Raw genomic sequence first — 55689 nt, 5'->3', positions numbered from 1 at the left:
GATCGGTCCCGGATCAAAGCCCCCGTGCTGGCCGAGGTCATGAACGATATGGCCGAAAGGCTGAAATCCGGCGCCACCATGACCGCCATCCAAGACGAAGCCCGCACCCGTATTCTGGCCGCTGGGTTCAACGAAATCGACTATCTTGAGTTGCGTGACGGCAGCGATCTGTCCCTACTCGACGCCGCCAAACCCGACGCACGACTGTTCGCGGCAGCATGGCTGGCAGGGGTGCGACTAATTGATAATATTGCTGTAGAGTAGGTACGCAAATACATTCGCCCACCGTGCGGGACGAAGTGGCCGTTGGTCTAGGATCCTCCAATGGCGGCAGGTATCCCTAGAGACGACATTCGGAACGAGACTTCAACCACCCAAATGCTGGGTTTCTCGCAACAACCTTTCTCGTCCATAAAAACCGTTACGCGCAAGTGATACGAACTCGATCTATGGAGTAATGATGGCAAACAAATGGAAGATTCCACCTTGGCTGGAAACAGAGGTGCGCAATCGTGATTTGGTTTGCGTCTATTGCAGACAGGCTTTCACTTCCCCCGAGGTTTCCACGCGTTCTGCACCAAGTTGGGAGCACATTATCAACGACGCCACGATTGTAACGAGAGAGAATATTGCACTTTGCTGCCGGGGCTGTAATGCGAGCAAAGGGCAAAAAAGCGTTAGCGACTGGTTGCTATCCCCCTACTGTAAATCACGCGGTATTAACGTGGAGACCGTAGCTTCCGTAGTGAGACAAGCCATTATTAAAGGACTATAATGTCTAACGTTGGCTTAAAGTTACAGCGTGGCGAAGCTCACTTTCTGCACATGCATACCATCCAGGCATGGTAGAGTATCCGACACTTCGAGCTCTAAACTGATCTTCAGTGTTGAGCTACTCACTCAACCAAAATCTCCCGCAACGCCCCCGCCATGACCTTTGCGCTGTCGATCATATCATCGACGCCGATGTATTCGGCGGGTTTGTGGGCGAGCTCTAGGATGCCGGGGCCGTAGGCGATGCAGTTTTTCAGTTTGCCGATCCGGTCGATATGTTTTTGGTCATAGGTGCCGGGGGACGCGACGTATTGTGCGGGTTTGCCCAAGACTTTTTCGATCTGCGCGGCGACGGTTTGCACCACAGTGGCGCTGCGGTCGGTCATGCTGGGCAGGACGCTATTGAGTTCGGTGATCGCGTAGTCAAATTTCGGGCGGGTGGATTTGAGACCCTCTAGCAGTGCAGTGACCTCGTCCCGGACTTGGTCCAGCGGTTCTTCGACCAAAAAGCGTCGGTCAATCACGATCCGGCAGCTATCGGGCACGCAATGCGCGGGAAGGCCTGTAAAATCGGCGGGCTGTTCAGGTTGGCCTCCGTGGATGGAATTGATGTTCATCGTAGATGATCGCGCCCCTTCGGGTACGACCGGCATATCAGTGGTCCGGGCAGCCATGGCGGGAAAGAGTTTGTCTTCAAATTCGCCCAGCACCGCCCCCATATGGCGCACCGCGCAATCCCCTAAAAACGGCATGGAGCCGTGTGCGATTTCGCCAAAGGTTTCGATTTCGGCCCACCAACCGCCGCGGTGGCCAAGGCAAACGCGGTCTTTGTTCAGGGGTTCGGGAATGATGACATGCTGGACGTTTTTGAAGAAACCCTGTGCGGCCAGATAGGCCACGCCCCCATATCCGCCGGATTCTTCATCCGCGGTGCCCGAGATTTCAATCGCGCCGGAGAAATCTGGGTGAACCTCTAGAAACGCTTCGGCAGCGATGATTGAGGCGGCAAGCCCCCCTTTCATATCACAGGCGCCGCGTCCGTAAATTTTGCCATCGATCAAGTCGCCGCCAAAGGGGTCCACGTTCCAGCCTTTTCCCACCTCGACCACGTCAGTGTGGCTGTTGAAATGCACGCAATCACCCGCGTGCCTCCCTTCGCGACGTGCGACAATGTTCCAACGTGGGTATTTTTCGCTGTCGCCGGGGGTTCCATGCGCGCGGATCAGTTGGGTTTCAAATCCAGATCGCCGCAGACGTTTGTCCAAATATTCACAAATCGCGCGATAGTTTTCGCCGGGCGGATTGAGCGTCGGAATACGGATCAAATCTTGGGTCAGCGCGATCAGATCATCGCGCCGATTTTCGATTGCATCTAGTAGTCGGGTTTGGCCGGTCATACCCCAACTATTGGGTAACCCGCCAAACACAGCAAGGTTTTTTGCGTTAAGCCGCGTCGCGATCCGCTGGGCTGATCTTTTGTTGCAGCATATGTGTTAAAAAGCCAGTCGTAATGATTTGCACGCCAAGCGAGGCGCAGACAACAGCCAAGGCTGCCGGGCGAATAATATAACTTGCGTCCAAGTTGCCAAAACCGGTCGCGCCCCAGCTGAAAATCGCGGAAATCGTCGCGATGAGCCCTATGAATAGTAAGATCGCCCCAGCGATACATGCGTTATCCACCGTGAGGCGGCGGCGTAATCTTTCAAAGCGATCAGATGAGGGCAATAGTTGGAAACGTACGGCAAAGACGCGCGCAAGAGCATAAAAACAGACCATTTGAAATCCGGTTAGTGTCAAAGCACTCGCTAAGATAAGAGTGGCCCCGTCAAAGCTAACACTGCCGATGTTGATAGGGCCAAACATCAAGGCAGTGAATATTGCAGTACCGACAAAGAACATTGCAATGCCCGGATAGTAGAACAACCAATACGGCGCATAGGTCAAAAGCAATTTGAGGTGCAGCCATCCGTCGCGCCAGCTTCGTAGATGTGGCGGACGCGAACGCCCGTCAGGCTTGAGTGTGGTCGGTACTTCGCAAATTTTTAAACCAGTCAATGAGGCCTTAATGACCATTTCCGAGGCAAACTCCATCCCTGGCGTATTGAGGTGGAGACCTTGAATAGCGGCGCGAGAGAAACCGCGAAGCCCACAGTGAAAATCTTTGACTGGTGTGCGGTAAAAGATTCGCCCAATTGCGGACAGTACGGGGTTGCCAAGGTAGCGATGAAGCGGTGGCATGGCGTCTTTCGCAATTCCCCCGGCAAAACGGTTCCCCATGACTAGGTCGGAACCATTGCGCAATTCATGAAGAAACGGATCAAGGTTTGAAAAATCATATGAATCATCGCTGTCACCCATGATGACGAATGTTCCGCGCGCGTCGTCAATTCCAGCCATCAGCGCTGCGCCATATCCTTTCACAGGAACGTCGACGACCCGTGCGCCTAGCCGCTTGGCGATTTCCTGACTGCCGTCAGTTGAGCCATTGTCAGCAATCAGCACCTCTCCTTCGACGCCTGACGTTTTCAAGTAATTCATTGCTTTCGTAATGCAAACTTCGAGCGTTTCTGCCTCGTTCAGGCATGGCATTAAGATTGTAAGTTCGGTCATGTATCCGGCTCTGATATTCATTTTGATTAATCGTCTAAAGTCGAAATAGGGCGTAATTCAGACGGTTTTGTCACGAATAGTGACTGATCTGAGCTTAAGCAAAGGCTCACTCACGCTATTTTTCGCACTTAGCGAAAAAATTCTTATTTGTTAACTTGGTAAACTGTTTCAATGCGGTCAAGTCGGGTTAAAATCTCAGCGGAACAGCGTAGGAATATACAATTGACGAACGATTCTAAGGTTTTGCGAGCGTTTCATCAAAACGCCTTCAAGATTGTTTTCCTGGCCTGTGTAGCAATGGTAGTGTTCAGGGCAGCATTCGCGGGGATAAATCTTTACGAAAGCTACGGGAATAAGGGCAACGACGATATCATGCGTTTGCTCTCGGTGCGAGATTGGCTCGCTGGGCAAGCATGGTATGATGTCGCACAATACCGGTTACTGCCACCCGACGGGGTATCACTACATTGGTCTCGTTACATTGATTTTGGGATCGCTCTTTTTATTGTTCCTCTTTCTTGGATTTTACCGATGCCTGTGGCCGAAATTGTTGCCGCTGGTATTTGGCCAACGATGATACAGATCATTGCGCTCATATGTGTGGGCTTTGGAACAAGACGGCTGTTTGATGACTATGCGGCGTGCTTTGCAATGTTGGGTTTGGTTATTTGGCCGCTTACAGGCGCAATGCATGCAAGTGCTGGGAACTTAGATCATCACAATGTTCAGATGCTGATGATGACCATACTATCCTTTGCATTGGTTTGGCCTGAGAGAGCACTGGTTGCCGGGGCAATTGCCGGTGTTGCTGGCGCATTTTCTCTGGCCGTGGGTTTAGAGAGCATTGTGTTCGTAGTTGGTGTTGGCGCGATTGCCTTGGTACGCGCTGCTTTGTTGAGATCGGTGCAAACACGCCAATTCCTGACTGCGTTTTGTGGGGTGCTTTTATTGGCTAGCGCGGTATTTTGGATCGGCCAGACTGGCCCCGAGAACCGTACTGCCTTGATCTGTGATCAGTTGGGAATTCCGACTTTGCTCATGGTGGTGATTGCGTCAGCCGCTTCCCTATCCGTGATTGTTGCAGCACGTGCTGGTGTATCCAGTATATTCGCGCTGGCCGCCGCAGCTAGCGTGACCGTTGTTGGTCTTTTGTTTGCTTGGCCATTTGTCGCGCACTGCGTCTCTGGGCCTTATGGGCAGTTGCCGCCACAAATGATCGAGCTGATCAACACACAGATCATCGAGGCAAAACCCGGCATCGTTTACGCGTTAGAAAAGCCGCAAGTTGCTTTGGTCTTGGTGCTGCCGATTTTTGGCGCACTTCTTGCTGGGGCAATTCTTTGGTTCAATGCTCGCTCTGTCCAGAGTCTGGAACAGCAGAATGAAACATTGGGACTCTTGATCCTTCTTTGTTTGCTTGGCGTTCCGATGATGCTGCTGCAAATGCGCGCCGTCACTATTTCTGCGACGGTCGTTCCGATGATCGCCGGTGCAGTGCTTGCTGCTCAGTTGCGATCATATTTGGATTCGCGCGATATGGTGGGCGGGTTACGTATGATCTTGCTGGGTATGGTGCTGCTCGCGCCTGTTACTGTAGTCCAGGCGATTGCGCCCTTCATATCGCAGCCCGAAAATGATGGAACTACGGATCAGGCAGATTGTCGTCTGCGCTCTTCTATGATTACTCTGAACGAGGTTACGCCTGTCGTTATATTCAACCACCTCAATTACGGGCCCGCGCTGATGTGGGCGACGCATCATAGTGTGACGGCGGCACCTTATCACCGCAGTGCAGATGCGTTTTTGAACGGTATATTACCGTTTGAGATGGAAGAAGCGGAATTCGCTGAGTACGTGAATGGCACGCCTGCGACCCATCTTTTGTTGTGTAAGGACACCGCATATAAGAGCGACTTCTTGACAGATATTGCTGCGGGGGCAGACGCCGCTTGGTTGCGTCGTGTGCCAGTTTCAGCACAAGAACAGATGTTGTTTGAGATTGTGCCAAGCGATATGCCCTGAGCCTAAACCATAAGGGCGTAGAGATGGCATTTCTGTTGGGCGTAGACACGGGCGGGACCTATACCGACGCGGTCGTATTCGATGAGTTGGCCGATCAGGTTGTTGCGACTGCAAAGGCACTGACAACGCGTCCTGATTTGTCTTTGGGCATTGCCGCTGCGATTGATGCTGCATTGGCAGAGGCGAATGTGCCGCCTGCCGAAATCGTGATGGTTTCACTGTCCACGACCTTGGCCACAAATGCGCTGGTCGAGGGGCAGGGCGGGCAGGTTGCGCTGATCGCGGTGGGATTTGACGATGCAGATGTGCAGCGTTCGGGTCTGAACGAGGCAATGGGCGGAGATACTGTCATTCGCCTAAAGGGCGGGCACGATCACGCGGGCGTCGAGGTGGCTGAACTGGATCTGTCAAGCCTGCGCAAGGCGCTGACACAGATCGGTGATGACGTGTCAGGGTTTGCCGTCGCGGCGAGTTTTGCCACCCGTAACCCGGCGCATGAAAAGGCGGTCCGTGGGCTAATCCGCGAGCTGACCGGAAAGCCAGTGACATGTTCGCATGAATTGTCCCAAGCGCTGGGCGGACCCAAGCGCGCCTTGACCGCTGTATTGAACGCGCGCCTGATCGGCATGATTGATCGGCTTATCACCGCCTGCGAGGACCACCTGAAACTGCGAGAGATAACCGCGCGTCTGATGGTTGTGCGGGGTGACGGCGCACTGATTTCGGCCCAAGTGGCTCGTGAAAAACCGATTGAGACAATTCTCAGCGGACCTGCTGCATCGGTGGCGGGCGCGTGCTGGCTAAGCGGGCAGACGGACGCCTTGGTCAGCGATATTGGTGGAACGACAACTGATGTTTGTTTGTTACGCGATGGTCGGCCGTCGATTGATCCGCAGGGTGCGCAAGTTGGCAAGTTTCGGACAATGGTCGAAGCTGTTGCGATGCGGACAACGGGCCTTGGCGGCGATAGTGAAGTGCACCTCGTTGAGGGTTTAGCAGGCCAACTGCACCTTGGGCCGCGTCGTGTGATGCCGATCTCTCTGGCCGCGACCCTATTTCCGCATCTGGTCCACCCCGCATTGGATCGCGCTTTGGTGCTTGAGATCCCAGCGCCGGATGGTGGGCAGTTTGTTGTGCCGATTTGGGACAGCATTCCAGCGGGTTTGGACACGCGCGAGGCTGCCGTTGCCGAAAGGCTGCGCAATGGTCCCCTACGATTGGGTGAGGCGATACAAAACCGCACAGAGACGCCCGCGCTTGGGCGGCTTGTGACCCGTGGATTGGTGATGATCGCAGGGGTAACACCGTCGGACGCAGCGCATGTTTTGGGTAAGCTGGATAGTTGGGACAGGTCAGCGGCGGAAAAGGCGCTGACCTTGTTCGCGCGGCGACGCACCGGAGGGGGGCGAAGGGTCGCGGATGACTCTGGGGCGCTTGCGAATATGATCGTGGATCAACTTACCACGCAAACTGTGGATTGTCTTTTGCAGACCTGTTTTGCCGAAGATGGGTTCGCGGGCGATCCGGCGCAGCTTGCCCGCCATCCGCTAGTCGCGGCGGGATTTCATCAGCACCGTGGGCTATTGCAGATGAATATGTCGGTGGGGTTGCCCATCATTGGGCTGGGGGCATCGGCAAGGGCGTATTACGGTGCTGTCGGGGAACGGTTAGGCGCCAAAATGGAGCTCCCCATCAACGGTAAGGTTGCGAATGCGATTGGTGCGGTTGTCGGACAGGTCCGTATGCAGTTGGATGGCACGGTGATTAATCAAGACGGCATTGTCGCCGCTCTGCCAGATGGGCCAGAGCGTTTTGCCGATGTCCAAACCGCTCTCAAGGCGCTTGAGGACGCGTTAACTGATGCGGCCACGGAAAAGGCGATTGCAGCAGGTGTTACCGTGCCGCGCATCAGCGTGACCCGCGATATCAAAGAGGCCGAAGTCGAAGGTCAGATGATGTTCATCGAGGCAAACCTACGCGTGACAGCATCGGGGCGACCGCGCATTGCCCACGGCTAATATGTCAAAATTAGTAAGTTTTCTCACTTTCCCGTCAGCATGATTGCTTTGACCGATTGCATCGGCGACAACATGTCGACCTGGGGAGAGGAATGAATGCTAGACCGCTATGCACGCAGATTAATTGATCCGCCGCTGGACCAGTTTGGACGGATGATTTCTGCCCGTGGCATTAGCGCGGACGCGGTGACTTACTTGGGCCTCGCGCTTGGGGGCGTTGCGGCGATTTGCATCGCTTGCGGAATGCCGGGGCTTGCGCTTTGGCCGTTGTTGCTAAGCAGACTTGCCGATGGGTTAGACGGGGCCGTCGCCAGAGCCAGTCAGAAAACCGATTTTGGCGGATTCTTAGATATTTCGGTTGATTTTCTATTCTATGGTTTGATCCCGATGGCCTTTGTTTGGATGTCACCCGATGCAAATGGGGCCGCGGGGGCGTTTCTGCTGACCTCGTTTTACTTCAATGGGGCGACGTTTCTGGGCTACGCGATCTTGGCTGAAAAACATGGGCACAAGACCGAAGCACAAGGCCAGAAATCGCTCTATTACTCCAATGGAATTCTCGAAGGCACAGAGACAATTCTGTTCTTTGTATTGCTTTGCCTATTGCCCGAACACTTTGCATTGCTGGCGTGGATATTTGGCGCGCTTTGCTTTGCGACTGCGACTTTGCGGCTTTTTGCCGCGAAACAAATATACACTCAGTAGAGGAATAATCCTGATGAAACACCTTGCCGTTTTGGCCGCGCTATTGGCCCCAGTGTCTGCACTGGCCGATGTAAACCCTACTGATTGGGACGAAGTTGTTGCCCAAGCCTCTGGCCAGACTGTCTATTGGAACGCTTGGGGCGGTTCGACGACAACAAACGAATTCATTGCGTGGGTTGGTGAACGTGTCGCCGCTGAATATGGCGTGACCCTAGAGCATGTGAAACTGACCGACACAGCCGATGCCGTGACGCGCGTGATTTCAGAAAAGCAGGCGGGCCAGGACGACGACGGCGCGATTGATATGATCTGGATTAACGGTGCCAATTTTGCCGCGATGAAAGAGGCGGATTTGCTCTTTGGTCCTTATGCCGAGGAACTACCAAATTGGGCGCTGGTCGATACCGAAGGCAAGACCGTGCAGACAGATTTTACTGTTCCGGTCGAAGGCTACGAAAGCCCGTGGGCGATGGCGCAGGTCGTATTTGTTCACAACACTGCAACCATGCCTGACCCGTTAGGATCAATGCAGGCGTTGCAAGAATGGGCGCAGGCGAACCCCGGTCGCTTTAGCTATCCGCAGCCGCCGGATTTCTTGGGTACGACGTTCCTCAAGCAGGTTTTGGTCGATATCTTGGATGATCCGTCTGTATTGGCAGCGCCTGCCACAGACGAAACATATGCACAGGTCACCGCCCCACTGTGGGCGTATTTGGACGCGTTGACCCCAAACCTGTGGCGCGAGGGCAAGGCATATCCCGCCACCGGCACCGCGATGTTTCCTTTGATCACGGATGGCGAGATTGATCTATCTATTTCGTTCAGCCCGGGTGCTGCTTCGACGGCGATTGCGAATTTTGAATTGCCCGACACCGTACGCACGTTCGTGTTGGACAAAGGAACGATCGGCAACGCATCCTTTGTCGCGATCCCATATAATTCCGGCTCAAAAGAAGGCGCGATGGTTGTTGCGAATTTCTTGATGTCGCCAGAGGCGCAGGCGCGCGCGCAAGACCCGGCAATCTTGGGATATGGCACTGTGTTGAACATGGCCGCGCTAAGCGAGCAAGAGCGCGCCGTTTTTGATAATCTAGAGCTTGGCATCGCCACATTGTCCCCAGCTGAACTGGGCCAAGTCCAAGATGAACCACACCCAAGTTGGATGACACGTATCGCAGACGATTGGGTGGCACGTTACGGTGTGGCGCAGTAAGGGCGCACTTATGGCGGGCGGCACGAGGCGCCCGCTATTGCCATTGGTTCCCTTGCTGGCCATTGGCCTCATGTTGGGGCCAGTGGCGGCAGGTCTATGGGGGACCGTTTTACCCGCATTTGGTCAGATGCGGGTGATCGGTGAATTTGAATCACCGTTGGAACCGTTCCGCATATTGTTCAACTGGGCGGGCCTGCCCAAGGCTGTGACGCTCTCGATCACAACCGGGATCGGGGCAACGGCGATCTCTTTGATGATCGTTTCGCTCTTGATGGCGGGTTGGTCGGGAACACGGCAATTTCGCCTCATCGAACGGATGCTATCACCGCTGTTGTCGGTACCGCATGCTGCGGCAGCCTTTGGATTTGCCTTTTTGGTTGCGCCCTCGGGGTGGCTGTCGCGGATGATTTCGCCGGTTCTTACAGGCTGGGACAGACCCCCAGATGTGCTGATCGTCCAAGACCCGGCTGGCTTGGCGATGATGTTGGGGCTCATCATCAAAGAGGTCCCCTTTTTACTGTTAATGTCGATTGCCGCATTGAGCCAAAGCCAAGCACAAAGCAGCATCACAATAGCCCAAGCATTGGGATACGGGCGTGTGACAGGCTGGTTGAAAACCGTGTTCCCCCGCGTCTATCACCAAATCCGGCTGCCAGTTTATGTAGTCCTCGCCTACTCTATGTCAGTCGTTGATGTGGCGCTGATCCTTGGGCCGAACACGCCCGCGTCCTTGTCTGTTCAAATTGTGAAATGGATGTCTGACCCCGACCTTCAAATGCGCGCTGTTGCTGCTGCTGGGGCGTTAATACAGCTTGCCTTGGTCATTGGCGCGTTAGCATTTTGGCGGATCACCGAGATCATTGCTGCATATCTAGGTCAGCGATGGATCACGGCTGGCGGACGTGGAAAATGTGACTCTATTATTGGTGTATTTGCACTTTTTTCTGCCTTTGTCGCGGCGCTGGCGATCATCTTGGGGTTGTTGATTTTGACAATCTGGTCGTTCGCCGGGTTCTGGGGTTTCCCCGAGGCTTTGCCTGATCAACTGACCTTTCGAAATTGGGCGCGCCACGGACCGGGCGCATGGCAGGCGTTCGGTGAAACCGCGTTGATTGCCAGTGTCGTCAGTGGCATTGCCCTGCTCCTTTCAATCGGATGTCTCGAGGCGGAACATCGGCACAACGTGCAATTCACCAGACGCACAGTCTGGTTGATCTACCTGCCTTTGCTCGTGCCTCAAACGGCATTTCTACCCGGAATACAGAGTCTAATGCTGGGAATTGGCGCCGAAACTGGTCGGCTGCCAGTTATGATTGCGCATTTGGTTTTTGTCTTTCCTTATGTGTTCCTGTCTCTTTCAGATCCCTATCGGGCTTGGGATATTCGGTATGCGACTGTCGCGTCCGCGTTAGGTGCTACGCCAAACCGTATTTTATTTCGGATCAGATTGCCGATGTTGCTGCGGCCAGTGCTGACCGCTGTTGCCGTCGGAATGGCCGTTTCGGTGGGGCAATATCTGCCAACATTGCTGATCGGCGGTGGCCGGATTGAGACGCTCACGACCGAGGCTGTGGCGCTTGCTTCTGGTGCAGATCGCAGAGCGATTGGTGTGTTCGGATTGATGCAAACGGGCGCTGCGCTTTTGCCATTCGCGCTCGTGCTAATTGTGCCGAATATTTTGTGGCGTCAACGAAGGGGGCTTCGCCATGGATAAGGGTCTATTCCTGCGTAATTTGGAAATATTCACAAAACACGACCGGCTCATTTCTGTCACACATGACATTGCGCCGGGCGAAGTTTTGACTGTTATGGGGCCATCGGGCGTGGGTAAATCGACGCTCTTGGCGGGGGTGATTGGGACGCTGTCACCTGATTTTCGGATGGTCGGTGAAATCTGGTTGGATGGAGTCAATATTACTCTGCTGCCACCGCGTTTGCGCAAAATCGGAATAATGTTTCAAGACGACCTGTTGTTTCCGCATTTGTCCGTTGGCCAAAATCTCGCATTCGGGTTGAAACCGGGCGGCACACGCGCGGACCGCGCCGCCAAGGTCACGGCCGCGCTGAATGAAGTGGGATTAGAGGGGTTCGAGGCGCGCGACCCAGCAACGCTGTCTGGCGGTCAAAAAGCGCGGGTCGCGTTAATGCGGATGCTATTGTCCGAGCCAAGTGCGCTGCTCTTGGACGAAGCGTTTTCGCGGCTTGATGCAACGTTGCGCGCGCAGGTCCGCGACCTTGTTTTTCAGCGGGCCAAAGACCGCAATCTACCCGTTTTGATGGTCACCCATGATGTCGAAGACGCGCGGGCGGCATGCGGGCCGATCATTGATCTCGGCCGTCAGAGCGGATCAGTCTGAAATAGCCAAACCTTTAGCCCGCCATGCGGAATAGGCGGCCCCTTTGGTTTGAACGGAAGACCGGTTGCTTTGGCAAGGTTTGCGTCACTGGTGATGATCCCGACGCGCCAGCCAGAAAAACGTTCCTTCAACACACTGCCAAGCGATGCGTATAGGCCAAACAGCAGCTTTGGATTGCCGATACGCCCGCCGTAGGGTGGATTGCAGATCACCAGCCCTGCGGGACCTTCGGGGCGCCGAAGATCAGCGACGGCATGGTTTTGAAACGAAATCAAATCATCCACACCCGCACGTTCAGCATTTGCGTTACTCATACGGATTGCGCCGGCATCGCGGTCACTGCCGTAGAATTTTAGATCAGTAGGCTGCAGGGTCTGTGTGCGCATAAGGTCCCAAGCCTGTTGATCAAAGCTCGCAAACTGCTCGAACGCAAAGTGTCGGGATCGTCCGGGGAACAGACCACGCGCAATTTCTGCGGCTTCAATGGGGAAGGTCCCAGAGCCACACATAGGGTCTAACACGGGCTCTTTGCCATCATATCCGCATTCACGCAGAAACAAGGAGGCAAGTGTTTCACGCATCGGCGCCTTGTTAACCGCTTCTTTGTGGCCGCGTTTGTGTAGACTTTCCCCAGAGGTATCGAGGCTAATCGTTACCTTGTTGTCGTCTATCCGCGCCTTGATCACGATATTCGCATCAGCGCTGATCGTCATGCCATGACTTTCGCGGAGCGCTGTTTCGATCCGCTGTGTTGCTGCGCCAGCGTGATATATTTTTGATTTTCGATTGGTGCTAACTTCGACTCTAACAGGCACGTTAGAGTCTAAAATTGCACCCCAATCGAATTTGCGCGACCTTTTATCAAGTTGGGCAAGGTGGAACGCCATGAACGACCCGATCCGGACCAGAACCCGTGTCGCGCCGCGCATTTGTAGGTTCGCAAGCCAGATATCGGGCCAGTCGCCGTGGGTGGTAATGCCACCTTGGGTGATTTGTGCGTCAGAAAACCCGTTTTCGACCGCTTCTGCATGCAGCGCGGATTCGAGGCCGGGAGTGGCGGTCATGAAGATTTCAAACTGGCTCATCCGGTGTGCATAGGGCCAACAGTGTCGGGCGCGCAAGGTTAGAACGTCGATTGAAACCCGATCTGCGCCTGCAATTGTGATGTCGTAAACTGCGTCACGTTTGATTGGGTTTCACGGGCGGTCAGCGTCAGAGAAGGCGAAAATCCATATGCATTCAATTGCCCGAGCAGGATCGTCCCCCCTGCGCTGGCATATCTATCGCGGCGACCATCAAGCGATAGATCAAATTCAGGGTAAGAACGGTAACCGATCTCGCCAAAAACACTTAGTTTTGCGCCGGCGATGGGCTTTGCAAAATAATAGTCCATCCGCACTGTATAGTCCGTAAAGCTGTCTGTTTCGGTCTCAGCATTCTGGCGGGTGCCTGAAGCTGACAGGGAAAGTATATCGCTGGAAGCCATCACATGCGCATGAGATGCGCCAATCTGATAGATATCCGCATCGGGCTGTGTAACTGCGATTGCGTTTCTATTTTCGACACTAATATTGAGGTTTAGGCTATTTCGGTGTCCTTCTGAAATGGTCTGATCCAGTCCAATTCTTGTATAGTTCCATAGCGGATCTTGGCTAAACCACACCTGACCTGCGTGTGCTGATATGCGGGTGGCCCCCCATGTGTCGCGTAGGCGAAAACTGTGGCTTCCTGCAATTTCAGCGAGGATGAGCGCATAGTCCCGCCCCGATACATCAGGAAGCGCCGCTTTGGATTCGGCAGATAGGCTATATGTGCGCCCAAAGAGATAGCCATGCACTTGGGTTAAGTGTGTCGGGCTCGTGCTGAGTGTATAGCTGATGTTGGTCTGGGCGGCATATTCAATGCCGCTAATGGCTTGGCTGCTGGGGGGCAAGAAGAACTCAAAATCCAGCCCCTCAAGGAAGAACGAGTCATCCGCTGCGCCATTGTTGATGTTGTCGGATGGTGCGACCTGAAAATTCGCGTAAATAGAAAGCGGATTTTCAGCTCTGATTTTGTGGAATTCTGCTGAAATAGTCTCTAATTCTGTTTGTGTTGCCGTATGGTTTCGGGCGCGTCGCAGCCACCATTGCGCATGCGTGTAGTGGCCCTGCCGATAGGCGGCGTTTGCTGCGATACGCGCAGCACGGAGCCTGTCTTCACGATGCTCTGCGGCTGCATAGGCCCTGTGCGCGATACGCTGTGCCTCTTCGTGGCGGCCAAGCTCGGCAGCTGCCAGCGCGTGAATAACAAGGGCGGCGTAGTTGTCAGGATCGTCTGCCAGAATCGCGATGCTACTGGTGATGGCTTCACGATAGTTTCCGGCCACGAGGGCTTGCTCGGCGTCGTTTAGGTACGTGTTCTGAGCGACGGCCTCTTGGGTGAGCAAGCAGAATACAATCGGTATCAAGTGATCAGATAGCGTCGTTGTCATGGTTGAAGGGGTAGTGGCGCGTCAGAGGTTCGGCAATTATCGGTGACTGCGGCGCCCTACGTAGGCGTGATGCTGCCTGCGATGTCGGTCGATTGAAATCACCTTTGTTTAAGCGATCTGGAGAACCTAGGCTGTTAGAAGGCGAGGCGATGAGATGAAAAATATTCTATCGACAGTGATTGTTTTGAGTTTGGCAGCTTGTGGTGGGACGTCCTCGACAAGCGGTGGGGGTACGCCTACTGGGCCGACGACACCGACTGTGCCCTCAACACCAGTGGATAATTCGTTTCGGGGAATGCTGAATAATGTCCGGGCCGCAAATGGGGCTGGCCCGGTAGCCTATGACGCGCGCCTTGGTGCTGCGGCACAGGGGCATGCGGATGATATGCTGGCGAACGACTATTTTAGCCATACGGGTTTGAATGGGTCTTCGCCGGGCGACCGAATTCGTGCGCAGGGATATGTCTGGCGTACCTACGGAGAGAACATTGCCAAGGGCCAGCAGACCGAGGAACAGGTTCTGGAAGGATGGACAAATTCGCCCGGCCACCACGCCAATAATATCAATCCGGCGTTTGAAGATTTTGGCCTCGCAAAGGCGGGGTCAGGCGGGAATACCTATTGGGTGTTGGTGCTCGCGACAGAGCAGTAGGATCACACCGATTCTGGTTTTGGCGCTGGCTTGGTGATCCCTTCTAGGACGCGAAGGGGCCGTTTGACCGTTTCAGTGAGCCCGGATGGTGGCGACGCTGCCATTTGTTTTGTGACCTCGACCATGAGGACCCCACCCGCAGCAATCAGCGGCACGGCATGTCCGACCTTTTCAATCAGGCCGGCAGACTTGCGCCAGACACGGCTGCTTGATGGTGGTTGATACAACGTCGAAAGCGTCCACTCGGTCACGAATTTATGCTTGCGCAGTTGTGCTTCGAGTTGCCCAAGTGAATAGGGGCGCCCGTAGCCGAATGGGGTTTTGTCGGAACGCGACCATAGCCCCGCACGGTTTGGCACGATGAACACTGCGCGCCCACCCGGACCCAGCACGCGCCACGCCTCATCCAGCAAGGCGGTAGGTTGTTCGGTGGTATCGAGCCCATGCATCATGACCAGTTTATCAACGTGACCCGTTTCAATCGGCCATTGGGTGTCTTCGCAAAGCACGCTTAGGTTCTTTTCGCCGGGCGGCCATGGCATCACGCCTTGTGGTCCGGGCATCAGCCCGATCACGCGCCGCGCGTCGCCCAAGTAGGGGCGCAACAATGGTACCGCAAAACCAAAGCCCACAACCATCTGGCCTTTTGCCTCGGGCCAAATTTGGGTCAGCTCTGATCGGATCACCTTTTGCGCCGCCCGCCCAAGGGCGCTTCGGTAGTAGAATTGGCGCAGGTCCAAAACATCAAGATGCATTGCGGTTGCAGTTCCTTGGGCAACGATTACGTTTAACCATAACAAGAGAAAGGCACATTGCCATGGAAAACACTTCGTCCACGCTCGAATTGGTCACGGTCCCGTGCCTCAGCGACAACTATGCCTTCTTGGTTCACAATCCAGAAACCAAGGAAACCGCGTTGATCGACGCACCAGAATCGGCTCCAATTCAGGCGGCTTTAGATGCGCGCGGTTGGGTGCTGACCGATATTTTGCTGACCCACCATCACCCAGATCACGTAGATGGGGTCGATGCCCTGCGCGGCAATGCGCGTGTCATCGGCGCAAAGGCCGATGCGCATCGTCTGCCCGCTCTTGATGTCGAAGTTAGCGAAGGTGCGATGCTAACGGTCTGTGGCGCTCGGACGGATGTCTTTGATGTGTCCGGGCATACGATGGGTCATATCGCGTTCTACATGGCGCAGCCGGGCTATGTGTTTACCGCTGATAGCCTGATGGCGATGGGCTGCGGTCGTCTCTTTGAGGGAACGCCCGCCCAGATGTGGGATAGTTTGCAAAAATTGCGTGCGCTGCCGGATGAAACGGTGGTCTGCTCTGGGCACGAATATACGGAATCAAACATGCGTTTCGCATTGACCCTTGATCCGAACAATTCTGCGCTTATCTCTCGTAAAGAGGCGATCTCAGCTGCGCGCGCCAATCAGCAGCCTACGGTTCCATCCACACTCGGCGAGGAAAAGCGGACAAACCCGTTTTTGCGTGCCGACGATCCCGCATTCAAAGCCGTGCTAGGGATGGAGACAGCATCTGACGTTGATGTCTTTGCTGAGGTGCGCCTGCGAAAAGATAAATTCTGACTATCAGTTTCCCAGTTTAGGCCAGAATTTAGCCCCAAAGCTATCTTTCACTGCTTTTGTGAGGGTGAAATGGAAAAAAGTCCTTGAAGGTTCCGGGAGAAAACCAAACCTTAAGGATAAGAGGCCACGGTTTGTTAGTGCGACGCACGAACTGACCCACGATATGAAGGAGCACAAAAGTGCCATCATTTTCGACAACACTTGAGCAAGCCATTCACGGGGCCCTCGCCCTTGCGAATGCCCGCAAACATGAACTCGCCACGCTAGAGCATCTGCTGCTGTCGCTGATCGACGAACCAGACGCCGCCCGCGTGATGCGTGCGTGTTCTGTAAATCTGGATGATTTACGCAAAGATCTTGAGGACTTCATCGAGGATGATCTGGCGACGCTGATCACTGATGTTGAAGGGTCAGAGGCTGTGCCAACGGCGGCATTTCAGCGCGTGATTCAACGCGCAGCAATCCACGTGCAATCGTCTGGCCGTAGCGAAGTAACCGGCGCAAATGTGCTTGTCGCGATCTTTGCAGAACGTGAAAGCAACGCCGCCTACTTCCTCCAAGAGCAGGATATGACTCGCTATGATGCGGTCAACTTTATCGCGCATGGCGTGGCAAAAGATCCCGCTTATGGCGAATCGCGTCCTGTCTCTGGTTCCGTTGAGGACGGTGAAACCGTGTCACCTGGTGGCGAATCTGAAGAAAAAGAAAGCGCGCTTGCGAAATATTGCGTCGATTTGAATGCTAAGGCGAGCAAAGGCGACGTGGACCCGCTGATTGGCCGTAATCACGAGGTCGAACGTTGCATTCAGGTTCTGTGCCGCCGCCGTAAAAATAACCCATTGCTGGTGGGCGATCCCGGTGTGGGTAAAACCGCCATCGCTGAAGGTCTGGCGTTCAAGATCGTGAACGAAGAGGTTCCCGAAGTTCTGTCCAAGGCCACGATCTATTCATTAGATATGGGGGCTTTGCTTGCTGGTACCCGCTATCGTGGTGATTTCGAAGAACGCCTGAAAGCCGTTATGACCGAGATGGAAAATCACCCTGACGCGGTGCTTTTCATTGATGAAATTCACACCGTCATTGGTGCTGGTGCGACCTCTGGTGGGGCGATGGATGCGTCCAACTTGCTGAAACCTGCGTTGCAGGGTGGCAAGCTGCGCTGCATGGGATCGACGACCTACAAAGAATTCCGTCAGCATTTTGAGAAAGATCGTGCGCTATCACGTCGTTTCCAGAAAATCGACGTGACCGAACCATCCGTGCCAGATTCGATCAAAATTCTGCAGGGTTTGAAACCCTATTTCGAAGAGCATCACAGCATCAAATACACCGCTGATGCGATCAAAACGGCCGTTGAATTGTCGGCGCGCTATATCAACGATCGCAAGTTGCCCGACAAAGCGATTGACGTGATTGACGAGGCAGGTGCCGCCCAGCATCTGGTCGCTGAATCGAAACGTCGCAAAACGATTGGCGCCAAAGATATTGAGGCTGTCGTCGCGAAAATTGCGCGCATCCCACCAAAGAACGTCTCCAAAGATGATGCTGAGGTGCTGAAGGATCTTGAAAAGACACTCAAACGGGTCGTCTTTGGCCAAGACACTGCGATCGAGGCGCTTTCTTCAGCGATCAAGCTGGCGCGTGCTGGTCTGCGCGAACCTGAAAAGCCGATTGGTAACTATCTGTTTGCCGGGCCAACCGGCGTTGGTAAAACCGAAGTGGCCAAGCAGCTTGCCGATACGCTTGGTGTGGAATTGCTGCGTTTTGATATGTCCGAATACATGGAGAAACACGCCGTTTCGCGTCTGATTGGTGCACCTCCGGGATACGTCGGTTTTGACCAAGGTGGCATGCTCACGGATGGTGTGGATCAGAACCCACACTGTGTGTTGTTGCTGGACGAAATGGAAAAGGCGCATCCGGATGTCTATAACATCCTGTTGCAGGTGATGGATCACGGCAAGCTGACCGACCACAACGGCCGGACCACAGATTTCCGCAATGTGATCATCATCATGACGTCTAACGCGGGTGCTGCGGAAATGTCCAAGAACGCACTGGGCTTTGGCCGTGAATCGCGTGAAGGCGAAGACACTGCCGCGATTGAGCGCACGTTTACACCTGAATTCCGCAACCGTCTTGATGCGGTGATCAGCTTTGGCGCGCTGCCGAAACCAGTGATCATGCAGGTGGTCGAGAAATTCGTGCTGCAGCTTGAGGCACAGTTGATCGACAGAAACGTCCATATTGAACTGTCAAAAGCAGCGACTGCTTGGTTGGCCGATAAGGGCTATGATGCGAAAATGGGTGCACGTCCTCTGGGTCGTGTCATCCAAGAGAACATCAAAAAGCCTCTTGCCGAAGAGCTACTGTTTGGCAAGCTGGTCAAAGGTGGAATTGTCAAAGTGGGCGTTAAAGATGACGCGCTTACGCTAACCTACGAAGCCCCAGAGCAAGGGAAAATCACCGATGGAGGTGACAAGCCGCCGCTATTGACCGCAGACTAAAATGAACAGCAAAATGCCCGCCGCATAAAATGGCGGGCATTTTTGTGACTGCATGACGGTTGTTACCGTTCAGTTAGTTTTAATTCGATCCGGCGGTTTTGTGCACGTGCTTCGGGTGTATCTGCGGGGTTCAGCGGTTGATATTCACCAAACCCATTCGCGGCCAAGCGGCGTGGGTCGATACCCAACTCTTCTGACATAAAGCGGACAACCGATAGCGCGCGCGCTTGGCTGAGTTCCCAGTTGTCGCGATAGCGCCCACCACCTGAAACAGGGATGTTATCGGTGTGACCATCAACGCGGATCACCCAATCAATACCTGCTGGAATGTCGTTGGAAATATTCCGAAGAATTCCCGCGATATTCGCGATCTCTGATTCCCCGAGGCCAGACAGTTGAGCGCTGCCCGGTTCAAACAGAACCTCCGACGAGAACACAAATCGGTCGCCTTCGACACGCACCCGGTCCTGTCCTTCAAGGATTTTACGCAGCTCACCAAAGAAATCTGACTTGAATTGCGCAAGATCCTGCGCCTCAGCCTGAAGCCTTTCGGCTTCTTGGGCAAGTCGTGCGGCCTCTTCCTCAAGGCGAATTCGCTCTGCTTCTTCGAGGGCGCGACGCTGCCGTTCTTCGGACGCGACACGGGCCAACGCGGTATTAAGTTGTGCACCTAGCGTTTCAATTTGAACCTGTGCCTCGCGGTCGGTTTCCTCAGCGATGTTCAGCAATTGTTGCAGGTTAGCGACCTGACGGCGCATCTCAGCAATTTGTTCATTGAGCAGTGCGACCTGACGTTGGCTCTCGGCTGATATCTCTACTTCGGATCGCAGGGCTTCGTTCGCCATCGCAAGGAGTTGCGCTTGTCTGGCGGCTTGCGTGATCTGCGACGATTGATAACCTTTCATTTCGGCGATCTCGGCGCGGGCCTCCGCGAGTTCAGAGCTGAGTGAATTATTCTCTTGGCGCAATGAGTCGCTCGCGCCGTCGAGTTCAGCCTGCGCCGCGCGTGCCGCAGCTAACAATGTGAGCGTTTCCTCGGCTTCACGGCGCTGCTCTTCGAGATTCAACGTCATTGCGGTCAGCGCGGTATCAGCATTGGCCAATTGTTCGCGCAATGCCTCGGCGGCGGCGGCATCAGCAATTTGCGCGGCCTCAAGTTCTGAGAGCGCTTCTGATTTACTTTCAGTTTCCGTCTCGAGCTGCGCAATCATCGCTTCGAGAGCTTCACGCCGGGCTGCGGCCAGTCTCGCTTCCTCTTCGTTGGAATCAACTTCGTTGCGTGCCTGAGCGAGGGCAAGTTGGAGCGCCTCTTGCCGAGAGATTAAGTCTTGTTGATCGGTAATGAGTTCAGACTTTTCGGCCTCGAGCGTGGCGATATTTGCGCGTGCAGCGTCAACATCAGCCAGCAGGCCGGCAACTTGGGCCTCGAATTCAGTGATCTGCGATTGCGCTCGTGCCAGTGCGGCATCCTGTTCTTCGCGGTCGGCAATCAGTGATGCGATGCGATTTGCCTGCCGTGTTGCTTCAGCGTTCGCGGCGCTGAGGCCCGCGGTCAGGGCTTCGTTCCGACTGCGTTCCAGCCCCAAAGTGCTAGCCAGAGCGGCAACTTCTTCGTGAAGTGCGTTCAGTTCGCTTTCTTGTCCGGTGATCGTTTCACGCAGCACAAATTGGATAACCATAAAGATGGTTAAGACAAACATCAGCACCAGCAAAAGCCCGGTCATCGCATCGACGAACCCCGGCCAAATGGCGTTTTGAAAACGGTTTGATGATCTGCGGCTGAGCGCCATGGATCAACCTCTGTCTTTCATTGCACTCGCAAGCGACGCGATATCACCGCGCAGATCGCTGATGGTTTCCTGGCGACCGGCAGACATTTCCTCGAGAATACGCAGCAATTGAACGTCAATCGACCGCAAGCGCATGCGGCTTTCTGCGTCGATGCCCTCCATCCCGCTGTCATCAAGCTTTTTGATCAGTTTTTCCTGACCCTCGGCGATGCGAACCAAGAGGTCATTGTTGTTATTCACGGTGGATGTATGCGCCATTTGTTCAACAGCCGCCGCCATCGTGGCAAAGCGGGATTCGGTTTGTTCCCGGTCCGCTTCGTTTTGTCCGATCATGACCTGCATGGTGTCCATTAATTCGGCCAGCTGATCCACAAAACTGTCCATCGCGCCGATATCTGTGACGCCGCCCTCTTCGCCGTCGATGCCAACGCGGGTGATGGTGGATAGCCATTCTTCTAGCTCGCGGTAGAACCGGTTCTGGCCGTGCCCAGCAAAAAGTTCGAGAAGCCCGACGATGAGCGATCCGGCCAGGCCCAGCAACGAACTGGAAAACGCCGTGCCCATCCCGCCAAGCTGACCTTCGAGCCCTGCCTGAAGCCGTCCAAAGACATCTGCACCGCTTTCGCCTTCGCCGGGGTTAAGCGAGCGGATCGTTTCAACCAGTGCTGGGACGGTGGTAGCTAGACCGTAGAATGTCCCTAAAAGCCCCAAGAATATCAGTACGTTACCGATATATCGCGTGATTTCGCGATCTTCGTCGATCCGTTGCGCGACAGAGTCCAAAATAGACCGACCTGAAGACGACGAAACCTGCGTTCTTGCCCCACGTGACCGCAGTAGTGTGGCCAATGGCGCGAGCAATGAAGGTGCTTTGGTAAAGTTGTGCCCACCTGTTTCACGGGCAAAATGTTCAATCCAACGCACCGACTTCATCAGCAGGTAGACCTGATTAATACAAGAAAGCACCCCGAGCAAAAACACCGTCAGGATAACGGCGTTTAGATAGGGGTTGGACTGATAAATCGCGATGATCCGATTAAGCCCGAGATAAAAACCCGCACCAACTAGCCCAAGGACGACCAGCATAAAGAAAATCTGCCGTATTGGCTGCGAAAATTGCGGCTGCGCTTTGGCTTCCCGTTTGTCAGACAAGGGTGGGAGTCCTTATTCCTGAATTATTCTATTGGCTCATACCATTAACGACGTGTCGCGAGGCATAAAATATATTGGTGGCGAATTTATGTTGCCGTCAAGGCACGCACCCGGTCGACGAGCCATGCCATGTCGTTGTCGCGGATGCCTAATTGGGTCAGATGCGCGGCAGTGTTGAATAGATATTCTGTATTTGGCCCGCGCCCGCCAACGGCGGATGCGATCATTTGCGCCTGTTTTTCAAGGTCATATTGGCAATACTGAACATGATGCGGATCGATGATATAGGCGAGCGCGCGTAATGTGTCGCCCCCATCTGTAACCAGATCGACCTCTTGTTCGAAATAGGCGGAACTGATCAGTTCCCGTTCGCGAAGTTCCGCCAATACTTTGGTTTCTTCTTCGGGAGCGACCTGAAACGCCATGCCAGTACATCGTCCACCGGGCGCTGCATCAAGCGCAAGGACAAGACCGGGTTCTTCTTCTGATCCACGATGATGGATCGAAAGCATACAAAAACTGCGGTGATAATCGTGCAAACAGGCTTTTACCGACTGGGCAGGCGTAAATCCGGGATTCCACAGCAGCGAACCATATCCAAAAACCCATAGCGACATTGTGAATCCTTTCGCAGCGATCTTAGTGCTTTGCTAAGCCAAGCGAAAACACTTAGCGAACTGAAAAGTCCATTTCGCCAAAAATCGCTGCGCTGTGTTCTTCGAGGTAGATTTTCAGCCAAGGCGTATAGTTTGATGGGTGGCGGCTCACGTCTGCGCAAAGGTCGTAATAGTCGACCCAGCGGGTTTCCATCACCTCGTCGGGATTTGGTGATACGGCTAAGTCATCAGGCGCTTCGGCGACAAATACTTCGACGACCTCATGTTCGATCAGGCCGTTGCCGACCTCAGCGCGATATTCAATTTGGTCGCGTTGCGTCGGAAATAACCCCGTGATCCCTAGTTCCTGTTCGAGTCGTCGCACCGCGCAGACACTGTCAGATTCACCCCAAAACGGATGGGTGCAGCACGTGTTCGCCCAAAGCCCGGGCGTGTGGTATTTGCCCAAGGCACGGCGCTGTATCAAAATCCGCCCCTTGTTCATGACAAAAACGCTGACTGCTTTGTGCTTGAGGCCTTTTTGATGGACTTCGAGCTTTTCAACAGGGGAGAGCGCCCCGTAAACCCATGCGGGTATCATTTGTTTTGTCATGAATGCGGCCCAGATTGTTTGACGCTCGTATAGCGATATGGCCGCCCAAATACACCCTGACAGAATGCCCCATGTCGATCATCCCTTGCGTTTCGCAAAACTCTGACGCAACGTCGCCTCAAAGCGCTTTGAGGAGGGATTTGAAATGACAATTCGAGCAGTGGTCTGGGGGGAAAATGTGCATGAGCAGACCAACAAGATCGTTTCAGAGATTTACCCGAATGGGATGCATGCAACGATTGCTGAGGCGATTAACGATGACGCTGTCTGTGCAACGACAGCGACCCTGCAAGACCCCGAACATGGCCTGACAGAGGAACGGCTCGCTCAAACGGATGTCTTGTTGTGGTGGGGGCATGCCGCGCACGGGGAGGTCGCCGACGAGGTCGTCGCGCGTGTGGCAGATCACGTGAACGCGGGGATGGGATTGATCCTGCTACACTCGGCGCATTTCGCGAAGATCTTTAAACGGCTGATGGGGACGCCCTGCAATTTAACATGGCGCGAAGCGGGAGAGCGGGAGCGGCTTTGGGTTACTTCGCGCAATCACCCGATCGCTGCGGGTCTGCCTGATCATTTCTCTTTAGAAAACGAAGAAATGTATGGCGAACCCTTTGGCGTGCCTGAACCGCTCGAGACTGTGTTTATTAGTTGGTTCCAAGGTGGTGAGGTATTTCGTTCTGGTTTGACGTACAAACGTGGCGCCGGAAATGTGTTCTATTTCCGTCCGGGTCACGAAACCTATCCGACCTATCATGACCCTAACGTGCAGCGTGTTCTGCAAAACGCCGTCCGTTGGGCCTATAACCCTGCGCCGCGAGTGCTGGGTGTCAACGACGCGCCAAATGTGCCTGTAGAACAAGCCCTCGAGCCCATTCAGGAACGTGGTCCCAAATTGCATCACGACGGCGAGGAGGGGTTCCGTTGATCCGTGTTCTTATTGTTGGAACTGGGGGCATGGCGAACCAGCACGCCGAGGCCTACGCCGCCATGGATGGTGTCCAAATCGTTGCGGGCGTTGATCCGAATCCGCAGAATTTGTACGCTTTTAACGCAAAACACGGGATCACCCACGCCTTTGACCGGGTTGAAGATGCTTTGAATTGGGGTGAGTTTGATGCGGTGTCAAACGTAACACCCGACGCTGTTCACCACGCAACCACCCTGCCGCTTCTGCAAGCGGGTAAGCATGTCTTGTGCGAGAAACCGTTGGCAGCGACCTACTCAGACGCTGCTGAAATGGCACAGGCCGCTGCTGATGCTGGCGTTGTGAACATGGTGAACCTTACCTATCGCAACGTCCCGGCGCTTATGCAGGCGGCGGAAATCGTAGCCGCCGGAGAGATCGGGGAAGTGCGCCATTTTGAGGCATCCTATCTACAAAGCTGGCTAACCCAACCCACCTGGGGCGACTGGCGGACCGAGGATCAATGGCTCTGGCGGTTGTCGTCTGCGCATGGATCGATGGGAGTGCTTGGCGACGTTGGTGTGCATATTCTGGACTATGCAACCTTTGCTGCTGGCTCTGATGCGGCGGCAGTTTCTTGTCGGCTCAAAACCTTTGATAAGGCAGAAAACAACTGTATTGGCGTTTATCACCTAGATGCCAACGACAGTATGACCATGCAGCTTGAGCTACGAAACGGTGCAGTTGGCGTCATTCACGCCAGCCGTTTTGCCAGCGGGCATCTTAATGATTTAAGGCTGCGGTTGTTTGGCACCAAAGGTGGCCTAGAGGTCTGTTTTGAAAATGAAATCAGTACCCTGCGGTCTTGTATCGGCGGGGATATGATGACGGGCGCGTGGACTGATATTCCGCCAGTTCCCGTGCGAACCAACTATGAACGCTTTATCGATGCAGTCCGGAGTAACCGGCAAGCCGGTCCAGATTTTGCCCGAGGCGCATCATTGCAGCGCGTGTTGGATGCCGCGATGGTTTCAGACACAGACGGCGCGCGCGATCAAGTGCTTTGAAATAAGCACCGTACGGTGCTTATTTTGACTTTTGATTCCAATTCAAGTTGAGTTCGTAACTGAGAGTTCACCCAACCACTTTGGGTGATGGGTGAAAGTATTTCAGAAACACTTTTGGGTTAATGCCCTTGGCGAGGACCTGTAAGCGGCCATAGTGTCGAAACGGATTGGAAGGTTTGACATGAACGAAATCCTAGTCCCGTTGGCAGCCGCTGACCTAATTGATCGCATTGTGACGCTGCAATTACGGATCGAAACCAGCGCCATTCATGCGCAAGATGACCCAATCATGCGTCAGAAAAACCTGCTAGAGCGGCTCGCCCATCGGGTTTTGCCGGATGACCCTGAGATTCGCAGAATTCGTCGTGATCTCTACGAGGCGCGCTGTGACCTACATGCAATCGAAGAAGATCTGCGCGCATGTGATGAACGCGCGGATTTTGGTGTCGCCTTTATCGCGCTAACGCGGGCGCTGTTGGCGTCGACAGACGCGTTGGAAGAAGTGATGACCGAACTACGTGATCATCTGACCAAACCGCTGTTGATGAACGAAGAATACGCTGGCCTGCACGGTCTGCGCGATATTTGATCGCTTGCATTTTAGCTAAGTTCGCGACTTAACACTGCATTCATTGTTGCAGCGATACCTGTGTTCTTGGGTGAACATATAGGTGTGGAAATGACTGCGGGATCAAATGCTCCGATCATAATTAAGCGGAAAAAGGTTGTTGGCGGTGATGGGCACCACGGGGGCGCTTGGAAGGTCGCATATGCTGACTTTGTGACCGCGATGATGGCGTTCTTTATGTTGATGTGGTTGCTCAATGCGACGACAGAGCAGCAGCGCAAAGGGATCGCTGACTATTTTTCACCAACCATACCGATTAACCGCATTTCAGGTGGTGGCTCTGGGGCCTTTGGCGGCTCAGATTTATTTACCGATGATTCGCATACCCAAAGTGGCACTGGGATTAGTCAGCCGACGATTGGTCAAAACCCAGTTCGCGTCGAAGACGAGACCCCAGGCGAAGCCGCTGCAGTGGCTGCGCAGGTGGCTGCCTTGCGCGATATTGAGGCGGTCTTGATGGGTGCGGGCGGCGAAAGCATGTTATCAGAACAAGCACTGCGCCACATCGTGACGCGCCTGACCGATGAGGGACTGATCATTGAGCTGTTTGATCTGCCTGATGCAGCGCTCTTTGAACTGGATACGGCAACACCCAATCCCGTCACGGCAGAAATCGCGTCTGTGCTCGCGCGCCTTTTCAATGCGGTTTCCAATCCCGTCGTGATCAAGGCGCACCTGCGCGCAAAAACGGTTCTAGCCGTCGATAACCCCATCTGGGAACTCTCGACGAATCGTGCATCACAGATGCGGCTGATGCTCGAAGCGGGGGGACTCGATCCGCGTCGCGTGACACGTCTGACGGGCGCAGGAGACCGTTCGCCTGCGGTAACGGATCCAACGGCCGTTCGAAATAACCGAGTCGAGGTCGTTTTACTGCGATCAGATATCTAGGGCGAACTAGGTCGAATTTTATCCGTTAGGGCGACGTTAAGCTTGGGGCTTTACGCAAAGAACAAAGAGAGATTTCGGACGCAGAAAGGCGCAGTATGACCATTTCCTCCTCACTAAACGCGAGCGTTGCCGGTTTGTCGGCGAATGCTTCGCGGCTGGCGACGATTTCAGACAACATCTCGAACGCATCAACGCACGGGTATAAGCGGGCGGTCACCGATTTTCATTCGATGGTCATCGAAAGCGGACAAGGTAGCTATTCCGCAGGTGGCGTTCGCGTTACGACTGCTCGTCTTGTCGATCAGCGCGGCGCGCTGGTCTCTACATCAAACCCAACCGACCTTGCCGTTCGCGGTCGGGGTATGTTGCCGGTGACCTCTGGTGCAACGGTTTCTGCGGGTGACGATAACCCACTCATGCTCGCCACAACGGGTTCGTTCCGCACAGATGCCGATGGATATCTCAAAACTACCGGTGGGCTCGTGCTCATGGGGATACCAGCGGGGCCCGATGGTACGATCCCGACTTACGCGCGTGATTCGGCCGATTCACTTGAACCGATACAAATCAATGCGAACCAATTCGTGGGTGAGCCAACGACCGAAGTTGGGCTTGCCGTCAATCTTCCCGCGACCTCTGCACGGGAGGGGGCCGCGGGTGATATTGAGACACTGTCAGTTGAATATTTCGACAATCTCGGCGCGTCCTCAACGCTGACTTTCGCCTTTACCCCAACAGTACCGGCGAGCGGTGCTTCGAACGAATGGACGATGGAAATCCGCGATAGCGAATCCGATGTGGATGCGGACGGGAACCCAGATATTGTGGGCACCTATGTGCTTACATTTGATGATACACGGGGTGGGGGCGGTACGCTCGCCAGCGTAACAGATATCGGTCCTGGGGGTGCCTATGATCCAGCCACCGGCGCACTGACGGTCGCGGTTGATAGTGGGCCGATCGAGATAAATATAGGCCCACTCGGAAGTGCGGAAGGATTAACGCAGCTCTCTGATTCCTTTGCACCCGTTTCGATCACCAAAGACGGAACGCCCGTCGGAAATATGACCTCGGTTGAGGTGGACGAAAACGGCTATGTCCGTGCTAGCTTTGATACCGGAACCAACCGCGTTCTTTACCAAATCCCGCTTGTCGATGTGCCAAATGTGAATGGGCTAGAGGCATTGGATCAGCAAGCCTATCGCGTCACGCCTGACAGCGGCTCATTCTTTTTGTGGGACGCAGGTGATGGACCAACAGGTGAAATCGCCAGCTACGCTCGCGAAGAATCTGCCACGGATGTTGCGGGTGAGCTGACTGAATTGATTCAGACTCAGCGCGCTTATTCGTCGAATGCAAAGGTCATTCAGACTGTTGACGAGATGCTGCAAGAAACCACGAATATCAAACGCTAATAACAAAGGCTGACGACGGATGAGCATCTCGAGTGCATTAAATAACGCAATCAGCGGTTTGACCGTTACGTCGCGCATGGCAGAGGCCGTCTCGTCGAACCTCTCGAACGCGTTGACCGAAGGCTATGGGAAGCGTTCGGTTGAGCTGTCGTCAGTCCAAACAGGCAATGTTGGTGGTGGCGTGCAGATCGCAGGGATCACGCGCCATAGCGACCCAGGGCTCCTTGCAGATCGTCGTCTCGCTGATGCAGAGTTGGGCAACCGTCAAACGGCAGTCAACTCTCTGACGCGCCTCGAACAGGCGGTTGGGGCTGTCGATGATCCAAACAATCTTGTTGCGAAACTGGCTGCATTTGAAACTGCGTTGATTAGCGCTGCGAGCGATCCGGCGTCCGATACGCGCCTTGCAACAGTTGTCGATCGTCTCTCCGATCTTGCGGATACGCTTAACAACAATTCGCGTAGTATTCAGAAGCAACGCCAGGAGGCCGACGCCGCCATCGCTTCAGATGTTGAGCGATTGAACGGAAGTCTACAACAAATCGAAAAACTGAATGCTGATATCTTACGCATCGGTAGTTCCGGTCAGGATGTCTCGGCACTTGTCGACGCGCGGCAGGTTGCGGTTGATAGTATCTCAGGAATCGTGCCAATCCGACAAATCAACCGCGAAAATGGCACGATTGGGCTTATGACAACAAGTGGTGTGACCCTGCTCGATACGCAGGCCGTCGAATTGGGGTTTACTCCGACGCCGATAATCACAGCAGACATGACTTATGCATCTGACGCGCTGGGTGGTGTAACAATTGATGGCTCCGCCCTCGACAACGACGGCGGAGCGCGCCGTTTAGGTGGTGGGTCACTCGGTGCTGCGTTTGCTCTGCGTGATGAAACCTTAGTCGACCTGCAGCAATCTTTAGATGATGTGGCCGTAGACATTGTTTCCAGATTTCAAGATCCCGCAACGGATCCAACGTTAACGACTGGTACTCTTGGGCTTCTCACTGATGGGGGTAGTGTATTTGATCCAGCGGATACTATGGGCCTGGCGGGGAGAGTATCAGTAAATCCAAGCGTCGTAACCGCCTCCGGGGGCGACCCATCGCTACTGCGGGACGGAATGAATGCTGCGACACCCCGCGCATCGGGCGATGCAGTACAATTGAACCGCTGGCTCGATGCTTTGGGTGAAACGCGCGCCGATGTTGTTGGTAGCGCTAGTCGCACCGCAGCAGGTCGCATTGCGGAATTCACATCTTTGATGGGGTCTATGCGTGTGCAGGCTGAAGAGCAGCTCAGTTTTTCGGCTGCGCGTTGGGATACGCTGACGCAAGCGGAACTCGCAAACGGGGTTGATACAGATATCGAACTACAAACGTTGATGCGTGTCGAACAGGCCTATGCCGCCAACGCCAAAGTGCTGGAAGCAGCGGATTTCATGATGCAACGATTGATGGAGATTTAACCATGCCCGTTATTCCAGTCGGAGACATGGCGCAGCAGTTTAATTCAATGCGGAGCGGATCAGCGATCAAGACAGATTTGGCGCGCCTGTCTGACAGTCTTTCCACAGGAAAAGTATCGGATTTGACTGAACATCTAGGTGGGCGTTCGTCGCAATTTTCGGGTCTTTCGCATTCGCTCTCTCAAATCGCGGCCTATGTTGACAGTGCTCAAGAAACCGAACTGCAATTAACGAATATGCAGCTTGTGTTGGGGCACGTGCAAACACTTGCTCAAGAGACGAGCGGTCAACTCCTTCTTGTATCAAATAGCAGTACTGCTGACCAAATTTCAGAAACCGCGCGATCTGCGCACGCGACATTTGTGACAATGGTCGATACGATCAACACGCAATTTGCGGATCGCGCGCTCTTTGGCGGTACGACAGTTGACGTTGACCCGCTGGCGAGTGCGGAGGACATGCTTGCCGATATTCAAGCAGCGATCGGCGGCGCGACAAGTTTCGCTGCAATTTCGACTATTGTTTCCGATTGGTTTGCTGATCCTGCGGGCGGCTTTGCCACAATGGGATACCAAGCTGGGAGAGGTGCACATGCAACAAAAAACATTTCTGATACAACACGTATTACGATTGATGCACGTGCCGATGATCCAGCAATTAAGGAAACCTTGAAGGCGACGGTACTTGCTGCACTCGCGCACGAACTGCCCGGGATCGATACCACCACGAAAGCAGATCTGTTAAAGAACGCAGGAATAGAGCTTGTTGGAGCAACCGATCGTTTGGTGTCTCTGCAATCCCGAGTTGGTCATCTTGAGGAAACTGTCGCAGGTGAGCTGACCTCACTCAATGCGCAAGCGACGGCGCTAAGTATCGCCAAGAACGAATTGGAGTACGCTGATCCATACGAAACGGCGTCGCGTTTGCAAGCGGTTCAGCTTCAACTCGAGACACACTATGCGGTGACGGCTCGGATGTCTCAACTTTCGCTTTTGAGCTATATGTCATGAAAATATCTAGAATCCTGGCATTGTGCCTAACATATTTGACCATTTCCGCGGCGAATGCGGCTCCAATCCGAATTAAAGATCTCGTTGAGTTTGATGGCGTGCGATCTAACGATTTGGTGGGCTATGGCTTGGTTGTCGGACTGAACGGCACGGGCGATGGGTTGCGAAATTCGCCGTTCACCGAAGAGATACTCAGTAACATCCTAGAACGTTTGGGTGTCAATGTGACGGGGGAGCAGTTCAGACCCAAAAATGTAGCGGCTGTTCTGGTCACCGCAAGCCTGCCGCCATTTGCGCGGGCGGGCAGTCCGATTGATGTGACAGTGTCGGCGATTGGTGATGCGAATAGTTTGCTTGGCGGAACATTAATTATGACACCTCTGAATGCAGCTGACGGTGACATATACGCAGTGGCACAAGGCACGATCATCGCGGGGGGCGCCTCAGCAACAGGTGACGCAGCGAGCGTTGTCCAAGGGGTGCCTACGTCTGGGATTATCCCTTCGGGAGCAACCGTTGAACGCGAGGTGGCATTCGATTTCTCTGGAATGCAAACTTTGCGTCTTGCTCTGCGTACGCCCGATTTTACGACAGCATCTCGGATCGAGGGCGCGATTAATCAAGACTTTTCACGCGGTGTAGCTGTCATGTTGGATGCGGGAACAGTTGAGCTGGATATCGCAGCTACACGAATGTCATCGCCGGCGCATGCGCTTGGTCGCATTGAGAACATTTTGGTCGAGCCAGAACGCCGTGCGCGCGTTGTTGTTGACCAACGTTCTGGAACAATTGTCATGGGCGAGGATGTCAGAATTAGTCGTGTTGCAGTTAGTCAAGGTAACCTGACGTTGCGTATTCAAGAAGCACCATTGATTTCGCAGCCAAACCCATTTGCCCCAGGTGAAACCGTCGTCGTACCGCGTACGAACGCTGCGATTGTCGATGAACCCGGTATCGGTTTGGCGGAAGTGAATGAAGGGACTTCGTTAAGTGAGGTCGTGGCAGGGCTGAATGCCCTTGGCGTAGCCCCGCGCGACATGATCGACATATTAAAGAGCATCAAGGCAAGCGGGGCCCTACATGCGGAATTTGTGGTAAGATAAAGAAACGCAGCTAGAAGTAGCTGCGTACCAAACTTTGGGCCAACAACCCCCAGCCGTCAGCGACAACAAAAAATGCTAATTTAAACGGTAGCGATACGATTGCAGGCGGTACCATCATCATTCCCATCGACATAAGAACCGCTGCAACCACGAGATCAATGATAAGGAACGGCAAGAAAATTAGAAAACCAACCTCAAATGCCCGCGCTATTTCGCTAAGCATGAAGGATGGCACCAAGATTGAGAGTGGTGCATCATCGACTGCTGTCGAGCTGGCAACGTCAGGACGAATATCCGCCAATGCGACAAATGTGTCGGGATCTACGCGACCAATCATAAATGTACGAAGTGGCGCGATTGATAGGTTGAATGCTTCCTCAATCGAGATTTGGTTATTCATCAAGGGTTCAATTCCCGCGGTCCACGCTTCGGTAAAGACTGGCTCCATAACGAAATAGGTTAGAAACAAAGCCAGACTGACCAAGAGCATGTTTGGCGGGGACTGTTGGAGGCCGATAGCTTGTCGCAAAATTGCAAAAACTGTGACCATAAATGGAAAACATGTCACCATAATCGCGATGCCGGGCACAAGGCTGAGGACGGTGACCAGTACCATTAGTTGGACTGAACGCGTTGCGAGCGATTCCCCATTCCCAAAAGAAATGGCAACGTCCTGTGCCGCCGCCGGTGCCGCCAATGCAGTGACAGCAGCAATAACCATGATAAGACGCATCATGTTAGTTGGGATCAGTTGGTGTTGAGACGACCTCGGTAAGTCTGACGGCGAGTTGTCCCGGCTCGCCGCCCTCAAGTTCTTGAAGTTCGCCGCGTGCGATCAGGCGATCACCAATAAACAACTCAACGGGGTCATCGATACGTTTGTCCAATGGGATCACAGCGTGCTCTCCCAAAGTTAAAAGATCGCGAACGAGTGGTCGTGCCTTTCCAACAGTGACCATGATCTCGAGTGGTATATGGCGTAGAGGATTCTCTGCTGCCTGCATAACTTGTTCGGTTTCATCCATTTTGGTTCATCCTGTCATTGGAAATGGTGATTGCATGCATGGTGTCGCGGATCTGGGCGAGCAATACGTCCGAATCAAATGCAAGCTCTTGTTTTGTGGTCGATATCCAGATCTGGTGGGGGTTAAGATCAGCGTCCTCCGTGATGGAGGCACGCGCACTATGGCTGGCGACGAGTTGCGCGATTTTTTGGCTTTGACTTGGGTGTACCGCGATGAGCGGCAGCGGTTCGATTTGGTCATTCACGATGTTTGTCAAAAGCTCGACAACGCGCGGGCCAAAGTTATCAGCCAAGAGTTCAGGTAATATTTGATCCATAATTGCGTTGAGCAGCGGAGTTAGTGCGCTCAGCACCTCGTTGCGCGCTTCGGCGAATGTAAATTCAACATCCGCAAGCTGCTGTAACGCTGACTGTTCAAGCTCTTGCTGCTTCATTGCCGCTGTTTCTTGGGCAGCCTCCATACCCTCAGCGTATCCCGCTTGGAACTCTGCGCTGGGCCCTAATTTTTCTGATTGGCTGTGGTCAAACGATTCGAGTGCGAGAGCATGTGACATTATGCTTTTGCCTTAGGTGCGGGATCTTCGATCCATTCTTGCAAAATTTGAATGGTTTCGGTTTCGCGTTCCGAAATCATGTTGCGTAGCCGTGCAACGGGGTCAGCAGTATCAGTGTCATCTGGGGCTTCCGCTTGATTGGCGATTGCAATCGGCATGGTATCAGCGGTCAAAGCTGTCGAAGGTGCCTCAAGCGCAGGAAGCTGTGCGGGCGCTAGGATTGGGCGGATCACGAATAGTCCCAATATCAACGATACGGCTGCCAAGACCCCCAGTTGGATCAGTTGCATGAGATCAAGCGGCGGACGCGCAACCGGGGTCGATACCTCGGTCCCAATGGGAACAATGGGTTCGAAAGCCAATGACCGCAACGTGATGATATCCCCGCGTTCTGCATCAATGCCCACCGCAGAGGCGACGAGTTCTTGCAACGCATCGAGTTCGCTCTCGCTCCGTGGTGCCGTAGTTTCGGTTCCATCCGCATCGACCGTCGTCACGTCGTTAACCAAGACAGCAACCGTCAGTCGCTTGATCGCGCCGGGCGCGCGCAATACCTGTCGTTCTGTTTCGGATACTTCGTAGTTGGTCAGAACACGGCTCTCGCTGTTCTCGTTCGACGAGGCACCGCTCGCCCTGTTTGCGTCTCCATCTGGTAGATTTGATGCGACTGTTACGCTGCCGCCGCGACTGTCGTTTGAGGTTCCGGCGCTTTCGGTCACATCCGTGCTAATGGCAATCCGGCTGTCTGGATCGACCCGTCGTTCTGTGATCGATTCCGTTTCGTTTACCGTATCTAGTGTTACCTCGACCACTGCGTTCCCCGGACCAACTCTGGCGGCCAACAGACGCTCTGCTCGCAGGCGCAATGCTTCGGCTCTTTGGTCATTGCCAGGCAAGATGGATTCACCATCAGCACTCGAAATGAGACCACCGTTGTCGTCGATAATGGCAACAGAATCAGGCGTGAGGCCCGGAACGGCAGAGCCGACCAAATATTGCAGCGCCTTTACATGAGGACCAGATAACGTGCCGCCCGCCGTCGTTACAGTAACCGCGGCTGTTGGGTCTTGTTCGCGATGAAACGTCCGCGTTGCAGGCACAGAAATGTGCACTCGTGCGCTGCGAATATGGGGGCTGGCAAGAATCGTCCGCGCGAGCTCTCCTTCTTTTGCGCGCCAATAAGCGGCATCAAACATTTGCGAAGTGGTTCCAAAACCGGACAGGGAATCCAGCAATTCATAGCCTTGGCTGCCTGTTGCGGGCAGCCCTTCGCCAGCGAGCCCCATACGTAGGGTATCGCGTATCCCGCTTGGCACATAGATCGCGTTTCCACGCACTTCATAGCTAACGCCGCGTTGATCTAGCGCGGTGATAATGTCGCCCGCAGCCCGTCCCTCAAGACCGCCGAAGAGTAGCGACATGTCTTTTGTATTCGCTCCTTTGGCGAGAAGCAGAACGGCCGCAAATACCGTGACCGTCGCGCCCATTACAAATATTCTGCGCTGCACGCTGAGCGCGGACCACACTGAGCTGAGACTATCCAACATGGTTCTCCATCGAATTGGTGTTCTACCGTTGGAACATGTTTGACGCATGAGCCTTAACAATCGGTTAGGGCTTCTGAGTTTATGAAATGTTCCATCAAGCGACGAAAAGGATTGCGCGATGTCGGACGAACCTCAGACACCCAAAAAGAGTTCAAAGAAGCCTCTGATGATTGGCTTGGCCCTTGCATTACTTGGTGGTGGGGGTGGTTTTTTTGCAGTGCAGTCAGGCGTGATTGGCGGGGCAGGACCGGTGGAAGATCACGCTCAAATCGCAGCAGTGTCCGATTCGCCGAAGCTCAGTTTCGTGCCCCTTGATCCGCTGATTGTCTCGCTCGCGCGTGAAGGTGGACGCGATCACCTGAGATTTTCCGCGCAGTTAGAGGTGGTCCCTGAATTCGCGAACGAGGTGGAAGCGGTGAAGCCGCGTATCGTGGATGTGCTGAACGGCTACCTGCGAGCAGTTGAGGTCGCGCAGCTCGAAGATCCTGCTGCCCTGATTAGGCTGCGCGCGCAGATGCTGCGGCGCATTCAAATTGTCACGGGCGAGGGCCGCGTGCGTGATCTTCTCATTATGGAATTTGTGCTAAGCTAAGGAAATGCAATGACAATGATTGCTGATGTGTTCTTGATTGCCGGGGCTCTTGCAGCTGGGTTTTATTGTTTTGTTCTGTCGCGTCGGCTGCGGCGATTTACCGATCTCGAAAAAGGTGTGGGTGGTGCGGTTGCCGTTCTGTCGGCGCAGGTCGATGATCTAACCAAAACACTAACGCAGGCGCAGACAACGGCGAAATCATCTGTCGAGGCACTTGATAGCGTTAGCGCACGCGCAGAATCCGCCGGACAGCGTTTGTCTTTATTGGTCGCTTCATTGCACGACCTACCCGAGCCAGCGTCCCCGGCAAAGCCATCTGAAAGCCCATTTTTCGTGCGACGCCCATCAGGACCGGAGGGTAACCAGTGAGTAGAAAGGCACGATCGGGCGGTACGTTGCACGTGATTATTGCCCTGCTTGTTTCATCAGCCGTTGTTCGGACAGTGGCCGCAGCTGGCCCCGCCATGGCGGAGATCACACATGAATCCGCCGAACAGGTGAATATGAACCCGACGCAAGCAGATGATCCTGGTCCACTGTTCGCAGCGCTGCGCGCCCGCGAGGAAGCGGTCGAAGAACGTGAAACGCAGCTAGAGGAACGTTTGAACGCCCTGCATGTTGCGGAAACTCAAATTGAAGAAAAACTAGCCTCTTTGATCGCCGCAGAAGAAAGCCTTAGCGCGACAATTGCGCAGGCGGACAGTGCGGCGGAAACAGATCTCGCTCGACTAACGACGGTGTACGAAAACATGAAGCCCAAAGAGGCAGCCGCGCTTTTCACGGAAATGTCTCCGGGGTTTGCCGCCGGCTTTCTTGGTTTGATGCGCCCTGATTCAGCGGCGCTTATTATGTCGGAGCTTGAACCTGATGTTGCCTATTCCTTTAGCGTGGTTCTTGCAGGACGAAATGCAACGGTGCCCACTGACTGATCGTTAACACATTGACGGTAAAGTAAGATTCGAAATCCATTGATAGCTCAAGCAAGAGGATAAACCTAGATGGTTGGCTTAATCGGCGTCGTGCTGGTCTTTGTAACGGTATTTGGTGGTTACCTGCTCGCGGGTGGAAAAATGGCCATTATTCTCAAATCGCTTCCGTTTGAGATGATTATGATTGGCGGTGCGGCCGTAGGTGCATTTACGATCAGTAATGATGGCGCTGCGATCAAGCATACGCTCAATGATATCGGAAAGGTTTTCAAAGGGCCCAAGTGGAAGGCACAAGACTATAGTGATGTGCTGTGCTTGATGTTTGAACTGATCCGGGTCGCCCGCTCAAGCCCCGTTGCTCTTGAGGCGCATATCGAGGCACCAGAGACGTCCGATATATTTGGAAAATATCCCAAGATTCAGGGTGACAAAGAATCTGTCGCTCTGATTTGTGATACGTTGCGGTCGGCATCAATGAATTATGATGACCCGCATCAGGTGGAAGAGGTTCTGGAAAAGCGGATCGAAGCCACCTTGCATCATAACTTGCATTCGACACATGCCTTACAGACGGTTGCGGATGGTTTGCCCGCACTTGGTATCGTCGCTGCCGTGTTGGGTGTGATCAAGACCATGGGCTCCATTGATCAACCACCAGAAGTGCTGGGTAAGCTGATCGGCGGGGCGCTTGTTGGGACGTTCTTGGGGGTGTTTCTTGCCTATGGACTGGTCGCGCCATTCTCAACTAAGGTAAAGGCCGTCATCGAAGAGGATGCCAATTTCCATCAACTTATTCGCGAAGTGCTTGTTGCAAATCTGTATGCTCACGCACCCAATATTTGCATCGAGGTCGGCAGGCAAAACATGCCCGGTTCTGTCCGACCAACTTTTTCAGATATGGAAGAAGCACTGAAAGCAGTGAAGCAGAGCGCAGCATGATACGGATACTCATTGCTTTCGTGCTGCTGACATCTGCACCGGCAGCAATTGCACGCCCGGTGCCGATTCAAACGGGCGAACATCCCGATTTTACACGCATTGTCTTGTCGATACCGGCGGGAACCAACTGGGAATTGGGCAGAACGCCATCGGGTTATCGCCTAAATACGTCGCTGTCAGATGGGTTTGATCTGCGTCGGTTTTACGATTTGATCCCGAATACGCGTGCTGCAGCCGTTAAGCAGATCAGTGATAGCAGTCTTGAATTTGATGTACCGTGTAATTGCCACGCAGATGCTTTCATGGCCCGCGATCGGGTCTTGGTGATCGACATTCGCGATGGGGAGCCAGACCTCTCTTCACCTTTTGAAATGCCAATTACTGCTTTTGATCAGAGGGTTACGTCGTATTCTCTGCCTGAAAACAACATTCTTCCACTCTTCACGGCCCTCTCAGATCCTGACCCGACAGGTGTTCCGGCGCCCGAAACAGTTTTAACCGAAGTTGAGATTATACCCCCACGGAATACTCACGATTTGGCCGAGATCGAAGAGGCAATAACAAGCGGTCTAGCGCAAGGATTGACCCGTGGAACTCTTGATGAGGCTCCTTTAAGCGCCTCTATGACCGCGTTCTCAATCAGTGCTGGTGCCGATCATATATTGCCTGGGGTTGCTGCACACTCAAACCTTGATCCTATTTCCCAACCGTTCGGTCCTCAAAGGGCGAGCACACAAACGGGAGCAGTATGTCTTCCAGACGAGCTATTTGATATCGCAAGCTGGGGTGATGATCGCTCTTTCTCGCAACAGCTGGGAGAGAGCAGGCGTGCCGTTATTCGCGATATCGGGACAATAGACGAAGACGGCCTTCTTCAACTCGTGCGGACCCAGATTTATTTTGGATTTGGGGCAGAGGCGCAGAGTACTTTGTTGTTGTCACAGCAGAATTCGCAAGAACGGTTCATTCTCGACCAGCTGGCAAGCATACTAGATCATCAACCGACAGATCAGGCGGTTTTCGCTGAGCACGTCAGTTGCCCGTCGCTTGTAGCGTTGTGGGCGATGCTTAGTTCAGAGGGGCGGGCGCAGGACAGTCTTGTTCATCGCGATAGCATACTCGCAAACTTCAAATCATTGCCAACGCATTTGCAGTCGCTGTTGGGTGCTCGCCTTGCGGAACAATTTATTGCACTTGGCGATGAAGACGCGGCACTCCAATTTTTGCCTCAATCTATGCAAACAACCGAGGATGCAATTGCCGAAGCGAAGCTTTTCACGCACTTGCAAGAAGACGAGGCGGCAACCACCATTGTGACAGGTTTAGCACGCGATAGTTACCGTGTTGCACCAGATGCGATGACCGCATTCTTGAATGATACGGTAGAGCGCGAAGGTAGCGTTGCGACTGATGGTGACTTTTTGCTGGCTGACGTACTTAGATTTGAAAACGCTGGGACAAGTGCGGCTCACGAACTTTTCGAAGCGCAATTCAACGCCTACCTTGCTCAGAGCAATTTTGATGGTGCGCTCACCTTGCTTGAATCAGAGACAAGTCCGGGTGAGCAGGTACTTTGGTCCACTTTTGCTGCCAAAGCGACGGCTGAGATGGCAGATGGCGCGTTCCTGCAGTTCGCCTTTGAGTATGGCGCTGATCGGTTTTCATCTGAAACTATCAACGCCATTGGTGATCGGCTTTTGAATCTTGGGTTTGCAGATCGCGCTGAGAATTTCGGCGTAAGGCGCATTGATGAAAAGCAAGAAATCGAGCTGGCGACACAAGAGCAAGGGCGCATTGAGCGAGTTGAACTCGATCTCAGTCAAGCACCACTTACCTCTGCGCATGAACTGATTAGTCAGTCTTCTGAGATGCGCGCGTATATTTCTAGTCTCGTTGACGGCTCGGGCTCTTGAGCAATTCAAGCCCTTCGATCCTTGGTTACGACTTGTAAACCAGTTTTGCGTTAACCTCACCAACACTGAAGAGAATTCTTTGAGCAGGTGAAACCCCGTGTGCATTACTGTGATCCTTGACCAGCTGAAAAGTCGACGCGTTGAAGAGCGATGGGGAAGCATATGCTAAACATGCGAAAACTTTTTCAGCCCACGATCATTCTCGCATTGGCGTTGATGGCGGTCATTGTGATGATGATTTTGCCGGTGCCTGCGTGGGTTCTCGATCTTGGCCTGGCTGCCTCCTTTGCACTCGCAATCTTGATGTTCACGGTTACGCTCTTTATCGAGCGCCCCCTCGACTTTTCGGTCTTTCCGACTGTGCTGCTGGCCTCATTGATGTTGCGGTTGTCGTTAAATGTATCGTCCACCAAGCTGATCATTGGGCAGGGCCACACGGGAACGGGTGCGGCAGGCGATGTGATCGAAGGCTTTGCGATGTTCGTAATGGGTGGGAATGTCGTCCTGGGGCTGGTCGTGTTTTGCGTCCTTCTGATCGTGAATTTCGTGGTTATCAACAAGGGTGCGACGCGAATGGCCGAGGTCGGTGCGCGTTTTGCACTTGACGCGATGCCCGGAAAACAGCTCGCAATTGATAGCGATATGTCAGCGGGCGTGATCGACCACCAAGAGGCCAAGGCCCGCCGCGAAAGAGAACAGGCTGAAACGACATTTTTTGGCTCGCTTGATGGCGCATCAAAATTCGTAAAAGGTGACGCTGTCGCGGGGCTCTTGATTACAGCGCTAAATTTGGTGATGGGGCTTGTCATTGGCGTCGCCGTTAACGGTATGCCTGTCGGGCAGGCATTTGAAACATATGCAATTTTGACAGTTGGTGATGGCTTGGTGTCGCAGATACCGGCTGTCATCATTTCGATTGCTTCAGCATTGCTTTTGGCGCGCGGAGGGGCGAGAGGATCAACGGACCTAGCCATTGTTTCGGAATTGGGCCGACATCCGGCGGCGCTAGGGACCGTTGCAGTGTTGATGGGGTTGTTCGCGTTGGTGCCGGGGATGCCATTTGTGCCGTTTATTTTGGGGGCAATAACGCTTGGCTTCTGCGCGTTCGCAATGCGCAACGCGATCCGCAAGAAAGCAGAGAATGCGCAAACTGCGCCCACGGTAGATGAACAAAAACCGGCGCCAGCGTCCTTGGGTGATATTCTGGATTTAGATGATGTGCATGTCGAATTCGCCCCAGATCTCGTTGATATGGTGCTGGATCCCGGGACGGGTCTGGATGCGCGGATTACAAACATGCGTAGCCATGTGGCAACGTCATTCGGTGTTTTGCTTCCCGAAATTCGATTGACGGATAATGCTGCTCTACCATCCGGGTGCTATGTTGTGCACGTTCAGGGCGTAGAGCAGGTTAGAGATACACTTCGGGCCGATCATATTCTTGCGTTGATGAACGATGCCCCCACCATTGAGCTGCAAGGTGAAACCGTTAATGAGCCGGTTTATGGCGCCCCGGCAAAATGGATCTTGCCCGCAGACCAAGAGGAGGCCGCACTTGCAGGTTTAACAACTGTGCAACCGGCAGAGGTTCTGGCCACGCATTTGCTTGAGGTCGTCAAACGAAACTTTCCCCGGTTGCTGACTTTCAAGGCCTTGCGGAGAAGGCTTGATGAAATGGCGAACCTAAGCGATCCGCAAAGGGCTGAAGCTAATCGTAAAATGCTAGATGAGCTGATCCCAGACAAAGTGCCGTTCGATCTATTGTTGTCCGTCTTGCGCCTGCTGCTTGAAGAGCGCGTGTCGATCAGAAATTTGCCATTGATCATTGAGTCCATCTCGGAAGCACGCCCATTGCACCCGACTACCGAAGGCATCACAGAGCATGTACGGCAGTCGCTGGGTTTCCAGTTGGTCGCGGAAATGCGGCGGCCCGATGGGACGATCCCTCTGGTGCAACTCGCACCGGAATGGGAAGAGACCTTTACGACTTACGAGATTCGCTCAGAGCGAGGCGGCGGCGATGTTGCGCTTCCCCCTGACAACTTTAACCAACTTGCTGAAGGTATCGCTGAAAAACTCGGGCAGGCGGCTGCGTCCGGTGCATATGCAGCAGTTGTGACCTCAACGCGACGGCGCAGGTTTTTGCGAACGGTTATGGCAGCAAAGGGCATCCTGAATCCGGTCTTGTCGTTCGAAGAAATTGGCATCGATGCGCGGCCCGCGCTCGTTGGTCTCGTTTCCGCATGATCGAAGAATTACGGTCATTGTTAACCGTATCGCAGGTAATGATCTGGGCGGGATTTGTCGTTTTCCTAAGGATTAGTGCGTTGATGGCACTACTCCCGGCATTTGGATATCAATCGATACCGATGCGGGTGCGTCTGGGATTGGCACTTATGTTTACGTTGGTCGTCGCGCCTTCAGTTTCCGATAGCGTGCCTATGATTCCGGAAACGCTGCTATCGGCGTTCCGCCTGAGCGCACCTGAAATTCTATCTGGTGCGTTCTTTGGGATGTGTTTGCGATTATTTGTCTTTGCGCTTCAAATTGCAGGTTCGATCGCGGCACAAGCGACCTCGCTTTCTCAGATTTTTGGTGGCAGCGCGGGTGCTGATCCACAGCCAGCAATTGGTCATGTTCTCGTGTTGGGGGGCGCGGCATTGGCAATGTTATCAGGCCTTCATGTCCAGGCGGCGGGTTACATGTTGCACAGCTATACTCTGGTTCCGATTGGAACATTGATGAATAGTGAAATCGTCTCCAACTTAGGGGTGACTGAAGTGCGGCGTTGTTTCGAGCTTGCGTTCTCGCTCGCTGCACCGTTCCTCCTTGCTTCGTTGGTGTACAACGTTGTTCTGGGCGTCATCAATCGGGCGATGCCACAGCTCATGGTGTCATTTGTTGGGGCCCCGGCAATTACCGCTGGCGGCATGCTTTTGTTGTTGATCACAGCGCCGATCATGCTGCGCGTTTGGCATAGTTCATTTGTTGGCTTCATGGACGCACCGTTCGGTCCGATCCCATGAGCGAACAAGGGGACGAGAGCGACAAGCAATTTGAAGCGAGCCAGAAAAAGCTCGATGATGCGCGCAAAAAAGGGGAACTGGTAAAATCCGCGGATCTGACCACTGCTGCGGGATATGCGGGGTTCTTGCTGGTGGGGATTACATTTGGCTCGTCTGCGCTCACGAGTTTGGCGGAAGTGCTTGCCGTGATGCTGGGGCGTGCGGACTCGCTGAGCCAACTAATGTTTGACGGTTCAGGTGTCGCCGTGCAGCGCAACCTCATGAGTTCGGTCTTTCTGAATAGTTTACCTTGGTTCGCGGGCCCCGCGCTTTGCGCCCTCTTGGCGGTTATTGCCCAGCGGGCATTCGTGGTGACAGGTTCAAAGCTTGCGCCGAAGCTATCCAGAATCTCAATGATATCAGGACTAAAGAACAAGTTTGGTCGCCAAGGCTTGTTTGAATTCGTCAAAAGTTTCGCCAAACTATTGATTTATTGCATCGTGTTGGGGCTGTTCTTATCAGCACAATCCGATCGCATTGTCGGCAGTCTGTATCATCCGCCTGCGCGTGTGGTGTCGGAACTTGGCCAGTTGATGATCCATCTCATGTTTATCGTCGCAGTGATTGCGGCAATTCTTGGAGGGATAGACTATTTGTGGCAGCGGGCTGAGTTTATGCGCAAAAACCGGATGAGCCGGAAGGAAATGACGGATGAGCATAAGGAGTCAGAAGGCGACCCAATGATGAAGCAGCAGCGCCGTATGAAGGGACAGGCGATTGCAATGAACAAGATGCTGACGGATGTGCCAACCGCTGATGTTATCATTGTTAATCCGACCCACTATGCAGTTGCTTTGAAGTGGGATCGCAATTCAGGAAACGCGCCAACCTGCGTTGCGAAGGGCGTTGATGAGGTTGCCGCCAAGATCCGCGAATTGGCCTTTGAACATGGGGTTCCTGTGCATTCTGATCCGCCGACAGCGCGGGTGCTGCACGCGGGTGTCGAAATCGGTCAGGTCATCGCACCAGAGCATTATCGCGCAGTGGCGGCTGCTATTCGGTTTGCTGAGAAAATGCGCACTAAGGTATACAGATCATGAAGAAAGTCGCCCAAGCGCAGGCGCTGGCTAAATTAACAGCAGTAGAATTAGGTTACGTCCAGGCAGAGATGGCGCGGCTTGTGCAAGGCGAAGCGCGGTTAAGGCAAAATCTCATCCAGTTACAGCAGCGGCAAGAAGCGCAACCGCCAGCTTCGGCGACGACTGAATTCGTTGCTACACCGGCGGTGCATCTACGCTGGCAACGATGGGTGGACCAGCGAAAATCTGTAATCAACACGGAACTGGCGCAAATCCTTGCGCAAAAAGAAAACTGCGCAGCAAAACTGCGCAGCGTTTTCGGTCGGGATCAGGCGGCTCAAAAGTTGGTTGAAAAGCTGCAGGAACGACAGAAGCTAACCAACCAACGAAAGCAGTATTACGAATCCTGACGGACGATGTCAGTAATCAACACATCGGTCACAACTTCGCCGGCGATCTGTTGCGCGGATTGGAGAAGTTCATTGCGTAACGCGCGCATGTTTGTTCCCGTTGTGAAATTCCCTGAAAAACCACCAATATTTGCGTGATCGAACATCACCTGCAAAAATGCGTCGCGTAATTTCGGTTCTGCGGTATGAACGACGGATGTGTTGTTCGTTGTGACTTCAAGGCTAATCGACGTGACAACCAGTGCGGCGACTAAGCCGTCCTCAACCACAGGAATGACAAATTGATTATTCAGTTTCGCGTATTCACGTTCGAGGCTGATTTCTTCTACTGGGGCGTGGGTGGTCTCGGTTATTTCGCCACAGGGGTTTCCATCAGTAAGAAGGGTTTCTTCTTCGGGCATGAGCATCAGCCCAGCGCCAACGCCGCTGCCAGTTCCGACAAGCAGAAGGAGAAGGGGAAGCAGTAGATTTTTCATATGATCTCCGGTTCGGACTGATCAGAACGGCAGCGTGCTTTCGAGCACCTGATGACCGTATCTGGGTTGTTGCATATCGGTGATTTGCCCGCGCCCGCCGTAGGAAATACGGGCCGAAGCGATCTTGTCGTAAGTGATTTCATTCTGACGAGTGATGTCTTCGGGGCGAACGTAGCCCGTGATGATCAATTCGCGCAGCTCGTAGTTCACGCGGACTTCTTGTTGCCCCGTGATCGCAAGAACCCCATTGGGAAGCACGTCGGTGATCGTCACAGCGACCCGCAAAGTGAGTTTTTCATTCCGACGCACAGAGCCATCGCCAGACGAACTGCTGTCTGAGCTGAGATCTACAAATGCTGCTGCTGATGCGCCCTCGGGCAATCTGCGGTCGATCCGCTGCGGTAGGCCCAAGAGTTGAGGCATGCCTGCCTGCTGCGATTGAGATCGTGAGCGCGCGGAAGAGTTTGAAATCTCGGCGCTATCGTCAATTTCGATCACGACTGTCATGATATCGCCACGTTGCATGGCACGCCGATCGCCCAAGAGCGATCCGCGTTCGCCCGTCCATAGCGAGGCCTGCGAAGACGGTCCCAGCATCGTGCTAAGCACAGGTTCAGGAAAGCTGGGATTAAACATCGCCTCGCGCTCTACAGTTGTCTCTTGGGGGGTGAATGCGGGCGCACGTCCAATTGGTGTTGTTGTGCAGCCTGACACTGCCGCAATTACGATTAGAATTTTACGCATGTGCTGTCCTTAGTTTGCGACATAGCCTGCCCCATCCGCCCCGATTTGCGCAGTAACCGTGCTACGCGAACTGATATTCATGACGCGGATGCGGTCGCCCGGCCCGGCGCGGCCCAACGCGCGGCCTTCGGTCGTGATCGACAGCCCATGTTGATTGTAATGCAGAGCGATAATCTGATTTCTCTCAACTACGGCGGGGAAGCCCACATCGCCTTCTCGAATGGGGCGCCCCGCGTAAAGGGCAACACGTGCCTCCATTCCGATAATCTGCGCAGGATCGGAAACGGCGCCGGGGATTGTGCGGCTGTTAACCAATATGTCCTCGGGCATTATTGTCGACTGTGCCGGAATCGTGCGCGCCGCCAATACGGTATCAGCACTGGCTGACACACCAATGCAGCAAAAGAGCGCAAAGAACCGGATCATCGTACCTGAACCATCGAGCTAAGCATTTGGTCCGCTGCGGTAATGACTTTTGAGTTCAGTTCATACCCGCGCTGGGCAGCAATCAGATCGGACACCTCACGTACAGGATCAACAGAGCTGTTCTCGAGGTAGCCTTGGCGCAAGGCCCCCAATCCATCCTCGCCCGGGGTGCCGACCAATGATGGGCCCGAGGCGGGCGTTTCCACGAATAAATTCGATCCGATCGCTTCCAGCCCCTTTGGGTTGGTAAACCCGGCCATCGTGAACTGCCCCAAGAACTGTGGCTGCACCTGATCGTCAAAATATCCGTAAACCTCTCCCTCAGCGTTGATCGAAATCGAACGCGCATCACTTGGAATCGTAATGTCGGGGACAACGGGGTAGCCGTCGGATGTTACCACCTGCCCGTCACCTGTCAGCTTTAGGCCGCCATCCCGTGTGTAGGCGGAAACCCCAGAGGGCAGTGTAACCTCGAGGTAACCGTCGCCTTCGATAGCAAGATCAAGGTCGCCGCCCGTTTGCGTGAGTGATCCCTGTGACAGCATGACAGAAACCGCCGTAGTCCGCACACCAAGCCCAAGCTGAACCCCTGTGGGAAGCGAGGTGCCATCAGAGGCGTTGATTGTTCCGGGGCGAGCAACTTGTTGGTAGTGGAGATCGGCGAATTCAGCGCGGCGCGCGTTGTAACCTGTCGTGCTCATATTCGCGAGGTTGTTCGAGATCACCTCAACTCGGGTTTGTTGCGCCGACATTCCGGCAGCTGCGATTTCTAATGCTCGCATGGCTTTCTCCTAATTTAGCGGATGGATTTGATAACGCCGCGGATGCGTTCGTGTTCATTGTCCAAGAACCCCTGTCCCATCTCATAGGCCCGCTGAACTTCGATCATGCGGCTAATTTGAGTGATTGGGTTAACGTTGGATTCTTCTAGAAATCCTTGGACCATGCGGCCGTTCGGTGCAGGTTCAAATCCACCTTGTGCATTGAATAATACACCTGTTTCACGTGTCATTTGGTTCGGGTCTGTCGGTAGGACAATCCCAATTTGTCCGACTGGCTGGGCCCCAACACTAATTGTGCCATCCGCTCCGATTCCGATTGTCCCAGCACCTTGGGGGACGAAAATGGGCGCTCCACCAGCATCCAAAACCGGATGCCCGTCGGGGGTGACAAGATCACCGTTTTCGTTCGGGCCAAAGGCGCCGGCACGCGTCAGGCGTTGACCGTTCGGAGTCTCAACAACAAAAAATCCCTCACCCTCAATAGCAAGATCAAAGGTACCACCAGTTTGAGTCAGGCTGCCTTGCGTTTGAACCGTGTCGCGGACGTTGGCGGTCGCCATCGAAAGTGAATCGGCATCTGCCGAGAGCGCCTTAACATGTTCAGAGAACATTACCTCTTCGGAACGAAATCCGGTGGTCGACGCGTTCGCAATGTTATTTGCGATGACCTGCATTTCCGTCATTAGGCCTGCTTGTCGGGTCAGCGTCGCGTATGAAGCATTATCCATTTGTTAACCTCCAGAGATCAGGGGGATCAGTGTGTTGTGAAACAAGCTGACGAGCGTTTCAGACATGTAGTTCATGGTGATCCAAAACGTGCCTATGATCGCGGCAAGTTTGGGCACAAATGTCAGGGTCATTTCCTGAATGGATGTGAGCGCTTGGAACAGGCCCACGACGAGACCGGACACCAGAGCCACCGTCAGGATTGGGATGGAAACGGCAAAGGCTGTCCACAATCCTTGCCGAAGCGTGTCGTAGAACAGCGCTTCGGTCATTAGATCGGCATCCGCAAGATTTCTTGGTAGGCTTCAACGACACGATCGCGCACTGTCACAGCCGTTTGCACGGCAAGTTCAGTCTGCGCCAAGGCCTCGACAAGTGCATGAGGATCAGCGCCACTTGTCATCGCTTGCATCGCTGTGTTTTCGCTGGACTTCATGGTGTCCATAAAGCTCTGCGCGGCGTTCGCAAAGGCGTTGTCGCCGGTGCCGGGTTCGGGGGCGGTGGCGGTTTTGCTAGCGGCATAGTTTTGCGCAACGATTGAACTGATATTCATCGGGATTCTCCTTATTTGCGTAACAGGTCCATGAGCGCGGACGACATTTGCCGCACTTGATCAAATATCTTCAGATTTGCCTCGTAGCTTCGCTGTGCCTCGCGGGCGTCGGCAATCTCGACCAACAGATTTACGTTCGATCCGTCATAGTGACCGGTCTCGTCGGCCAATGGGTTCGTCGGATCGTACACCCGAGGCAAAGCTGTCTGATCGAGCTGCACGCGGCCCGTCGCAACCGCGCCGGGTGTTGTTCCGGCTTCGACCATTTCGTGAAACGAGATGGTCTTACGGTGATAACCCGGCGTGTCGGTATTCGCGATATTTTCAGAGACGTGGCGCAACCGATTGGCCTGCGCCTTCATCCCGCTTGTCGCAACAGACATTGCATCAACAAAATCAGTCATCTGGGACCCCTAAAGTTTGCCAAGGCTGGTGCGCAGCACGGTCATGGCATGACGGTAAACGGCCAATGCCTTGTCATGGTCACGGGTAATCGCAACCGACTTCATCAACTCATCCTCGAGAGCGACGGTGTTACCATTGGGCGAAGGTTCACCGGTCGTGGTCACTTTGCCTGACGAAACCTGTGGCGATTGCGTGATGTGTCCGGGCCGTGTTGTGCGGAGCCTCGCGGATTGGGCATCCATCGCGTCGCTGAATTTGGCGACCTCTTGGGCCTTGTATCCGGGCGTATCTGCGTTTGCGATGTTGCGTGCCACGACTGCCTGTCGTGCGCCGGCATTGCGGGCCATCGCACTGGCGGTTTGGAATATCTCCAACGATTTATACATCGGGGGTTCTCCCTCGTTTGGTTTCAACGAAGCATTAAGGCTGATTCCTTAAGAAGAGGTTTGTGAAGCAACAGCAGGAGCACCAAATGCCCCAGAATATCCTTGATCAGGCCACAGCAGCGGTGAAAAATTTACGCTCTGTTCATTATGTTGGTCGAGTCAGCGGTGTGCATGGCGGCACTGTGCAGGTCGCTGGACAGGTCGATTCTGTCAAAGTTGGTGACCGCGCGCGCGTTCTGAGCGAAGGTCACGAGATTCACGCGGAAATCGTGCGGCTCGATCAAAATGGGATTCATCTCTTGTTGGATGGTGCGTCGGAGGGTGTTTGCCTAGGGGATCGTGTTGTCTTTGAACCGGCGCCCAAGTTTGCGCCTGATATTTCATGGATGGGGCGGGTGATCGACCCTGATGGCCGACCGTTAGATGGTCGTCCGTTGCTGCCCGGTGTCACGCCGCGACGGCTCAGACAAGAACCACCTAGCCCGCATCAGCGTAGGCCAATGGGGCAACGTCTGGAAACGGGGCTGGCGGTGTTCAACACGCTACTTCCAATCGTGCAGGGGCAGAGGATCGGTCTTTTCGCTGGTTCGGGTGTGGGTAAGTCGACGCTGATGGCCGATCTTGCGCGCGGCGTCGAGGCGGACGTCGTGGTCATCGCGCTGGTCGGTGAACGCGGGCGCGAACTACGACATTTTGTCGATGAAGTACTGGGCATCGACGGCATGAAAAAGGCGGTGGTTGTTGCGGCAACGTCAGAGCGTGCTCCGCAGGTGCGGCGACGTTGTGCGTGGTCGGCAATGGCTGTGGCAGAGCACTTTCGTGAGATGGGATTGCAGGTTCTCTTGCTGGTCGATTCCGTAACTCGATTTTGCGAGGCGCATCGCGAAATCGCTGTTGCCGCGGGAGAGACTGCGAATCTTAGAGGGTATCCTGCCTCGACTGGGCCAGCGATTGCCGCACTTTGCGAGCGGGCAGGACCTGGAGTGGGTGACGAAGGCGATATAACCGCCGTCTTTTCTGTTCTTGTTGCCGGATCTGACATGGACGAGCCCGTAGCCGACATTTTGCGCGGAGTGTTGGATGGCCACGTTGTTCTAGAAAGAGAAATCGCAGAAAGGGGACGCTTCCCCGCGATTGATGTCCTCAAATCTGTTTCACGATCATTGCCTCAGGCAGCTAGCCCGCAAGAAAATGCGCTGATCGCCCAAGCACGATCGCATTTGGGTACATATCAACGTGCAGAACTCATGGTGCAATCTGGGTTGTACACCGCAGGTTCGGACAAGTCAGTTGATGCCGCGATTGCATGTTTCACGGCGCTAGAAACGTTCCTGACCATCAAGGACCAACGCGGTACCTTGGCGCATTTCTCAAAATTACGTCAAGCAATGAAGAGCGGCACGAAGCCGATCTAATAAATCTGTGGGACAGATTGCAGGAGCGTTAGTGCTGTTGAGCTGCCTGATGACGCGGACATATTGGCCGCGTCTGAACGAATGAGAAACATGCGGATGAGCTTTTCTTGCGCTTCCGGTTCGGCCAATTGTGCGAAACTATCAATTCCCAGCACGGACTTCGCGCGTTCTTGATAAATTTCAAGCTGTTGATCGACATCAATGCTCGACGTACTGCTCGGTAATCCCAATGCGGTTTGCACAACATTTCGCATTGGGGCGTTTCCCATCATCGAATACCATTGGCCGGTATTGGTGCTGTTGCGGTCGAGAATATCCGAAACCCCGTCCGCAACGTTTAGTGCGAGCCTTAGATCATTGTCTTGTTCGCCGACGGCCTGGGCGAATTGGCGGGTCTCGTATCGCGAGATAATTTTATCTGCAAAGCCTTCTGAAAGCGTCGCTGGAATGGCATTGTCGCCAAATCCGAATGCCTCACTGAAATCGGCATAACGATTGTCAGCCAGCCGGTTTGCAAGAGCGTCGTCGGCAGTCGTACCGTCTTCTAGGATCTTTTTGATGAAAAACCGATTGTTGATGTCATCATCAAGACCATACGCCCCCAAAGCAACTGATAGAAGCCGGCGGTCGTTGACCAAGTCTTCAGCGGTTGTGATAGAGCCAATATTCTCACGAAAATAATCGGTATCACGAACGACAGGCTGGCTACTGGCAAAAGCTTCTTGCTGCTTATCCAGCGTGTTTTCGAGGAAACGCCATCCGCTGTAGCCAGTCAGCGGTAGGATTGGTTGGAACGTCATACTTGCTGCGCCGCTAACAGACGGGCCTCTCGTGGTAGAAGATTGCGCAGCGACTTAAGTGATCTATAGAAATCGTTTTTTTCAACGGCGTGGGTGGCGGCGTTCAGGTGTTGGCGACTGTCGTCGTCGCGCAAGGCCTGACTAAGTTGTTCAATCCCCCGCATAATTTGATGACGGGCATCATTTTCCGGGACATCACCCGACAGTACCAGTTGTGCGATATAACATACACGGCGCACGGGTGTGTTCACTTCGTCTGGGCGGATGGCATCGCGCAAGCGTAGAATATTGGCATTTGGGGTTAGAATAGACAGCCGACTACGTCGGTCACCATTTTCAATGACGGCACCGTTTACGAGGACGCGTTCTTTTGGGTTCAGCTTTAGGACTAATCCGGACATCAAATTGCTCCTCTTCCATTTAGGCCGCGCAATACAGCGGTGTTTATCTCGATCAATGTATCTAGATCGGCTTCTTTGCGTAGAACGCGGGCGCTATGGAGGTTTGTAAATTCGGCGAGATAAAATAGTTGCGCACGAAGCTCGCGGGGCAGGCCGTTATGTTCGCTTGCGACATCCGCAGCCATTGTCGCCCACATACGGCGATTCTCGTGCACTGCGCTGGCGATTCTAGAGAATCCATCGGCTTTGCTGGTCATCGCGGCGCGCAAACGCGCGGTAACTTGACTAAAGAGCTGCGCTTCTACGGATCTTTCGGTTTTGATTGACACCTGTGTCGGGGCATAGGCCTGACGAGCCTGTTCAATAGCGTTCACGTGATATCCTTCCGGCACGAATTAGAACGGATCGCGGGTTTTCCGCGTGAGATTGGGGGACGGTGCCCAGTGAAGGGCACCGTCAGTTCTTTTAACGGAAGAGAGACATGATTGTCTGAGGTGCCTGGTTCGCAATCGAGAGCGACTGAACGCCAAGTTGTTGCTGGACTTGCAGCGCCTGAAGGCGGGCGGATGTTTCTTCCATGTCGGCATCGACCATTGTGCCAATCCCAGACTTGAGAGAATCCGACAGTTTACTGACGAAATCATTTTGGCTGTCGATGCGTTTCGCCGATGCGCCTAGAGCGGCAGCACCATCAATCGCAGTCGTCAGGAATGTCTCAAGCTCACCCAGCGCAGTCGCCGCAGTCGTCGTGTCGGTGATGGTTGTCAGGTTGGCGACGAGATCAATGTCAGTTTCAAAGTCCACGCTATCAACCGTAATCAAGGACGGTGTCGGCGCAGAGTTACCAACGCGATCCAACGAAGATAGGATATTCAGCCCGGTACCACCGTTCCCATCGACGTCAGCCGCGAGCAGATTGGCACCGTTGAATTGAGACGCGCCGATGACAGAGGCAACTTGCGCGGCTTTTTCATCCATATCGGCCTGAATTTTTGCGAAATCAACGTTTTCGGACTGTGCTGAGACCGCAAGTTGCTTCATCTCTTTGAGTGTCTCAACAATTTGCTCGGCACCTGCGGATGCCACTGCGACTGTCGATTCACCAAGTGACAAGCTGTCTGAAATTGCCTTGAACCCGGCAACATCAGATTCCATTACCTTCGAAATCGCCCAAATCGCAGAGTTATCCTTGGCAGAACTAACCTCTTTACCAGTGGAGATCATTGATTGGGTTTTGGCCAAGTCAGCGTTAGTGGATTTCAGTGTCTGAAGCGCAACCATAGCGCTGTTGTTTGTCAGAATGCTGGACATGATTTTTGGTCCTGTATTGGGGGCGCTTTGCGCCGGGTTGATTCACGAACCCGCATGAAGTTTGCGGGATGAAACGTCATTCTGACGGTGATCGTTGCCTTAGCGTTGGCGTGGCAGCGCGCCGTTTTGGCGATGGGGTTACTTTGGGGGTATAGAACTGAACAATGCGTTAAGGCGGTTTTTCCTAATGCATTGAATTTTATGAAAACTATGCCTTCTTCTCGATTTGGGGGTGGTGGATTTCAACACGCGAAAGCGCCCCAGACTGATCATAAGTACTCAGGCCAGATCGTACATTTTGTAATGCTGCAATACGTGATCGCGCCGCGCGTATTCCCGAAAGAGCAGCCTCGAACAGGGATTGGTTTCGCAGTATCGTGGCGCGAAGATTTTCGACCTCTTTTTCCGTCGGATTACCCACTTTGAACGCGTCGAAAAGCGTCTCTTTCCGTGTGCGCATTTCATCAAGATTCGAAAATTCACCGTTGCGAATGGCAGTTGCCTCGGCCTCTAGCAAATTTAAAAGCTCACGCATCCATTTTTACCTTTAATGCTTCGAACAGGGCCTCAGCGAGGCCGATTCCACCTGATTTCACCATTTCAGTGGCTTGGGCTTCGCGTAGGAATGATGAGAATTGTTCTTCACCGATACTGCCGCCAAATGTTCTGACTTTATTCCCGACGCCCGCCGATTTCAGCATTTCTGCAAGAAACGATGCTTCTAGCTTTTGCGCGGCGTCACGCAATTGGGCGTCGTTTTGCGCATATTGTGGTAACTGCGTTTCCGCGCGAGGTGGCGGTAGTATGGGAATCATTGTCATCGGGTTCTCCGGTTTCGTGTCCCGTAACTCATGCCAATGAGCGGTAAACAATCAGTAAGCTTTTTCAGCCAAAACAGGTGAATACGCAGATTCATTTCGGAGATCCGATGATTCCCTTGTTGTTGCCTGAGGTCATGCCAACCGTCACTTCGGTGCCGCCCGAGTCAGTTGTTGTCGAGCCAAATACGTCGGCCTTTGCACAGGTGATTGCCGAAGTAGACGCCCCGCCGATTGATGAGGGGGTCGTGGCGCAGCCAGAATTGCAAGACGTAGAAGAGGTCGATGCGCTATTGGCCGACGACAGCGAGGATATTCAGTGTTCAGCAGATATTATCGCTGAAGAAGCGAACGATGATTCCATGCCGGAACTGGCGCCAATAACAGATGAACGCCTCGTGGTGCCCGAGCAGGCCCAGTTACCTGTGGATGAATTTGGGGTGACGGATGTGATCAAAGCAGAGGGCGTCGAATCGCGCGCGGTTGACCCCGTTCGGCGGGCTAAAGTGCCCAAGCCGAGCTTTGCACAGTCATTGGTTCAGGGCAAAATGCCTATGGCGCAGCCCGAGCCGAAGGTCACTGCCGATCCTCAAGTTACACTGACCGAAAAGCCTGCGATGGATGATGCTGACGTTAAGGTGCCCAAGATGCCTATTGATGTCGCGACGGTTCAATTCCCAGCACCCAAAGAGATAAACACGATCACGGAGGTGCGCGCTGACAAGCGGGACGTATTCCATGCGCAAAATAATGAGATCGCATTCGACAAAGCCTCACCTCGGGTCATCGACGGACAGAAGCCTGAAGTTTCGATGCCGAGTTTCAATGCGCCGCTCGTCGAACCTCGATATGTGCGCGACGTTATGCCGTTAAATCTTGATCACGCTGCGCCGCCTTTGACCGACAGAGCGCAAGTTATGCAAACCGCTGCCCCGACGATTCAAGCGATTTCTGGCAACCCTGACACTGCCCGCCACATTGCCCAGCAGATGGTTGTCGCGGTGACTGAACAGCCGGGGAAGGCCACTGAAATCGCATTGAACCCAGAAGAGCTAGGGCGCGTTCGGCTAAGTATGACAGTGGTAGATGGTGCAATCACCATGAATGTCACGGCAGAGCGCCAAGAAACGAATGATCTGCTGCGTCGGCATATTGAGACCCTCGCGCAAGAATTCCGTGAGCTTGGGTTCAGCGATATTACCTTTGCTTTCGGGCAAGGAGAAACGCCAAAGCAAGCGGGTGATTTTGACAGCGACCCGGATGTGGAGGCGATGGAGCACACTCACGAAACGGCTATGCCGCAAACAACATTGCTGGCTGTTGGCGGTGGATTGGATATTCGAATTTAGGAGATTTACGATGGATGTAACCGCGACCTCATCTGCGACAACGACTGCCCAAACCACAGCGGCCCAATCCACAAATGTGCTGAGTGGTGATTTTGAGATGTTTTTGCAGATGCTTACGGTACAGATGCAAAATCAGGACCCGTTGAACCCAGTGGATTCGACGGATTATGCCACCCAATTGGCGACATTCTCTGGCGTTGAGCAGGCGGTTCTGACCAATGACCTACTCAAGTCGCTTAGCAGTCAGCTGACCTCTGGCGGACTCGCTGATATGGCGGCTTGGGTGGGAAAAGAGGCACGTGTCGCAGCGCCGGGTTATTTCGATGGTGAGCCGATAACCCTCGCGCCAAACCCAGCTGTATTGGCCGACGCGGCAGAAATTGTCGTCCGCAACGATCTTGGCGTGGTGGTGCAACGATTCGACGTACCAATCAGTGCCGAACCCGTCGAGTGGGCAGGCGTCGATACCGGTGGCTACCCATTCCCAGAAGGGATGTATTCCTTTGAACTGGTAAGCTCGCTTGAAGGTGAAGTGCTAACCGAAGATACGGTTGAGATATATGCGACGGTCACCGAAGTGCGCGCGCAGGACGGAGAAACAATACTGATCCTTGATGGCGGTTCGGCCGTGGCAACATCGCAAGTCAGCGCACTGCGTGATCCATCAGTCTAGAGCAGAGCGCTAATCCAGACACCGACCCCCACCAGCGCGCCGCCAAATGCCATCCAAGTTAGCTGTTGGCCAAGCGTGGTTGGTCGCGGCGGGGGCGTTGGGTTGTTGCGGCGGATAAGGGCCTCTTCCGCGATGCGTGGCAGCTGTGGACCAAACCGGGCAAGCACCATAGCGGTTTTGCTTAGATCACGCATCAATGCCTTTGGGCCGATGCTCTGCTTGATGTAGTTTTCGACGACGGGCTTGGCCACCTGCCAAATATTGATATGCGGATCAAGCGAGCGTGCAACACCTTCAACGACAACCATCGTACGTTGAAGCAGAATCAATTCCGTACGCGTTTCCATCCCAAATCGTTCAGTGACTTCAAAGAGATAGTTGAGCAATCTGGCCATCGAAATCTGGCTCGCGTCCATGCCAAAGATCGGTTCACCCACTGCGCGAAGGGCGCGGGCGAATTCATCGACATCCTGATCAGCTGGCACATAGCCTGCTTCAAAATGAACTTCGGCAACGCGCTGATAATCTTTGCGGATAAAGCCAAACAGAATCTCGGCGTAGACACGGCGGGTATATTCGTCAATCCGCCCCATGATTCCGAAATCATAGGCGATGATATCGCCGTTCGCAGCGACCTTGAGATTGCCCTGATGCATGTCCCCGTGGAAGAAGCCGTCGCGCAGCGCATGATTCAGAAATAGCTCTAAGACACGCGCGCCAAGTACACGTCGGTCATGCCCTGCCGCATCCAGTGCCGCATTTTCGCCGATGCTAATGCCCTCTGCCCAATCAAGCGTCATGACCCGCCGACTGGACAAATGCCAACGGACAACAGGTACGCTGAAACCAGCGTCATCAGAGGTGTTG

The 55689-nt window shown here is 53.9% G+C and carries 59 protein-coding genes (2 of these 59 cut by a window edge); 30 read left to right on the top strand and 29 right to left on the bottom strand.

Annotation, left to right across the window (positions count from 1 at the left end; translation table 11 throughout):
- Positions 1–264, top strand: partial view of a pantoate--beta-alanine ligase gene (gene panC / locus TW80_RS00590; RefSeq protein WP_045995419.1) — the end only. The gene continues 582 nt to the left of window position 1, outside the view; only the last 264 of its 846 coding nucleotides appear in the window; the start codon falls outside the window, past its left edge; it ends in the stop codon at positions 262–264.
- A 632-nt stretch (positions 265–896) separates the two neighbouring features.
- Here panC and TW80_RS00585 read toward each other — a convergent pair.
- Positions 897–2171: an acetylornithine deacetylase/succinyl-diaminopimelate desuccinylase family protein gene (locus tag TW80_RS00585; RefSeq protein WP_045995418.1), complete on the bottom strand. Its 1275-nt coding sequence runs from the start codon at positions 2169–2171 to the stop codon at positions 897–899.
- A gap of 46 nt (positions 2172–2217) precedes the next feature.
- On the bottom strand, positions 2218–3384 hold the full coding sequence (locus tag TW80_RS00580; protein WP_084625689.1) for a glycosyltransferase family 2 protein: 1167 nt from the start codon (positions 3382–3384) through the stop codon (positions 2218–2220).
- Between the two features lie 297 nt (positions 3385–3681).
- Here TW80_RS00580 and TW80_RS00575 point away from each other — a divergent pair, with 297 nt between their 5' ends.
- From TW80_RS00575 to TW80_RS00550, 6 genes are all read left to right on the top strand, one after another.
- Positions 3682–5406, top strand: coding sequence for a hypothetical protein (locus TW80_RS00575; protein ID WP_157033176.1), 1725 nt, complete (start codon positions 3682–3684; stop codon positions 5404–5406).
- Positions 5407–5429: 23 nt separating this feature from the next.
- Positions 5430–7424 carry a hydantoinase/oxoprolinase N-terminal domain-containing protein gene (locus TW80_RS00570; protein ID WP_045995416.1) on the top strand — a complete coding sequence of 665 codons (1995 nt, stop codon included), beginning with the start codon at positions 5430–5432 and terminating at the stop codon, positions 7422–7424.
- 96 nt (positions 7425–7520) lie between these two features.
- Entirely contained in the window at positions 7521–8129 is a 609-nt protein-coding gene (locus tag TW80_RS00565) for a CDP-alcohol phosphatidyltransferase family protein (protein ID WP_045995415.1), read from the top strand.
- Positions 8130–8142: 13 nt separating this feature from the next.
- On the top strand, positions 8143–9342 hold the full coding sequence (locus TW80_RS00560; protein WP_045995414.1) for an ABC transporter substrate-binding protein: 1200 nt from the start codon (positions 8143–8145) through the stop codon (positions 9340–9342).
- A 10-nt stretch (positions 9343–9352) separates the two neighbouring features.
- Positions 9353–11056, top strand: a complete 1704-nt coding sequence (locus TW80_RS00555; protein ID WP_045995413.1) for an ABC transporter permease — start codon at positions 9353–9355, stop codon at positions 11054–11056.
- Positions 11049–11699 carry an ATP-binding cassette domain-containing protein gene (locus TW80_RS00550; protein ID WP_045995412.1) on the top strand — a complete coding sequence of 217 codons (651 nt, stop codon included), beginning with the start codon at positions 11049–11051 and terminating at the stop codon, positions 11697–11699. Before TW80_RS00555 ends, TW80_RS00550 begins: the two co-directional genes overlap by 8 nt.
- Here TW80_RS00550 and TW80_RS00545 read toward each other — a convergent pair.
- Positions 11681–12763, bottom strand: coding sequence for a THUMP domain-containing class I SAM-dependent RNA methyltransferase (locus TW80_RS00545; protein WP_446720127.1), 1083 nt, complete (start codon positions 12761–12763; stop codon positions 11681–11683). The two genes, TW80_RS00550 and TW80_RS00545, sit on opposite strands and share 19 nt — an antisense overlap.
- Positions 12764–12822: 59 nt before the next feature.
- Positions 12823–14172 (bottom strand): tetratricopeptide repeat protein, encoded by a 1350-nt coding sequence (locus TW80_RS00540; RefSeq protein WP_045995410.1) that lies wholly within the window; start codon positions 14170–14172, stop codon positions 12823–12825.
- A 154-nt stretch (positions 14173–14326) separates the two neighbouring features.
- Here TW80_RS00540 and TW80_RS00535 point away from each other — a divergent pair, with 154 nt between their 5' ends.
- The gene (locus tag TW80_RS00535; RefSeq protein ID WP_084625688.1) at positions 14327–14824 is read left to right on the top strand and encodes a CAP domain-containing protein; all 498 of its coding nucleotides are present in this window, start codon (positions 14327–14329) and stop codon (positions 14822–14824) included.
- Positions 14825–14826: 2 nt separating this feature from the next.
- Here TW80_RS00535 and TW80_RS00530 read toward each other — a convergent pair whose 3' ends face one another.
- Positions 14827–15579 (bottom strand): class I SAM-dependent methyltransferase, encoded by a 753-nt coding sequence (locus TW80_RS00530; RefSeq protein WP_045995409.1) that lies wholly within the window; start codon positions 15577–15579, stop codon positions 14827–14829.
- A 62-nt stretch (positions 15580–15641) separates the two neighbouring features.
- On the opposite strand from TW80_RS00530, the gene gloB reads away from it, so the two are divergent.
- Both gloB and clpA read left to right on the top strand, forming a co-directional pair.
- Complete coding sequence (gene gloB / locus TW80_RS00525; RefSeq protein WP_045995408.1) at positions 15642–16418, top strand: hydroxyacylglutathione hydrolase; 777 nt, start codon at positions 15642–15644, stop codon at positions 16416–16418.
- Between the two features lie 179 nt (positions 16419–16597).
- Positions 16598–18925, top strand: coding sequence for an ATP-dependent Clp protease ATP-binding subunit ClpA (gene clpA, locus TW80_RS00520; protein ID WP_045995407.1), 2328 nt, complete (start codon positions 16598–16600; stop codon positions 18923–18925).
- 62 nt (positions 18926–18987) lie between these two features.
- On the opposite strand, the gene TW80_RS00515 is transcribed toward clpA, so the two are convergent.
- The 4 genes from TW80_RS00515 to idi form a co-directional block, all read right to left on the bottom strand.
- Positions 18988–20715: a peptidoglycan -binding protein gene (locus TW80_RS00515; protein WP_045995406.1), complete on the bottom strand. Its 1728-nt coding sequence runs from the start codon at positions 20713–20715 to the stop codon at positions 18988–18990.
- 3 nt (positions 20716–20718) lie between these two features.
- The gene (locus TW80_RS00510) at positions 20719–21801 is read right to left on the bottom strand and encodes a hypothetical protein (protein WP_045995515.1); all 1083 of its coding nucleotides are present in this window, start codon (positions 21799–21801) and stop codon (positions 20719–20721) included.
- Positions 21802–21953: 152 nt separating this feature from the next.
- Positions 21954–22484, bottom strand: coding sequence for a gamma-glutamylcyclotransferase (locus tag TW80_RS00505; protein WP_045995405.1), 531 nt, complete (start codon positions 22482–22484; stop codon positions 21954–21956).
- Between the two features lie 52 nt (positions 22485–22536).
- The gene (gene idi / locus TW80_RS00500) at positions 22537–23076 is read right to left on the bottom strand and encodes an isopentenyl-diphosphate Delta-isomerase (protein ID WP_045995404.1); all 540 of its coding nucleotides are present in this window, start codon (positions 23074–23076) and stop codon (positions 22537–22539) included.
- Between the two features lie 145 nt (positions 23077–23221).
- Here idi and TW80_RS00495 point away from each other — a divergent pair, with 145 nt between their 5' ends.
- The 8 genes from TW80_RS00495 to TW80_RS00460 all read left to right on the top strand — a co-directional run bounded on the left by TW80_RS00495 (position 23222) and on the right by TW80_RS00460 (position 31565).
- Complete coding sequence (locus TW80_RS00495; RefSeq protein ID WP_045995403.1) at positions 23222–24004, top strand: ThuA domain-containing protein; 783 nt, start codon at positions 23222–23224, stop codon at positions 24002–24004.
- Positions 24001–25050, top strand: coding sequence for a Gfo/Idh/MocA family protein (locus tag TW80_RS00490; RefSeq protein ID WP_239450475.1), 1050 nt, complete (start codon positions 24001–24003; stop codon positions 25048–25050). Before TW80_RS00495 ends, TW80_RS00490 begins: the two co-directional genes overlap by 4 nt.
- A 181-nt stretch (positions 25051–25231) precedes the next feature.
- A complete protein-coding gene (locus TW80_RS00485; protein WP_052700846.1) occupies positions 25232–25639 on the top strand; it encodes a hypothetical protein in 408 nt (135 codons plus the stop codon).
- Positions 25640–25729: 90 nt separating this feature from the next.
- Positions 25730–26569, top strand: coding sequence for a flagellar motor protein MotB (locus tag TW80_RS00480; RefSeq protein WP_045995402.1), 840 nt, complete (start codon positions 25730–25732; stop codon positions 26567–26569).
- Between the two features lie 95 nt (positions 26570–26664).
- Complete coding sequence (locus TW80_RS00475; RefSeq protein ID WP_045995401.1) at positions 26665–27984, top strand: flagellar hook protein FlgE; 1320 nt, start codon at positions 26665–26667, stop codon at positions 27982–27984.
- A 19-nt stretch (positions 27985–28003) separates the two neighbouring features.
- Complete coding sequence (gene flgK, locus TW80_RS00470) at positions 28004–29452, top strand: flagellar hook-associated protein FlgK (RefSeq protein WP_045995400.1); 1449 nt, start codon at positions 28004–28006, stop codon at positions 29450–29452.
- A gap of 2 nt (positions 29453–29454) precedes the next feature.
- Positions 29455–30462: a flagellin gene (locus TW80_RS00465; protein WP_052700845.1), complete on the top strand. Its 1008-nt coding sequence runs from the start codon at positions 29455–29457 to the stop codon at positions 30460–30462.
- Positions 30459–31565, top strand: coding sequence for a flagellar basal body P-ring protein FlgI (locus TW80_RS00460; RefSeq protein WP_045995399.1), 1107 nt, complete (start codon positions 30459–30461; stop codon positions 31563–31565). Before TW80_RS00465 ends, TW80_RS00460 begins: the two co-directional genes overlap by 4 nt.
- A gap of 10 nt (positions 31566–31575) precedes the next feature.
- Here the strand turns inward: TW80_RS00460 and fliP are convergent, their stop codons facing one another.
- From fliP to fliF, 4 genes are read right to left on the bottom strand one after another with little or no spacing between them, the layout of a single operon-like run.
- A complete protein-coding gene (gene fliP / locus TW80_RS00455) occupies positions 31576–32301 on the bottom strand; it encodes a flagellar type III secretion system pore protein FliP (protein WP_446720126.1) in 726 nt (241 codons plus the stop codon).
- 1 nt (position 32302) lies between these two features.
- Positions 32303–32590, bottom strand: coding sequence for a FliM/FliN family flagellar motor switch protein (locus TW80_RS00450; protein ID WP_045995398.1), 288 nt, complete (start codon positions 32588–32590; stop codon positions 32303–32305).
- On the bottom strand, positions 32583–33143 hold the full coding sequence (locus TW80_RS00445; protein ID WP_045995397.1) for a hypothetical protein: 561 nt from the start codon (positions 33141–33143) through the stop codon (positions 32583–32585). The genes TW80_RS00450 and TW80_RS00445 overlap by 8 nt, the downstream gene beginning before the upstream one ends.
- The gene (gene fliF / locus TW80_RS00440) at positions 33143–34690 is read right to left on the bottom strand and encodes a flagellar basal-body MS-ring/collar protein FliF (RefSeq protein ID WP_045995396.1); all 1548 of its coding nucleotides are present in this window, start codon (positions 34688–34690) and stop codon (positions 33143–33145) included. Before fliF ends, TW80_RS00445 begins: the two co-directional genes overlap by 1 nt.
- Positions 34691–34808: 118 nt before the next feature.
- On the opposite strand from fliF, the gene TW80_RS00435 reads away from it, so the two are divergent.
- From TW80_RS00435 to TW80_RS00395, 9 genes are all read left to right on the top strand, one after another.
- Positions 34809–35282 (top strand): flagellar basal body-associated FliL family protein, encoded by a 474-nt coding sequence (locus TW80_RS00435; RefSeq protein ID WP_045995395.1) that lies wholly within the window; start codon positions 34809–34811, stop codon positions 35280–35282.
- Between the two features lie 9 nt (positions 35283–35291).
- Positions 35292–35651 carry a hypothetical protein gene (locus TW80_RS00430; protein ID WP_045995394.1) on the top strand — a complete coding sequence of 120 codons (360 nt, stop codon included), beginning with the start codon at positions 35292–35294 and terminating at the stop codon, positions 35649–35651.
- Positions 35648–36211 carry a MotE family protein gene (locus TW80_RS00425; RefSeq protein WP_045995393.1) on the top strand — a complete coding sequence of 188 codons (564 nt, stop codon included), beginning with the start codon at positions 35648–35650 and terminating at the stop codon, positions 36209–36211. The genes TW80_RS00430 and TW80_RS00425 overlap by 4 nt, the downstream gene beginning before the upstream one ends.
- Positions 36212–36280: 69 nt before the next feature.
- Positions 36281–37150: a flagellar motor stator protein MotA gene (gene motA / locus TW80_RS00420; RefSeq protein WP_045995392.1), complete on the top strand. Its 870-nt coding sequence runs from the start codon at positions 36281–36283 to the stop codon at positions 37148–37150.
- The gene (locus TW80_RS00415; protein WP_045995391.1) at positions 37147–39063 is read left to right on the top strand and encodes a hypothetical protein; all 1917 of its coding nucleotides are present in this window, start codon (positions 37147–37149) and stop codon (positions 39061–39063) included. The genes motA and TW80_RS00415 overlap by 4 nt, the downstream gene beginning before the upstream one ends.
- 162 nt (positions 39064–39225) lie before the next feature.
- Positions 39226–41310 carry a flagellar biosynthesis protein FlhA gene (gene flhA, locus TW80_RS00410; protein WP_045995510.1) on the top strand — a complete coding sequence of 695 codons (2085 nt, stop codon included), beginning with the start codon at positions 39226–39228 and terminating at the stop codon, positions 41308–41310.
- An 83-nt stretch (positions 41311–41393) separates the two neighbouring features.
- Positions 41394–42089 carry a flagellar biosynthetic protein FliR gene (locus TW80_RS00405; protein WP_446720125.1) on the top strand — a complete coding sequence of 232 codons (696 nt, stop codon included), beginning with the start codon at positions 41394–41396 and terminating at the stop codon, positions 42087–42089.
- Positions 42086–43168, top strand: coding sequence for an EscU/YscU/HrcU family type III secretion system export apparatus switch protein (locus tag TW80_RS00400; RefSeq protein WP_045995389.1), 1083 nt, complete (start codon positions 42086–42088; stop codon positions 43166–43168). Before TW80_RS00405 ends, TW80_RS00400 begins: the two co-directional genes overlap by 4 nt.
- Positions 43165–43557, top strand: coding sequence for a hypothetical protein (locus TW80_RS00395; RefSeq protein WP_045995388.1), 393 nt, complete (start codon positions 43165–43167; stop codon positions 43555–43557). The genes TW80_RS00400 and TW80_RS00395 overlap by 4 nt, the downstream gene beginning before the upstream one ends.
- Here TW80_RS00395 and TW80_RS00390 read toward each other — a convergent pair.
- From TW80_RS00390 to TW80_RS00350, 9 genes are read right to left on the bottom strand one after another with little or no spacing between them, the layout of a single operon-like run.
- Positions 43545–44033, bottom strand: coding sequence for a flagellar basal body-associated FliL family protein (locus TW80_RS00390; protein ID WP_045995387.1), 489 nt, complete (start codon positions 44031–44033; stop codon positions 43545–43547). The two genes, TW80_RS00395 and TW80_RS00390, sit on opposite strands and share 13 nt — an antisense overlap.
- Before the next feature lie 21 nt (positions 44034–44054).
- Positions 44055–44777, bottom strand: a complete 723-nt coding sequence (flgH, locus tag TW80_RS00385; protein WP_045995386.1) for a flagellar basal body L-ring protein FlgH — start codon at positions 44775–44777, stop codon at positions 44055–44057.
- Between the two features lie 9 nt (positions 44778–44786).
- The gene (gene flgA, locus TW80_RS00380; protein ID WP_045995385.1) at positions 44787–45203 is read right to left on the bottom strand and encodes a flagellar basal body P-ring formation chaperone FlgA; all 417 of its coding nucleotides are present in this window, start codon (positions 45201–45203) and stop codon (positions 44787–44789) included.
- Entirely contained in the window at positions 45200–45985 is a 786-nt protein-coding gene (flgG, locus tag TW80_RS00375; RefSeq protein WP_045995384.1) for a flagellar basal-body rod protein FlgG, read from the bottom strand. Before flgG ends, flgA begins: the two co-directional genes overlap by 4 nt.
- A gap of 14 nt (positions 45986–45999) precedes the next feature.
- Positions 46000–46713 carry a flagellar hook-basal body complex protein gene (locus TW80_RS00370; RefSeq protein ID WP_045995383.1) on the bottom strand — a complete coding sequence of 238 codons (714 nt, stop codon included), beginning with the start codon at positions 46711–46713 and terminating at the stop codon, positions 46000–46002.
- A gap of 3 nt (positions 46714–46716) precedes the next feature.
- Entirely contained in the window at positions 46717–46983 is a 267-nt protein-coding gene (locus TW80_RS00365; RefSeq protein ID WP_045995382.1) for a flagellar biosynthetic protein FliQ, read from the bottom strand.
- Entirely contained in the window at positions 46983–47264 is a 282-nt protein-coding gene (fliE, locus tag TW80_RS00360) for a flagellar hook-basal body complex protein FliE (protein WP_045995381.1), read from the bottom strand. The genes TW80_RS00365 and fliE overlap by 1 nt, the downstream gene beginning before the upstream one ends.
- Before the next feature lie 11 nt (positions 47265–47275).
- Positions 47276–47668, bottom strand: a complete 393-nt coding sequence (gene flgC, locus TW80_RS00355) for a flagellar basal body rod protein FlgC (RefSeq protein ID WP_045995380.1) — start codon at positions 47666–47668, stop codon at positions 47276–47278.
- Positions 47669–47677: 9 nt separating this feature from the next.
- Positions 47678–48055: a FlgB family protein gene (locus TW80_RS00350; RefSeq protein ID WP_045995379.1), complete on the bottom strand. Its 378-nt coding sequence runs from the start codon at positions 48053–48055 to the stop codon at positions 47678–47680.
- A gap of 86 nt (positions 48056–48141) precedes the next feature.
- On the opposite strand from TW80_RS00350, the gene TW80_RS00345 reads away from it, so the two are divergent.
- Positions 48142–49470: a FliI/YscN family ATPase gene (locus TW80_RS00345; RefSeq protein ID WP_084625686.1), complete on the top strand. Its 1329-nt coding sequence runs from the start codon at positions 48142–48144 to the stop codon at positions 49468–49470.
- On the opposite strand, the gene TW80_RS00340 is transcribed toward TW80_RS00345, so the two are convergent.
- The 6 genes from TW80_RS00340 to TW80_RS00315 form a co-directional block, all read right to left on the bottom strand.
- On the bottom strand, positions 49467–50270 hold the full coding sequence (locus TW80_RS00340) for a DUF1217 domain-containing protein (RefSeq protein WP_045995378.1): 804 nt from the start codon (positions 50268–50270) through the stop codon (positions 49467–49469). The genes TW80_RS00345 and TW80_RS00340 overlap by 4 nt on opposite strands.
- The gene (gene flbT, locus TW80_RS00335) at positions 50267–50671 is read right to left on the bottom strand and encodes a flagellar biosynthesis repressor FlbT (RefSeq protein ID WP_045995377.1); all 405 of its coding nucleotides are present in this window, start codon (positions 50669–50671) and stop codon (positions 50267–50269) included. The genes TW80_RS00340 and flbT overlap by 4 nt, the downstream gene beginning before the upstream one ends.
- Entirely contained in the window at positions 50671–51045 is a 375-nt protein-coding gene (gene flaF, locus TW80_RS00330; protein ID WP_045995508.1) for a flagellar biosynthesis regulator FlaF, read from the bottom strand. Before flaF ends, flbT begins: the two co-directional genes overlap by 1 nt.
- Before the next feature lie 91 nt (positions 51046–51136).
- A complete protein-coding gene (locus tag TW80_RS00325) occupies positions 51137–51982 on the bottom strand; it encodes a flagellin N-terminal helical domain-containing protein (protein ID WP_045995376.1) in 846 nt (281 codons plus the stop codon).
- A 208-nt stretch (positions 51983–52190) separates the two neighbouring features.
- Positions 52191–52517 (bottom strand): hypothetical protein, encoded by a 327-nt coding sequence (locus TW80_RS00320; RefSeq protein WP_045995375.1) that lies wholly within the window; start codon positions 52515–52517, stop codon positions 52191–52193.
- A complete protein-coding gene (locus TW80_RS00315; RefSeq protein ID WP_052700844.1) occupies positions 52510–52803 on the bottom strand; it encodes a rod-binding protein in 294 nt (97 codons plus the stop codon). Before TW80_RS00315 ends, TW80_RS00320 begins: the two co-directional genes overlap by 8 nt.
- A gap of 107 nt (positions 52804–52910) precedes the next feature.
- On the opposite strand from TW80_RS00315, the gene TW80_RS00310 reads away from it, so the two are divergent.
- Both TW80_RS00310 and TW80_RS00305 read left to right on the top strand, forming a co-directional pair.
- A complete protein-coding gene (locus tag TW80_RS00310; protein WP_045995374.1) occupies positions 52911–54149 on the top strand; it encodes a flagellar hook-length control protein FliK in 1239 nt (412 codons plus the stop codon).
- Positions 54150–54159: 10 nt separating this feature from the next.
- Positions 54160–54822 carry a flagellar hook capping FlgD N-terminal domain-containing protein gene (locus TW80_RS00305; protein ID WP_045995373.1) on the top strand — a complete coding sequence of 221 codons (663 nt, stop codon included), beginning with the start codon at positions 54160–54162 and terminating at the stop codon, positions 54820–54822.
- Here TW80_RS00305 and ubiB read toward each other — a convergent pair.
- Positions 54819–55689: the 3' portion of a 2-polyprenylphenol 6-hydroxylase gene (ubiB, locus tag TW80_RS00300; RefSeq protein WP_045995372.1), read on the bottom strand. The gene runs 659 nt beyond the window's last position; only the last 871 of its 1530 coding nucleotides appear in the window; its start codon lies off the right edge, out of view — the gene reads right to left on this strand; it ends in the stop codon at positions 54819–54821. The two genes, TW80_RS00305 and ubiB, sit on opposite strands and share 4 nt — an antisense overlap.

The organism is Loktanella sp. S4079 (assembly GCF_000967725.1).
Lineage (GTDB): Bacteria > Pseudomonadota > Alphaproteobacteria > Rhodobacterales > Rhodobacteraceae > Yoonia.
The sequence above is the reverse complement of the archived record's forward strand: the minus strand, read 5'-3'. Positions and strand labels throughout refer to the sequence as shown.

Excerpts from the sequence above, each read along its gene's own strand:
- TW80_RS00475 (WP_045995401.1), top strand. The coding sequence starts at position 26,665 with ATGACCATTTCCTCCTCACTAAACGCGAGCGTTGCCGGTTTGTCGGCG.
- TW80_RS00565 (WP_045995415.1), top strand. The coding sequence starts at position 7,521 with ATGCTAGACCGCTATGCACGCAGATTAATTGATCCGCCGCTGGACCAG.
- TW80_RS00315 (WP_052700844.1), bottom strand. The coding sequence starts at position 52,803 with ATGACAATGATTCCCATACTACCGCCACCTCGCGCGGAAACGCAGTTA.
- flbT (WP_045995377.1), bottom strand. The coding sequence starts at position 50,671 with ATGTCCGGATTAGTCCTAAAGCTGAACCCAAAAGAACGCGTCCTCGTA.
- flgG (WP_045995384.1), bottom strand. The coding sequence starts at position 45,985 with ATGCGAGCATTAGAAATCGCAGCTGCCGGAATGTCGGCGCAACAAACC.
- flgA (WP_045995385.1), bottom strand. The coding sequence starts at position 45,203 with ATGATCCGGTTCTTTGCGCTCTTTTGCTGCATTGGTGTGTCAGCCAGT.
- TW80_RS00310 (WP_045995374.1), top strand. The coding sequence starts at position 52,911 with ATGATTCCCTTGTTGTTGCCTGAGGTCATGCCAACCGTCACTTCGGTG.
- TW80_RS00460 (WP_045995399.1), top strand. The coding sequence starts at position 30,459 with ATGAAAATATCTAGAATCCTGGCATTGTGCCTAACATATTTGACCATT.
- TW80_RS00370 (WP_045995383.1), bottom strand. The coding sequence starts at position 46,713 with ATGGATAATGCTTCATACGCGACGCTGACCCGACAAGCAGGCCTAATG.
- flgC (WP_045995380.1), bottom strand. The coding sequence starts at position 47,668 with ATGACTGATTTTGTTGATGCAATGTCTGTTGCGACAAGCGGGATGAAG.
- TW80_RS00485 (WP_052700846.1), top strand. The coding sequence starts at position 25,232 with ATGAACGAAATCCTAGTCCCGTTGGCAGCCGCTGACCTAATTGATCGC.
- TW80_RS00465 (WP_052700845.1), top strand. The coding sequence starts at position 29,455 with ATGCCCGTTATTCCAGTCGGAGACATGGCGCAGCAGTTTAATTCAATG.
- TW80_RS00415 (WP_045995391.1), top strand. The coding sequence starts at position 37,147 with ATGATACGGATACTCATTGCTTTCGTGCTGCTGACATCTGCACCGGCA.
- fliE (WP_045995381.1), bottom strand. The coding sequence starts at position 47,264 with ATGAATATCAGTTCAATCGTTGCGCAAAACTATGCCGCTAGCAAAACC.
- TW80_RS00320 (WP_045995375.1), bottom strand. The coding sequence starts at position 52,517 with ATGCGTGAGCTTTTAAATTTGCTAGAGGCCGAGGCAACTGCCATTCGC.
- flgK (WP_045995400.1), top strand. The coding sequence starts at position 28,004 with ATGAGCATCTCGAGTGCATTAAATAACGCAATCAGCGGTTTGACCGTT.
- flhA (WP_045995510.1), top strand. The coding sequence starts at position 39,226 with ATGCTAAACATGCGAAAACTTTTTCAGCCCACGATCATTCTCGCATTG.
- motA (WP_045995392.1), top strand. The coding sequence starts at position 36,281 with ATGGTTGGCTTAATCGGCGTCGTGCTGGTCTTTGTAACGGTATTTGGT.
- TW80_RS00340 (WP_045995378.1), bottom strand. The coding sequence starts at position 50,270 with ATGACGTTCCAACCAATCCTACCGCTGACTGGCTACAGCGGATGGCGT.
- TW80_RS00580 (WP_084625689.1), bottom strand. The coding sequence starts at position 3,384 with ATGACCGAACTTACAATCTTAATGCCATGCCTGAACGAGGCAGAAACG.
- TW80_RS00345 (WP_084625686.1), top strand. The coding sequence starts at position 48,142 with ATGCCCCAGAATATCCTTGATCAGGCCACAGCAGCGGTGAAAAATTTA.
- TW80_RS00325 (WP_045995376.1), bottom strand. The coding sequence starts at position 51,982 with ATGTCCAGCATTCTGACAAACAACAGCGCTATGGTTGCGCTTCAGACA.
- TW80_RS00395 (WP_045995388.1), top strand. The coding sequence starts at position 43,165 with ATGAAGAAAGTCGCCCAAGCGCAGGCGCTGGCTAAATTAACAGCAGTA.
- TW80_RS00480 (WP_045995402.1), top strand. The coding sequence starts at position 25,730 with ATGACTGCGGGATCAAATGCTCCGATCATAATTAAGCGGAAAAAGGTT.
- fliF (WP_045995396.1), bottom strand. The coding sequence starts at position 34,690 with ATGTTGGATAGTCTCAGCTCAGTGTGGTCCGCGCTCAGCGTGCAGCGC.
- TW80_RS00560 (WP_045995414.1), top strand. The coding sequence starts at position 8,143 with ATGAAACACCTTGCCGTTTTGGCCGCGCTATTGGCCCCAGTGTCTGCA.
- TW80_RS00390 (WP_045995387.1), bottom strand. The coding sequence starts at position 44,033 with ATGAAAAATCTACTGCTTCCCCTTCTCCTTCTGCTTGTCGGAACTGGC.
- idi (WP_045995404.1), bottom strand. The coding sequence starts at position 23,076 with ATGACAAAACAAATGATACCCGCATGGGTTTACGGGGCGCTCTCCCCT.
- TW80_RS00430 (WP_045995394.1), top strand. The coding sequence starts at position 35,292 with ATGACAATGATTGCTGATGTGTTCTTGATTGCCGGGGCTCTTGCAGCT.
- TW80_RS00405 (WP_446720125.1), top strand. The coding sequence starts at position 41,394 with ATGGCACTACTCCCGGCATTTGGATATCAATCGATACCGATGCGGGTG.
- TW80_RS00445 (WP_045995397.1), bottom strand. The coding sequence starts at position 33,143 with ATGTCACATGCTCTCGCACTCGAATCGTTTGACCACAGCCAATCAGAA.
- TW80_RS00435 (WP_045995395.1), top strand. The coding sequence starts at position 34,809 with ATGTCGGACGAACCTCAGACACCCAAAAAGAGTTCAAAGAAGCCTCTG.
- TW80_RS00365 (WP_045995382.1), bottom strand. The coding sequence starts at position 46,983 with ATGACCGAAGCGCTGTTCTACGACACGCTTCGGCAAGGATTGTGGACA.
- TW80_RS00540 (WP_045995410.1), bottom strand. The coding sequence starts at position 14,172 with ATGACAACGACGCTATCTGATCACTTGATACCGATTGTATTCTGCTTG.
- gloB (WP_045995408.1), top strand. The coding sequence starts at position 15,642 with ATGGAAAACACTTCGTCCACGCTCGAATTGGTCACGGTCCCGTGCCTC.
- TW80_RS00535 (WP_084625688.1), top strand. The coding sequence starts at position 14,327 with ATGAAAAATATTCTATCGACAGTGATTGTTTTGAGTTTGGCAGCTTGT.
- fliP (WP_446720126.1), bottom strand. The coding sequence starts at position 32,301 with ATGATGCGTCTTATCATGGTTATTGCTGCTGTCACTGCATTGGCGGCA.
- TW80_RS00530 (WP_045995409.1), bottom strand. The coding sequence starts at position 15,579 with ATGCATCTTGATGTTTTGGACCTGCGCCAATTCTACTACCGAAGCGCC.
- TW80_RS00400 (WP_045995389.1), top strand. The coding sequence starts at position 42,086 with ATGAGCGAACAAGGGGACGAGAGCGACAAGCAATTTGAAGCGAGCCAG.
- TW80_RS00450 (WP_045995398.1), bottom strand. The coding sequence starts at position 32,590 with ATGGATGAAACCGAACAAGTTATGCAGGCAGCAGAGAATCCTCTACGC.
- TW80_RS00515 (WP_045995406.1), bottom strand. The coding sequence starts at position 20,715 with ATGGCGCTCAGCCGCAGATCATCAAACCGTTTTCAAAACGCCATTTGG.
- TW80_RS00555 (WP_045995413.1), top strand. The coding sequence starts at position 9,353 with ATGGCGGGCGGCACGAGGCGCCCGCTATTGCCATTGGTTCCCTTGCTG.
- TW80_RS00550 (WP_045995412.1), top strand. The coding sequence starts at position 11,049 with ATGGATAAGGGTCTATTCCTGCGTAATTTGGAAATATTCACAAAACAC.
- TW80_RS00570 (WP_045995416.1), top strand. The coding sequence starts at position 5,430 with ATGGCATTTCTGTTGGGCGTAGACACGGGCGGGACCTATACCGACGCG.
- TW80_RS00305 (WP_045995373.1), top strand. The coding sequence starts at position 54,160 with ATGGATGTAACCGCGACCTCATCTGCGACAACGACTGCCCAAACCACA.
- TW80_RS00350 (WP_045995379.1), bottom strand. The coding sequence starts at position 48,055 with ATGTATAAATCGTTGGAGATATTCCAAACCGCCAGTGCGATGGCCCGC.
- TW80_RS00585 (WP_045995418.1), bottom strand. The coding sequence starts at position 2,171 with ATGACCGGCCAAACCCGACTACTAGATGCAATCGAAAATCGGCGCGAT.
- TW80_RS00510 (WP_045995515.1), bottom strand. The coding sequence starts at position 21,801 with ATGCTGGTCGTCCTTGGGCTAGTTGGTGCGGGTTTTTATCTCGGGCTT.
- TW80_RS00495 (WP_045995403.1), top strand. The coding sequence starts at position 23,222 with ATGACAATTCGAGCAGTGGTCTGGGGGGAAAATGTGCATGAGCAGACC.
- TW80_RS00505 (WP_045995405.1), bottom strand. The coding sequence starts at position 22,484 with ATGTCGCTATGGGTTTTTGGATATGGTTCGCTGCTGTGGAATCCCGGA.
- TW80_RS00545 (WP_446720127.1), bottom strand. The coding sequence starts at position 12,763 with ATGACCGCCACTCCCGGCCTCGAATCCGCGCTGCATGCAGAAGCGGTC.
- flgH (WP_045995386.1), bottom strand. The coding sequence starts at position 44,777 with ATGCGTAAAATTCTAATCGTAATTGCGGCAGTGTCAGGCTGCACAACA.
- TW80_RS00575 (WP_157033176.1), top strand. The coding sequence starts at position 3,682 with ATGGTAGTGTTCAGGGCAGCATTCGCGGGGATAAATCTTTACGAAAGC.